At 62.9% G+C, this 57,258-nt stretch carries 61 protein-coding genes and 6 pseudogenes (1 of these 67 only partly in view); 24 read left to right on the forward strand and 43 right to left on the reverse strand.

Translation table 11 applies throughout. From position 1 onward, the window contains the following. Positions 1-83: 83 nt before the first annotated feature. Both E9536_RS39200 and E9536_RS39205 read right to left on the reverse strand, forming a co-directional pair. A complete protein-coding gene (locus tag E9536_RS39200; protein WP_168799626.1) occupies positions 84-611 on the reverse strand; it encodes a hypothetical protein in 528 nt (175 codons plus the stop codon). Continuing rightward, the gene (locus E9536_RS39205) at positions 608-1,534 is read right to left on the reverse strand and encodes an integrase arm-type DNA-binding domain-containing protein (protein WP_247873563.1); all 927 of its coding nucleotides are present in this window, start codon (positions 1,532-1,534) and stop codon (positions 608-610) included. The genes E9536_RS39200 and E9536_RS39205 overlap by 4 nt, the downstream gene beginning before the upstream one ends. Positions 1,535-2,384: 850 nt before the next feature. On the opposite strand from E9536_RS39205, the pseudogene E9536_RS41955 reads away from it, so the two are divergent. After that, positions 2,385-2,501 (forward strand): annotated as a pseudogene (locus E9536_RS41955) (IS5/IS1182 family transposase); the annotation flags it as partial. Here the strand turns inward: E9536_RS41955 and E9536_RS39220 are convergent. The 4 genes and pseudogenes from E9536_RS39220 to E9536_RS42615 all read right to left on the reverse strand — a co-directional run. Then, a pseudogene (locus E9536_RS39220) lies at positions 2,467-3,120 on the reverse strand (IS30 family transposase); the annotation flags it as partial. The pseudogenes E9536_RS41955 and E9536_RS39220 sit on opposite strands and share 35 nt — an antisense overlap. Positions 3,121-3,171: 51 nt before the next feature. Then, positions 3,172-3,417, reverse strand: a pseudogene (locus E9536_RS39225) (transposase); the annotation flags it as partial. A 204-nt stretch (positions 3,418-3,621) separates the two neighbouring features. Then, positions 3,622-3,849 carry a hypothetical protein gene (locus E9536_RS39230; protein ID WP_136472911.1) on the reverse strand — a complete coding sequence of 76 codons (228 nt, stop codon included), beginning with the start codon at positions 3,847-3,849 and terminating at the stop codon, positions 3,622-3,624. Positions 3,850-4,046: 197 nt separating this feature from the next. Beyond that, the gene (locus tag E9536_RS42615; RefSeq protein WP_282186961.1) at positions 4,047-4,172 is read right to left on the reverse strand and encodes a hypothetical protein; all 126 of its coding nucleotides are present in this window, start codon (positions 4,170-4,172) and stop codon (positions 4,047-4,049) included. Between the two features lie 412 nt (positions 4,173-4,584). Between E9536_RS42615 and E9536_RS41730 the strand changes: the two genes are divergently transcribed. After that, positions 4,585-4,902 carry a hypothetical protein gene (locus tag E9536_RS41730; protein WP_168799625.1) on the forward strand — a complete coding sequence of 106 codons (318 nt, stop codon included), beginning with the start codon at positions 4,585-4,587 and terminating at the stop codon, positions 4,900-4,902. A 312-nt stretch (positions 4,903-5,214) separates the two neighbouring features. Beyond that, on the forward strand, positions 5,215-5,349 hold the full coding sequence (locus E9536_RS42330) for a transposase family protein (protein ID WP_247873564.1): 135 nt from the start codon (positions 5,215-5,217) through the stop codon (positions 5,347-5,349). Positions 5,350-5,623: 274 nt separating this feature from the next. On the opposite strand, the gene E9536_RS39245 is transcribed toward E9536_RS42330, so the two are convergent. From E9536_RS39245 to E9536_RS42345, 20 genes and pseudogenes are all read right to left on the reverse strand, one after another. Beyond that, a complete protein-coding gene (locus E9536_RS39245; protein ID WP_168799628.1) occupies positions 5,624-6,331 on the reverse strand; it encodes a response regulator transcription factor in 708 nt (235 codons plus the stop codon). 149 nt (positions 6,332-6,480) lie between these two features. Then, complete coding sequence (locus tag E9536_RS39250) at positions 6,481-6,813, reverse strand: H-NS histone family protein (RefSeq protein WP_136472919.1); 333 nt, start codon at positions 6,811-6,813, stop codon at positions 6,481-6,483. A 128-nt stretch (positions 6,814-6,941) separates the two neighbouring features. Next, positions 6,942-7,120 (reverse strand): annotated as a pseudogene (locus E9536_RS42335) (GlsB/YeaQ/YmgE family stress response membrane protein); the annotation flags it as partial. Between the two features lie 115 nt (positions 7,121-7,235). Continuing rightward, complete coding sequence (locus tag E9536_RS39260) at positions 7,236-7,940, reverse strand: DUF2968 domain-containing protein (RefSeq protein ID WP_136472921.1); 705 nt, start codon at positions 7,938-7,940, stop codon at positions 7,236-7,238. Positions 7,941-9,196: 1,256 nt separating this feature from the next. Continuing rightward, a complete protein-coding gene (locus E9536_RS42340) occupies positions 9,197-9,520 on the reverse strand; it encodes a recombinase family protein (RefSeq protein ID WP_247873565.1) in 324 nt (107 codons plus the stop codon). A 186-nt stretch (positions 9,521-9,706) separates the two neighbouring features. After that, positions 9,707-10,525 carry an FkbM family methyltransferase gene (locus E9536_RS39270; protein ID WP_136472925.1) on the reverse strand — a complete coding sequence of 273 codons (819 nt, stop codon included), beginning with the start codon at positions 10,523-10,525 and terminating at the stop codon, positions 9,707-9,709. 303 nt (positions 10,526-10,828) lie between these two features. Next, complete coding sequence (locus tag E9536_RS39275; protein ID WP_136472927.1) at positions 10,829-11,236, reverse strand: hypothetical protein; 408 nt, start codon at positions 11,234-11,236, stop codon at positions 10,829-10,831. Further along, entirely contained in the window at positions 11,233-12,999 is a 1,767-nt protein-coding gene (locus tag E9536_RS39280) for a tetratricopeptide repeat protein (RefSeq protein ID WP_247873566.1), read from the reverse strand. Before E9536_RS39280 ends, E9536_RS39275 begins: the two co-directional genes overlap by 4 nt. After that, complete coding sequence (locus tag E9536_RS39285) at positions 12,953-13,360, reverse strand: hypothetical protein (protein WP_136472931.1); 408 nt, start codon at positions 13,358-13,360, stop codon at positions 12,953-12,955. Before E9536_RS39285 ends, E9536_RS39280 begins: the two co-directional genes overlap by 47 nt. A 16-nt stretch (positions 13,361-13,376) precedes the next feature. Beyond that, a complete protein-coding gene (locus E9536_RS39290; protein WP_136472933.1) occupies positions 13,377-15,440 on the reverse strand; it encodes an OmpA family protein in 2,064 nt (687 codons plus the stop codon). Between the two features lie 54 nt (positions 15,441-15,494). Beyond that, positions 15,495-15,830, reverse strand: a complete 336-nt coding sequence (locus E9536_RS39295; RefSeq protein ID WP_136472935.1) for a hypothetical protein — start codon at positions 15,828-15,830, stop codon at positions 15,495-15,497. Between the two features lie 7 nt (positions 15,831-15,837). Next, positions 15,838-17,655 carry a tetratricopeptide repeat protein gene (locus tag E9536_RS39300; protein WP_136472937.1) on the reverse strand — a complete coding sequence of 606 codons (1,818 nt, stop codon included), beginning with the start codon at positions 17,653-17,655 and terminating at the stop codon, positions 15,838-15,840. A 47-nt stretch (positions 17,656-17,702) separates the two neighbouring features. After that, positions 17,703-18,023 carry a hypothetical protein gene (locus E9536_RS39305; RefSeq protein ID WP_136472939.1) on the reverse strand — a complete coding sequence of 107 codons (321 nt, stop codon included), beginning with the start codon at positions 18,021-18,023 and terminating at the stop codon, positions 17,703-17,705. A gap of 21 nt (positions 18,024-18,044) precedes the next feature. After that, positions 18,045-18,299: a GlsB/YeaQ/YmgE family stress response membrane protein gene (locus E9536_RS39310; protein WP_136472941.1), complete on the reverse strand. Its 255-nt coding sequence runs from the start codon at positions 18,297-18,299 to the stop codon at positions 18,045-18,047. 141 nt (positions 18,300-18,440) lie between these two features. Beyond that, the gene (locus tag E9536_RS39315) at positions 18,441-19,277 is read right to left on the reverse strand and encodes a peptidylprolyl isomerase (RefSeq protein ID WP_247873567.1); all 837 of its coding nucleotides are present in this window, start codon (positions 19,275-19,277) and stop codon (positions 18,441-18,443) included. A gap of 59 nt (positions 19,278-19,336) precedes the next feature. Further along, complete coding sequence (locus tag E9536_RS39320; protein WP_136472945.1) at positions 19,337-20,500, reverse strand: DUF2827 domain-containing protein; 1,164 nt, start codon at positions 20,498-20,500, stop codon at positions 19,337-19,339. Between the two features lie 77 nt (positions 20,501-20,577). Further along, positions 20,578-21,702: a DUF2827 domain-containing protein gene (locus E9536_RS39325; RefSeq protein ID WP_136472947.1), complete on the reverse strand. Its 1,125-nt coding sequence runs from the start codon at positions 21,700-21,702 to the stop codon at positions 20,578-20,580. Then, the gene (locus E9536_RS39330; RefSeq protein ID WP_136472949.1) at positions 21,696-22,844 is read right to left on the reverse strand and encodes a DUF2827 family protein; all 1,149 of its coding nucleotides are present in this window, start codon (positions 22,842-22,844) and stop codon (positions 21,696-21,698) included. Before E9536_RS39330 ends, E9536_RS39325 begins: the two co-directional genes overlap by 7 nt. A 176-nt stretch (positions 22,845-23,020) precedes the next feature. Next, the gene (locus E9536_RS39335; protein ID WP_168799630.1) at positions 23,021-23,722 is read right to left on the reverse strand and encodes an OmpA family protein; all 702 of its coding nucleotides are present in this window, start codon (positions 23,720-23,722) and stop codon (positions 23,021-23,023) included. A gap of 71 nt (positions 23,723-23,793) precedes the next feature. After that, positions 23,794-24,468 carry a YadA-like family protein gene (locus tag E9536_RS42345; RefSeq protein WP_247873582.1) on the reverse strand — a complete coding sequence of 225 codons (675 nt, stop codon included), beginning with the start codon at positions 24,466-24,468 and terminating at the stop codon, positions 23,794-23,796. Here E9536_RS42345 and E9536_RS42350 point away from each other — a divergent pair. From E9536_RS42350 to E9536_RS42440, 18 genes are all read left to right on the forward strand, one after another. Further along, complete coding sequence (locus E9536_RS42350) at positions 24,446-25,135, forward strand: hypothetical protein (RefSeq protein ID WP_247873587.1); 690 nt, start codon at positions 24,446-24,448, stop codon at positions 25,133-25,135. The genes E9536_RS42345 and E9536_RS42350 overlap by 23 nt on opposite strands. Before the next feature lie 63 nt (positions 25,136-25,198). After that, a complete protein-coding gene (locus E9536_RS42360; RefSeq protein ID WP_247873568.1) occupies positions 25,199-25,429 on the forward strand; it encodes a hypothetical protein in 231 nt (76 codons plus the stop codon). Positions 25,430-25,474: 45 nt separating this feature from the next. Further along, complete coding sequence (locus tag E9536_RS42365; RefSeq protein WP_247873569.1) at positions 25,475-26,167, forward strand: hypothetical protein; 693 nt, start codon at positions 25,475-25,477, stop codon at positions 26,165-26,167. A gap of 147 nt (positions 26,168-26,314) precedes the next feature. Continuing rightward, positions 26,315-26,542 carry a hypothetical protein gene (locus E9536_RS42370; RefSeq protein WP_247873583.1) on the forward strand — a complete coding sequence of 76 codons (228 nt, stop codon included), beginning with the start codon at positions 26,315-26,317 and terminating at the stop codon, positions 26,540-26,542. Positions 26,543-26,587: 45 nt separating this feature from the next. After that, positions 26,588-27,355 carry a hypothetical protein gene (locus E9536_RS42375; protein ID WP_247873570.1) on the forward strand — a complete coding sequence of 256 codons (768 nt, stop codon included), beginning with the start codon at positions 26,588-26,590 and terminating at the stop codon, positions 27,353-27,355. Positions 27,356-27,760: 405 nt separating this feature from the next. Continuing rightward, positions 27,761-28,096, forward strand: a complete 336-nt coding sequence (locus E9536_RS42380) for a hypothetical protein (RefSeq protein ID WP_247873571.1) — start codon at positions 27,761-27,763, stop codon at positions 28,094-28,096. Positions 28,097-28,159: 63 nt separating this feature from the next. Next, entirely contained in the window at positions 28,160-28,390 is a 231-nt protein-coding gene (locus E9536_RS42385) for a hypothetical protein (RefSeq protein ID WP_247873572.1), read from the forward strand. A 45-nt stretch (positions 28,391-28,435) separates the two neighbouring features. Then, positions 28,436-28,936, forward strand: a complete 501-nt coding sequence (locus E9536_RS42390; protein WP_247873573.1) for a hypothetical protein — start codon at positions 28,436-28,438, stop codon at positions 28,934-28,936. A gap of 147 nt (positions 28,937-29,083) precedes the next feature. Next, positions 29,084-29,311 carry a hypothetical protein gene (locus E9536_RS42395; protein WP_247873583.1) on the forward strand — a complete coding sequence of 76 codons (228 nt, stop codon included), beginning with the start codon at positions 29,084-29,086 and terminating at the stop codon, positions 29,309-29,311. A 45-nt stretch (positions 29,312-29,356) separates the two neighbouring features. After that, positions 29,357-30,028 carry a hypothetical protein gene (locus E9536_RS42400; RefSeq protein ID WP_247873574.1) on the forward strand — a complete coding sequence of 224 codons (672 nt, stop codon included), beginning with the start codon at positions 29,357-29,359 and terminating at the stop codon, positions 30,026-30,028. A gap of 405 nt (positions 30,029-30,433) precedes the next feature. Further along, positions 30,434-30,835, forward strand: coding sequence for a hypothetical protein (locus E9536_RS42405; protein WP_247873575.1), 402 nt, complete (start codon positions 30,434-30,436; stop codon positions 30,833-30,835). Positions 30,836-30,901: 66 nt separating this feature from the next. Next, positions 30,902-31,129, forward strand: coding sequence for a hypothetical protein (locus tag E9536_RS42410; RefSeq protein ID WP_247873584.1), 228 nt, complete (start codon positions 30,902-30,904; stop codon positions 31,127-31,129). 45 nt (positions 31,130-31,174) lie between these two features. Next, positions 31,175-31,633 (forward strand): hypothetical protein, encoded by a 459-nt coding sequence (locus E9536_RS42415; protein WP_247873576.1) that lies wholly within the window; start codon positions 31,175-31,177, stop codon positions 31,631-31,633. A 6-nt stretch (positions 31,634-31,639) separates the two neighbouring features. Next, on the forward strand, positions 31,640-31,870 hold the full coding sequence (locus E9536_RS42420) for a hypothetical protein (RefSeq protein WP_247873572.1): 231 nt from the start codon (positions 31,640-31,642) through the stop codon (positions 31,868-31,870). 45 nt (positions 31,871-31,915) lie between these two features. Beyond that, complete coding sequence (locus tag E9536_RS42425) at positions 31,916-32,134, forward strand: hypothetical protein (RefSeq protein ID WP_247873577.1); 219 nt, start codon at positions 31,916-31,918, stop codon at positions 32,132-32,134. 63 nt (positions 32,135-32,197) lie between these two features. Then, positions 32,198-32,464, forward strand: a complete 267-nt coding sequence (locus tag E9536_RS42430; RefSeq protein WP_247873578.1) for a hypothetical protein — start codon at positions 32,198-32,200, stop codon at positions 32,462-32,464. A 30-nt stretch (positions 32,465-32,494) separates the two neighbouring features. Next, the gene (locus E9536_RS42435) at positions 32,495-32,749 is read left to right on the forward strand and encodes a hypothetical protein (protein ID WP_247873579.1); all 255 of its coding nucleotides are present in this window, start codon (positions 32,495-32,497) and stop codon (positions 32,747-32,749) included. A 54-nt stretch (positions 32,750-32,803) separates the two neighbouring features. Further along, positions 32,804-33,928, forward strand: a complete 1,125-nt coding sequence (locus E9536_RS42440) for a hypothetical protein (RefSeq protein WP_247873580.1) — start codon at positions 32,804-32,806, stop codon at positions 33,926-33,928. 112 nt (positions 33,929-34,040) lie between these two features. Here E9536_RS42440 and E9536_RS39345 read toward each other — a convergent pair whose 3' ends face one another. Beyond that, positions 34,041-34,490: a hypothetical protein gene (locus E9536_RS39345; protein ID WP_136472953.1), complete on the reverse strand. Its 450-nt coding sequence runs from the start codon at positions 34,488-34,490 to the stop codon at positions 34,041-34,043. Further along, positions 34,469-35,257: an EAL domain-containing protein gene (locus tag E9536_RS39350; protein WP_136472955.1), complete on the reverse strand. Its 789-nt coding sequence runs from the start codon at positions 35,255-35,257 to the stop codon at positions 34,469-34,471. Before E9536_RS39350 ends, E9536_RS39345 begins: the two co-directional genes overlap by 22 nt. A gap of 421 nt (positions 35,258-35,678) precedes the next feature. Here E9536_RS39350 and E9536_RS39355 point away from each other — a divergent pair, with 421 nt between their 5' ends. Together E9536_RS39355 and E9536_RS39360 are read left to right on the forward strand one after the other, a co-directional pair. Beyond that, positions 35,679-36,257, forward strand: coding sequence for a recombinase family protein (locus tag E9536_RS39355; RefSeq protein WP_136472957.1), 579 nt, complete (start codon positions 35,679-35,681; stop codon positions 36,255-36,257). A 103-nt stretch (positions 36,258-36,360) separates the two neighbouring features. Then, positions 36,361-37,725, forward strand: coding sequence for a galactosyl transferase GMA12/MNN10 domain protein (locus E9536_RS39360; RefSeq protein ID WP_136472959.1), 1,365 nt, complete (start codon positions 36,361-36,363; stop codon positions 37,723-37,725). 302 nt (positions 37,726-38,027) lie between these two features. Here E9536_RS39360 and E9536_RS41960 read toward each other — a convergent pair. The 5 genes and pseudogenes from E9536_RS41960 to E9536_RS39385 all read right to left on the reverse strand — a co-directional run. Then, positions 38,028-38,243 (reverse strand): annotated as a pseudogene (locus tag E9536_RS41960) (sugar phosphate nucleotidyltransferase); the annotation flags it as partial. Positions 38,244-38,281: 38 nt separating this feature from the next. Then, a pseudogene (locus tag E9536_RS41740) lies at positions 38,282-38,698 on the reverse strand (capsular biosynthesis protein); the annotation flags it as partial. A 322-nt stretch (positions 38,699-39,020) separates the two neighbouring features. Then, the gene (locus tag E9536_RS39375) at positions 39,021-40,238 is read right to left on the reverse strand and encodes an OmpA family protein (protein WP_168799631.1); all 1,218 of its coding nucleotides are present in this window, start codon (positions 40,236-40,238) and stop codon (positions 39,021-39,023) included. Positions 40,239-40,729: 491 nt separating this feature from the next. Next, complete coding sequence (locus tag E9536_RS39380; RefSeq protein WP_136472965.1) at positions 40,730-42,574, reverse strand: PAS domain S-box protein; 1,845 nt, start codon at positions 42,572-42,574, stop codon at positions 40,730-40,732. After that, positions 42,571-43,680: an ABC transporter substrate-binding protein gene (locus E9536_RS39385; protein ID WP_136472967.1), complete on the reverse strand. Its 1,110-nt coding sequence runs from the start codon at positions 43,678-43,680 to the stop codon at positions 42,571-42,573. Before E9536_RS39385 ends, E9536_RS39380 begins: the two co-directional genes overlap by 4 nt. Positions 43,681-43,926: 246 nt before the next feature. Between E9536_RS39385 and E9536_RS39390 the strand changes: the two genes are divergently transcribed. Continuing rightward, on the forward strand, positions 43,927-44,559 hold the full coding sequence (locus E9536_RS39390; protein WP_136472969.1) for a response regulator transcription factor: 633 nt from the start codon (positions 43,927-43,929) through the stop codon (positions 44,557-44,559). A 73-nt stretch (positions 44,560-44,632) separates the two neighbouring features. Here E9536_RS39390 and E9536_RS39395 read toward each other — a convergent pair whose 3' ends face one another. The 10 genes from E9536_RS39395 to E9536_RS39440 all read right to left on the reverse strand — a co-directional run. Next, positions 44,633-45,331, reverse strand: coding sequence for a recombinase family protein (locus E9536_RS39395; protein ID WP_247873581.1), 699 nt, complete (start codon positions 45,329-45,331; stop codon positions 44,633-44,635). A gap of 1,257 nt (positions 45,332-46,588) precedes the next feature. Then, entirely contained in the window at positions 46,589-47,302 is a 714-nt protein-coding gene (locus tag E9536_RS39400; protein ID WP_136472971.1) for an SDR family oxidoreductase, read from the reverse strand. 32 nt (positions 47,303-47,334) lie between these two features. Continuing rightward, positions 47,335-48,117: a DeoR/GlpR family DNA-binding transcription regulator gene (locus E9536_RS39405; protein WP_136472973.1), complete on the reverse strand. Its 783-nt coding sequence runs from the start codon at positions 48,115-48,117 to the stop codon at positions 47,335-47,337. Positions 48,118-48,236: 119 nt separating this feature from the next. Further along, positions 48,237-49,403: an exo-alpha-sialidase gene (locus E9536_RS39410; RefSeq protein WP_247873586.1), complete on the reverse strand. Its 1,167-nt coding sequence runs from the start codon at positions 49,401-49,403 to the stop codon at positions 48,237-48,239. A gap of 88 nt (positions 49,404-49,491) precedes the next feature. Further along, positions 49,492-50,904 (reverse strand): sodium:solute symporter family protein, encoded by a 1,413-nt coding sequence (locus E9536_RS39415; RefSeq protein WP_136472977.1) that lies wholly within the window; start codon positions 50,902-50,904, stop codon positions 49,492-49,494. A gap of 81 nt (positions 50,905-50,985) precedes the next feature. Then, positions 50,986-53,313, reverse strand: a complete 2,328-nt coding sequence (pdxA, locus tag E9536_RS39420) for a 4-hydroxythreonine-4-phosphate dehydrogenase PdxA (RefSeq protein ID WP_136472979.1) — start codon at positions 53,311-53,313, stop codon at positions 50,986-50,988. Continuing rightward, on the reverse strand, positions 53,310-54,479 hold the full coding sequence (locus E9536_RS39425) for an iron-containing alcohol dehydrogenase (protein ID WP_136472981.1): 1,170 nt from the start codon (positions 54,477-54,479) through the stop codon (positions 53,310-53,312). The genes pdxA and E9536_RS39425 overlap by 4 nt, the downstream gene beginning before the upstream one ends. Positions 54,480-54,525: 46 nt before the next feature. Further along, on the reverse strand, positions 54,526-55,413 hold the full coding sequence (gene dapA, locus E9536_RS39430; protein WP_136472983.1) for a 4-hydroxy-tetrahydrodipicolinate synthase: 888 nt from the start codon (positions 55,411-55,413) through the stop codon (positions 54,526-54,528). A gap of 67 nt (positions 55,414-55,480) precedes the next feature. Further along, positions 55,481-56,632, reverse strand: coding sequence for a porin (locus E9536_RS39435; protein ID WP_136472985.1), 1,152 nt, complete (start codon positions 56,630-56,632; stop codon positions 55,481-55,483). A 416-nt stretch (positions 56,633-57,048) separates the two neighbouring features. Beyond that, positions 57,049-57,258 carry the 3' end of a D-glycerate dehydrogenase gene (locus E9536_RS39440; protein ID WP_136472987.1) on the reverse strand. It continues 753 nt past the right edge of the window, so only the last 210 of its 963 coding nucleotides appear in the window; the start codon falls outside the window, past its right edge; it ends in the stop codon at positions 57,049-57,051.

The following is a 57,258-nucleotide window of genomic DNA, read 5'->3' on the forward strand; positions in this document are numbered from 1 at the left end:
ACGTGCTCACCCGACTGCCCACGCATCGTGCCAACGACATCGCGTCGCTGCTTCCGCATCGCTGGACGCTCGCCGTGGCTTGATCAGCGGCACCTCCCGAGCCTCGGTGCCTTTACCGGGTGCTTACGGCTCTGTGCCAAGGTTGCGTCGTACATCTTTCTAAGGAGCGGCGTCACTAGTGCCAGAGTGGCCTCCCAGTCTGTCTCGATGAGCATCCCATACTTCTGCGTGAGGATCACTTCGCGGTCGAAAGAGAAGTTGGTTGGCGTCTCTAGGCCGACGATGAGCTGCATGCCGGTAGGCAGATCCTTCGCGATGAAGCTTAGAACGGCCGGAAGGTTGAGATCGTCTTGAGCCTGCTGGTTGGGAGAATCAATAACCACCGGGACGTCGTACGTACCCGACTTTCCCTGCACGGTACGCCAGATGGCGGCGTAATAAGCCAGTATGGACCGCGGGCCGCCGCTGCCCGAAAGCGAAGGACGCGACGCCAGTTGCATGTTCTTGGTCGGCACGGGGTGCAATTGCAATGCAATACGACTGGCTGCATAGTGCTCGCGGAAATCCGTAAGGATTGCCTTCGTTCGTTTGAGCGAGCGAAGCTCGTTCATCTTAGTCTCAAGCGCATCGATGGTGAGAACCACGGCATCGATGCCAGCTTGTATCTGCTTGCGCTCCTCTTCGAAGGCCGCGAATGCGGACTCGGCGCCAAGGCTGCCGACGACATCAACCGGCAACGCGATAGTCTCGAACTGCTGCTCAAGTTCGGCGCGACGTTCGCCGTGAGGATGAGCAGATGCAACATACGCGCAGCACGCCGCGGACGTTGCTCAAGCTCGCGGATAAACGCAGGCAAGTCCTCCCAGGGTAGTGCAGGGTGATGGTTCACCTGCGAGCGTTTCTTCGACCGCGGCAACACGAGTTGCAAATGGTCAACATATCGTGCCGGGTTGCCGCCGACACGGTGACCCAGCACCGTCTCTGCGTCGAGAATCGCCTTGATGCGGCCACGCACACGGCGCGCAGTCTCTGCCTTCTTCGTCCAGATCGGCTGAAGGATTCGCACGATCATCGCGGTGTCAATGTCACGCACCCGGACGTCACCGATCACCGGATACGAGTAAGTCTTGAGCGTGTTCTCCCACTGCTGGACATGCTCGCGATTTCGCCACTGAGATTCGTGCGCACGGATAAACGCTTCAGTTGCTTCACGAAACGTCACGTTGGAGGCCGGCGATATGTCGAGCAGTTGCCTTCGCTGCTGCTCACGTCGCGCCAGGATGGGATCGATCAGGTCCCTGACCATGTCACGGTACCCGGCGGCCAGCTTGCGCGCCTCGCCCAAAGAGACCCGCGAGAGCGGACCAAGCCCCATCTCCCGCATGCGCCCGTTCAGTTTGAACCGGAACACCCATGAACGCGCACCACTGTTCGCGATCTGCATGTAGAGGCCGCCGCCATCCGCGTAATGACCCGGAGCTACTTCTTTTGCGACCCGCAGAGCGCTGAGTCGATGCAACTGTCGTCCCGCCATGTTGCCCTCCATACCCACAAACCCACATCGCTACCCATACTTCGTGAGGAAATTGTGCGGGACGTAAACGGTAGTCGCAAGCACGTCGTTACCCACAAACCGCTTTAAAATCAGCGATCTAGAGGACATCAACGGACGAGATCGGAAAAGCCAGGAAGGGCCGTGTGGCGGAAGGCAGCAGACTACAACCATCGCCCGCGGAAACCCGCCAGGTAAGACTCCCGCAATTGCAGATAGCCTCCCACCCACAATCCTACCCATGTTTGACTCAGCGGCAATCCAACATCGGCCGCAACGCCCTGACGACAAAGGGACACCGAGCGGTTTCCCGCCGAAATGCCGCGAAAATTGCCCTCGCGGGCTCGGTTGCATTCGGGACGCTTCCTACAAGCCACCACGATGCTGGCATGCGGTCCCGACCGCCTGATTTCTTCGGGCCATTTCAATCTTGGAGAACGGCTACGAGGCAAACGAAGCGGATCTTATTGTCCGTGAGCGGTTGTGGCTCGCCTCCATACGCCCTTCCAGCATCGCCGGCACCCATTGCTCGGCCGGGCAGCGACTCCAAGTGTCGGCAAGGAAAATCATCGATTCGTCACCACTCGCCTGCCGGGCCCTCTCCAGTTCCAACAACAGCAACGTATCTGCGGCGTAGGGGCAGCCACCCACCGTTCCGCTGGATGTCGCTTGACAAAGGACCACCCCCGGGGCAAAAAGGCAGCGTTGGCTGGCCATCTCGGGCGTGAGTGTCTGCCGCACCGAGATGTCGAGATAAAGACTGCGCATTTGATTCAGACCTCTTACGACGTTGTGTATTGCTACATCCCATGGCAGCCATCTGCGGATCAATATTGCGGGTTTCGGCAAACTTCGTATTCGCGTCGAGCGCCGACTCGATATTCATGTCGCGCTTCTCTTCCTCGCCGCCACCGTCATCTGCTCACGCTTCGTGGATAACTTGTGTTAGCGACTCTAAATTGTTGAACAGATCTCAGGGCTCGTCCAGAGCTTCGGCCAGGGTCTTCCAATCAAGCGTTTTCCGGGGCCTGGCATTCAATGTATTGGCAACGGCTTGAATCTCTCGAGCGCTCCACCGAGACAGGTCTGTGCCCTTCGGGGAGTATTGCCGTAGAAGGCCGTTCGTGTTTTCGTTCGTGCCACGCTGCCATGGGCTGTGCGGGTCAGCAAAGAAGACCTTCACACCGAACTCGATCGTGAAGCGGGCGTGATCGGACAACTCCTTGCCACCATCCCAAGTCAATGATCGCCACAACTGGGCAGGCAGGTCCGTCACGGTCTTCTTGAGCGCGTTGGCCATCGTGACAGCTCCGTAGCCGGCCAGCGGGGGCCCATTCTTCGTGCGCGGAATCAGTCCATAGCCGCTCTCCCGAGGTAAGTGCACGAGCATGGTGAAGCGACTTGATCTTTTCACCAACGTCCCGATGGCGGATCGGTATAGGCCAATGAGCAAGTCCCCCTCCCAATGACCTGGCACGGCGCGATCCTGCGCCTCTGCTGGGCGACTGGAACATCACATCCTCGCTTACGTGCGCCCATGCCTTGGCTCGCGCCGTGGCCCTGGGAACGCACTAAACGCCAGCATCGGTGTTGCATTCACCGGTTGAACCCGTCGCGGCCTTTTTTAGGATGTCGCGCTCCTCGGTCACCCGCTTGAGTTCGGCCTTCAGTCGCTTCACCTCGGTACTCTGGTCCAATTCCGCCTGCCGCACGACATCCGGCTTATCGAACTTCGCTCGCCAGGCATGCAGGCTATGCGTCGTAATGCCTAAACGCTGGGCCACATCTGCTACCGAATGGCCTCGCTCGGTGACTTGCTTGACCGCTTCGATCTTGAACTCATCGGTGTAATGCTTGCCGCTCATACTGATCTCCTCGGTTGCCATAAATTATGGCTCGAAGATGTCTACGGAAGGCTGGCCGGTCCAGTCGAACGGGTACCTCTCGTGTGCACGCGACATGTGCATCAACTAGCGATTCGACCCCTTGAGCCCTGAAGTCGATGTCGCCATCGAGGGCTGCTGGCAACATCGCTTGTTTCTTAGTTTCTCAGATTCAGCTTGAATCGGTCATGCAAGGATGACATACAGCGCGACATGAAGAAACGCCCACGCCAGCAACAGCGCAGCGATCAGACAAACCTTCTGTCGATGGGCCAAATAAAATTTGGCGAAGTAATTCGCGTGTTCAGAGGCGGATGGTGAATTCCATGTCAAACCTTTCACATCCCCTATACCTTTCTTATGATTTCTTTGCTCCACGGCCTCTTCCGTATAATGCACAACACTATTACTCATCGAAGCAGATCGCCATCATTTTATCGCATCAGAGCGACGAGACGATCATTGTCAAGCCCATTGTGTATTCTGTTTGGTAGAAGTCACTTATTGAATAGAGGAAACAATCGGTTCTAAAACTACGCACAACAAATCAGCAAAATCTGCGATCACAAACAGAACGCCGATTCCTATTCTAATTCTATTCCTGCATTCCACTACTTTTGATCCTCCATTCTGTGCCGCACGCTTCCAGCATCCGGCGGCACACCGTCCTTGACATCATTTTCCCCATCCGCGAACTCGCCGTTTGAACGCAGCGCATTTTGGTTAAACGTCTTCATCCGTTCTCCGACCACATAATGGCGCTGCCAATAGGGACTATATAGACTCTCAAGACGCACACGCCCTCCCTTTGACGGCGAATGCACGAACTCACCGTTCCCGAGGTAAAGCCCGACATGAGAGAACTTCCGACCGAGTGTATTGAAGAAAACGAGATCCCCAGCCTGTAGCTGACCCTGCTCGACCGGAAGCCCCTCCGTCGCCTGGATCGCAGCAGTGCGCCCGATCCGCGCACCCGTCGCAGCGCGCATAACGTATTGAACAAACCCGCTGCAATCGAACCCGTTTTTCGGCGAAGTCCCTCCCCTACGATATGGAATGCCTATAAGGCTCAGCGCCTTTTGTCGAACATAGGCAGTAGAATCCCTAATCGAATCGACAATTGGGACTTCAACGGCTGGCCGAATCCAGTTGCTGCTGTCAGCCTGCGACGCCGGCATTGTGTCTGCCCATACCGGACCAATGAGCAATCCTGGTGCTGCGACCAGACATAGTGCAATGCACCTGCCTGCCGCGCTAAACCACGGCAAAAAAATAGCTGACATTACTTACGATCCCGACTGGCTACTATCTAATTATCACATCATCACCGGTACCAAATTGATGAAGAATCATCCCATCATGGCCACGGGAAGTGATAATTTTATTGATACCATCGCAACGAAATTTCTGGCCTTTTCTTACGTTAAACGAGAAACCAGCTCGCCCACCATTTCAGTCAAACATTGACAATGCTACCCTACACAATGGCAAAACCGTCTCAACAACTGTCAAATCAGACATCCAACTCACATGAAGGGACGTTAACCAATCAATTAGTTACGCGCGAGGTAGTAAACCGATGCGCATCAAGCGTTTACAACTATCTTTTTGCGGAGACATCGGACGGAAGAGACATAAACCTTGATCATCGAAGACGCGTTCGGCGAGTTGCGCGATCCACGCAGCCGAACGCCTGCACATGACTTGTCGGAGATGCTGGTAGTGGCGGTGTGCGCAATCCTGTCGGACGCGGACAGCTAGGCGGCCATTCAGATCTGGGTGGAAAAGAAACTGGAGTGGCTGCGCGGCCACATGCCGCTGCACAACGGCATCCCGTCGCACAACACGTTTGGACAGGTGTTCGCGGCCCTCAACCCATGTCAATTCGAGGCGTGCGTTTCACGCGCTGAATGAGCCGTGCGTTTTCGACCTTGTCAGGCGAACTCATCGCGATCGAGAATACCCCAAGGTTGTTGAGTGCCTCAGCGTGATCAGGTTGGCGTTTGAGAACACAACCATAGTATGCACCTCCAGCACTCCTCTTCAGTGAGCGGAAAAATGGTCTCAAAGGCACACGCATACACTTCTGCAGTGTACGGGCGGCATTATCTTCTGTTTCGCCATATATGTACCGGCTCGTTGAACGGTATGAACGCTTCTCATTTGTCGATGCGCGCGGCGCGCGCGATCAGTAATTGACAGCTTGAGATAACACACTCTCACCTGCAGATACCAGCTTGTATCCCTCGCCACGCACTGACAGGAGATGGTAACCATACTCGCCATTCAACTTGAGCTTGCTGCGCAAGCGTGAGATATGAACGCAGACGGTGTGCCGTTGAGGCTCTTGCATCGAAACGCCCTCCCACATCGCGCGCCAAAGATCTTCAAATGTGACGACACACAAGTACCGGGAAAACAGCAAATGCGCGGCGCGACGCTCCATTCTCGTCAACAGGACCGGTTCCCGGCCGAGACAGACTCGGTCACTACCAGGAAAAAAAATGTAAGAACCATGCGACTGGTTTCTTGAACCGGGATGAGATCTGCGGACGCGACGTAGCAGAGCCCCGAGTCGGGCAATGATCAGCTCGTACGAGACCGGCCAGTTAAGATACACGTCTGCTCCAGCCATCAGAGCAGCGACCATCTCACTCTCAATCGCTCTTCCGACGATGGTTAACGGTGTTTCGGCAAAAGCAGAATCGTTTCTGAGTTGCTCGACCCATGGAGCGATCGGCTCGTCAAGCGTCGGTTCCATCACCAGAACAAGATCAACGACTATCTCGCGCATATACTCCACTAGCGCATCTCGCGTATCAAGCATGGCAGTCAAATAGCCGAACTTTGCTAGTGCATCGGCCAACTCACGCCGCCGAATCGAATTTCCATCCATTACCGCACACCGAACTACCGCACGACTGATCGAACACGACGGCATTAATACCCCCTTTTTCATTGTCATTGATTCGATGACGGTGCCTCATCTCATCGGATCGACATCGCAACCGTGTCGCCACCGGCGGCCCATGCGATCCACCGCACTCATCCCCCTTTCGTTTCGACATCCCCTCCGGTTGAATCGCTATCTGGTTGAAGCCGAAACTCCTCCGGATTGCGTCCTTGCATCCAACGCGGTCGCTTCCCGCGACCTGACCACGTGGCGCCCGTATCTGGATCCCAAAATCGTGGTGGAATACGCTTGCGTTGCTCAACGCTCAACAGTATTTCAACCTCTCGCGCGGTGATTTCATATTCCCGCATGAGCTTGACGATCTGCTCTACGACATCATTCCGGATTGCCGCGCGTCGCACCGCAATCCTTGCCTCCAGCGCAGACAGTTGCGCCAGCAGTGTCTGTAATGACTCACTCGACATCTGTCCTCCGTTAGCCCGTTAAATCCGAGCGCAATCCTTCTGCCAACCTTGTCGGCGTAGCGCCGTGCAAGAACCCTCATGCATCGGTCGCGCTGCAGAATCGAAATGAATCCGCAGCGCACCCAATCGGCGTCGCGAATCAGTCGAATTACAAACAGCAAGACCACGGCGCCCATCACTGCGATAACGATCGACGGCGGGATGCGGCCGCCAAGGCTGATGCCCATCGTCGATACCACCCACCAATGACGGCGCCGACAATTCCAACCAGCATGCCGATAACGAGACCAAATCCTCCACCATTCATGATCACGCCCGCCAGCCAACCAGCGACGCACCCTACAGTCAGCCAAACGACGAATAGCGATATTCCAGCTATCGTCCGGTAGCCAATCCGGTTGTTCACTGCATCTTCGTAATGTTCAGATATCTATTCGACGAACGGTCAAATTAGGAATGCGTTCATTGCTAGTTGTACGGAGCTGTTGAATGAGACGAACTGTCTTGTTTAGCTGCGCCTGTGACGCAAGTCGCTGCGCTTCGAGTTGAGCCACCTCCTTCCTAACTTGCTGTTGGCGGTTACTCACAAGGTGCGTCTGCTCGAGATGATTGTCGAGATCGGTGCGAAGCCGCTCCACCTGCGCTTCCGATTCCTCGATCATCGCGACCAGGTGCTCGTTCTGTGCTTCCAACTGCGTGCGTCGCAACTCAATGTCTGCGAGGCGTACCGCCTGCTCCTCGAAATGTCGAAAGGCCACCTCCGCTGATTCAAATTCCGCCGCATGCAACGCGCGCCAGAGCCGTCCGTCCTGGCTAAGCGTGATGTAATACGACGGTTCAGTGCGGTACAACAGTAGCGCCACGACGTAAGAAAACGTCTGCAACGTTCGAAGGCTGGTCAGGGCATTGCGAGTCATCATTGCCTCAACTTCTGCGATTTCCGCAGTCTGAACTACCCGAGAACCGCCTTGTGGTAATACTGCGCTCATCGGTCGAAGTGGCTGAGCAGTCTGCGCAGCACTCGCGAAAGCGTCTGCCGACTCCGGCGCTTCGATCGCCCCATACGCCGCATCGACCGCGCCAGCCTCCACGCCCGCAGTAGGAGGTCGCCTAATATGCAACTTCATGATCAATCTCCTCAATACAGGATGTCCGCAAAAATTCGCCCGCTAATTAACGGGCTTTATGGTTGAGCTTAAAATTCAATTCGACGATTCTCAAATCGTCAATGGTCGTTAAATTGTTCGATATGGGTATTTCCGCGCCGTATCCCCGCGCTGCAAGCAACGCATCAGCACCCGCCAGTTCGATTAATAAACCACGCAGCGCTAACCCTGCACCGCGAGCCGATTACAGTTCAAGAACGTATCGACATGATCAAACCAATCGGTGCGAATGCCGCGTACGACCGAGGCATCGGCAACAACTCGTTCATCTCCGAATCTGGTTTTGAGCGCGCTCAGTAACCTATCGCGTTACCGCTCGCTCGCGACTGTCACAGCAAGGTGAGGGATGCCCGAGGTATCGGCACGCAGTGCTGTGGCGGCACTCATTGCCACCGTGGAAGGCGTCGTTGGGTCAACCATGTCAGCTAGCCCTCTACGTCGACGATGTCGGTCTTGTTTGACTTAGCAAGCGGTCTGACGAACTGTGCGCGAACGATGCGAACCGTCTACCCCTGACCAATCGCTTTGCGAGCGAGCTATTTTCCAGCCATTTCAACAGGAATACGAAGTAAATACGCGACTTCCCGATATAAAGCATTTCGGAATCGAATGGACAGACGTCAGCGACTCGCACGAGCCGTGCGTATCGCGAACGAAGACCGCGACCGCATGGAGGCGATCACATCTTCTTTTTCAAACGGGAGGAGAGCCGAATCGTGCCGCGTGACGGCACATGGCGATTTCGAAATGGATTCCCTGTTCCGCTATGCTGCGGATCATGATCGGCATCGCAAAATACTGCGAAGACGGCTCTAGTATAGAGAGTCTTCACAGCGGAATGCAACAAAAACAACTGCCTATAACCTGCAGACATTGCATTACGCGAGACCGCTGCCCCAAACGTCAGCCCGTCCAACCTGGACGACGTGATCGGCCAGTTCGCCCAAGCCGATCCGGATGATGCGCAGCACGCCGTTGCCGCAGCATGCAAGGCGTTCGCCTCGTGATCGCAGTCGCCCCCACAACAACGCTTCGACGTGCTCGGTCAGGTGTTGCTCGACTCCGGCTGCCCGCCCCATTGCGCGCCGGGTTGTTCAAATGTTGCGGACAGGCGGCGATGAGGTGATGGGGGTTCGCGAAGCGACTCGCGAAGAGCGAAGCGTTGCTGCATGCGCCTCTGCCAGTGGGTACCGCCAGATTTCGCACCAATCGGACGATTACCCCGAATCGGACTTTCTCAAACGACGTTGCAGCGTTCGCTCACGGATGTTGAACGTCTTGGCGACCACGTCGTCCGGTTGCGTCTCGAGAAGGGCCCGCGCCTGCTCGCGCTGTATGGCGCTCAGCCCGGACGGACGCCCGATGCTGCTGCCTCGCTGGCGCGCCGCAGCCATTCCCGTGCGAGTCCGTTCGCTGATCAACCCTCGTTCGAATTCGGCGAGTGCCGCCAGCATATGAAAGGTGAAACGACTGGTTGTCGAGCCCGTATCGATGTATCCGCTCAGAGAAAGCAATCGGACCTTTTGCTGCTCGAGCTCCACAACGATGCGGGCCAGATGCGATAGCGAACGCCCCAACCTGTCCAGCCACCAGACGACGTGATTGTGCGACCATCGACGGCGTCGTGGAACACATAGTCGAGCGCGACGCCCACGAGCCAACCCTGAAGGACCGCCTGCAACCGGCATGCGTCGTCGTTCGGCACGGGCAAGCAGACCACACGCGCCTCAATTGAGATAGGTCACTCCATCCTGATGGCTCAGGTGTTGCAGCACGGGATCATCGGTGTGAGCAGCGATGAGATTCATCGATGCTGGGAAATAGCAGTATCCGAATTCGTCGAGCATGCCTTTGATTGCTGCCTGATCCGATTTGATAATTTCGATCGCCAGTATCGGCTTGAGCGTCTGCAGCGTGTGTCGGGCTCCGCGCAGCACGTCGACTTCCATCCCTTCGACGTCGAGCTTGAAGAAATCGACGCGTTCGAGTCCAAGCGAATCGATGCTGATCATCGGCACGCGCGTTCCGTTTGACGGGTCGTACGAAATGCGTTGCCCGATATCTTCGGTGTTCCCTTGTTGGCGCAATTCGAGACTGCCGAAGCTGGCGTGCGCGAAATAGTCCGGTTGTGGAACGATCAATTCGCCGTCGTGCTCGCCAAGAGCGGCAAGCTTCGCGCGTGCATTCAGGCAATTGTTGAGAGCGATGTTGCCCGCCAGCGCATAGTAGATGATCTCCTGCGCTTCGAAACTGAGCACGCGTCCCCAGCCGTGCATGTGACGAGCCCATTCGATCGTATGCACGCCGATGTTGGCTCCGCCATCGATCGCCACGACACCATCGCCGAAATACTGCTGCCGGCGGCTAAGCAGGCCAAGCGCGAAGGCGACTTCACTCGCGTCATAGCTCGACTGTTGCAGGATCTGCTGCCCGACACCGTAGACGCCTCCGGAGGCGTCGACGTTGTAGTCGTTGCGATTGACGATCATCGTGCCATGATTCGAGGCTGCGAGTATGAAGGCGACGGGGCGATGGGGGAATGACATGTGACGGTGAGCCCTTTCAGGAAATTGTTCTGGTTGTCCAGTTCATCAAGAATGTATCCACGCACTCCCTTCCAGCTCCATCCAACATCAATTGATCTATTTTCGATTGTTACATTTTGGTGCTGACTGACCTGGCACAAACGATGACGTCCCTGCTGCGACATCTTTCGACAAAGCGCCAGCGGGACCGGAAACTGGACACCTTGGATATCAATGCTTCACGGCGCGCATGCGCCGTGGGCAGCGAGATCACCCGGATCGCGTTGGCGAGAAGCGGAGGACCGGAAGCCATGACTGCCTGCCTCATCTCGCGAGAAACGAGATGCCGAACAACACCCCGAGCGCGACACCCACGAGCCGCCCCTGAAGGACTGCCTGCAACCGGCTTGCGTCGTAGGTCCTCGTGGGCGAGCGCTTCGCCCTGATCAGCGCGATGACGGGCGGCACAATCAGCACCGAGGTCACCAAGGCCAACCCGCCTGCGACAGGCCTCCATCCATCGGCAGGCAACCGCGTAAGGGACTCGATCGCGTAACCCGCGAGGGGCACGGCAGCAGCGCCGCAAACGAGTCCGAGCAGCGCGCCGCGGAACAGCGCATCGGTGTCGTAAGAGATATCCATGTCGTGCAGATCCTGATGGGCCGGGCGCGCCATGCCGACGTCTGCGCAACGGCCAGCACGGCCCCGGTGATGTTGGAGAAAGGTTGTCATGCCAGCACCTGCCGTTGCAGGGCGGTGCGCACGCGTTCGATCACGCGGGTCCAATCCCCTGGCGTCTCCTGACGGAATAGCCTTGCCGACGGGTACCACGGTGAATCGTCGCGACCGTCGAGCCATCGCCAGCAGCCATCGAAGCGACAGAGAATCCAGACGGGCTTCCCGAGCGCGCCGGCGACATGGGCGACGGACGTGTCGGCGGTGATGACGATATCGAGCGTGGAAATGATGGCTGCGGTGTCGGCGAAGTCGTCCACCTCCGCCATCGGATCGAGCGGACGCAATCCGGCCGGAATGCCGGCCATCTGACTGCGTGCCGCCTCCCCCTTCTGGAGACTCACGAAGGTCGCACCGCGCACGTCCAGTAGCGGCAACAGGGCTGCGGCGCTGAGCGAACGCCGGCGATCGATCGCGCTGGCGCCCGGCATGTCCGGCCGAGGATCGCCCGCCCAGACGAGGCCCACCCGGAATCCGCCCGCCGAGATGCGACGACGCCACCGTGCCGCTTGAGCATACGATACGCGCAGATATGGCACGTCCGCAGGCAGCGTCGCGAACGTCGTTCCCGCGTGCAGCGGCAAGCTCATCAGCATGCAGGCGTAGTCGTGTTCGGCCAGATGCGACGCGTCATCGTTCGGCACGCATGCGTCGACGCCCTCGAGCGTTTGCAGCAATCGACACAGGGTGCGCGGGCAGACGAGCGTCAGTCTCGACGCCCCTTGCGCCTTCAAGACGGGAAGGTATCGGGCAAACTGCACGCAATCGCCCAGCCCCTGCTCGGCCCACACCACCATCGATTTGCCCGCCAGCGGCTGGCCGCGCCATTCCGGGAACCGCAGCGCGGGCCGCACGTGACAGTGCGCGTCGTCACCCCAGTGCGCCGATTCGACGTATCGCGCCTCGTACAGCGCCCAGCCCTCTTCGTAGCGGCCCATTGCAAGCAGCACGAGGCTCAGATTGAACGCGGTGGGGGCCCGTTCCGGCGCGGCGGCCAGCGCTTCCCGCAGGTACCGTTCGGCTTCGGTCAGGCGCCCCGCATCGTGCAGCAGCCGGCCGAGGTTATTCAGCGCCTTGACCGACCCCGGATCGAGTTCGAGTACGCGCCTGTAGAGCACTTCGGCTTCCGTATAGCGCTGCTGGCGATGCAGCAGCGCGCCCAATGCACCCGCTGCGTCTTTCAGGTCCGGGGCGAGGCGCAATGCGTCGCGAAGGTAGACTTCGCCCTCCGAGGCCCGACCGATCGCCACGAAAAGCAGCCCGAGGCCATGATGCGCGACCGCGTCGCCGGGGTCGAGCGACATCGCGTGCCGGTAAGACCATTCGGCCTCGGCTGCACGATCCGTATCCTGCAACAGACCGGCGAGATAGACGTGAGCCGCGACGTGCCCGGGCATCGCCGCGATCACGCGCCGGTAGCAATCTTCGGCCTCCGCGAACTGCCGGTTTCCATGGAGAAGCAGCCCAAGGTTGTAACGCGCGTCGACGTAGTCCGGTGCGCGTTGCAGCGCAGCGCGGTAGCAGCGTTCCGCTTCGATCGCGTCGTCCGCGCGTTCGCGCAGCGCACCGAGATTGTTCAGGGCTTCCGGATGACCTGGGTCTAGCCGCAGCGCCATCCGGTACAGCCGTTCCGCGTCGGACGACGACAGGCGACCATGTGCCGCGACCGCTTCCTCGAAGAGCCGGTTCGCAGTGCCTGCCTGCCCGGGTACATCAGACGTGCGTGTCATCGCGCAATCCATCGCGAACGTCTCGAACATAACGCGGCCTGAACTGACTGCCCAGCCTGAAGGCAGGCATACGCCGGGCCGGCAGGCAGGGCCGCGAGCGCTGCAGGGCGCCGAGGCGCACGAGTTCATCGACCGCGTCGGTCCATCGTCTGACCGTGAAGCCGCAGACCGCACGCAAGTCGATGTCGGGAATGGGCCGCCCCTGGCCGAAATCGAGCAATGGCACGACCAGTAACGCGACCAGGAAGGCATCGTCACTCAATGCATGCTCGACGAGTTGCGCAAGGAAGGTCCGTTGCACATGCGAGAGTGCCTCATGCAATGTCTTGACCGACATCGCGCCCGGTATCGTGAAGTCGTCGGACACATCGATTGCAGTATCGCTTCGCATACAAGCCTCCCCACGCTCAAAGCGGCACGAACTCGACGCGCCGGTTGGCAAATCGGCCAGCGGCAGTCAGTGTGCCGGCCACCGGGCGGTCGTCGCCGACTCCCTGCGCGACCAGGGATGCAGCCGGCACGCCTGCCTTCACGAGAAAACCGCGGATGGCATCGGCGCGCCGCTGCGTCAACGCGAGCAGCCCCTCGCCGTCGTCCGCGCGGTCCGCATGGGCAACGATCGTGAGCCGCGGCGCCTGATTGCGCGCGGCACATGTCGTCATCAGCTGGGCGGACGTCGACAGGTTCTCGGTCGCGGACGATGGCAGCCTGTCGTCGCCGGCGGCGAAATCGACGACCTGCCGGTTCAGTGCAGCGGCCACCTGCCCCTGGTTGCACATGGAGTCGGCCTGAAGCAGCGCGGCCATGGCGTGCAGAAAGGAATCGGTGGCACGCGAGAGCGCTGCGGCCTTGTCGAACACCTGCACGTCGAACGCCGGCCCGAGCGTCTGCTGCAGACGCTGACGCCAGCCCTCCGCGTTATCCGGCGCAAGACCGCCGAGCATCACGCGATGGCGCTCAACGGTGAGTTCGGCGCCCGGCACCGCGATGAACGGCAAAAGCGCGTCGAGGTGGTCGAGCCAGACAGCGGCCCCCTTCCCGCCGGCCCTGAGCGACGCCGAAAAGTGCCCCTTGCCGAAGCGCGCCAGCAGCGGGGCCACCACGGCCCGACGCTGATCGTCGCTGTCGAGCAGGGCCTGGACGGCAGGCGCGCCCGAGGCGTTCGTGTGCGTGAGGAGCCACGTATCGGCCGCAAGCGCTTCCGTGTCCGTGGCCGACGCTTGGGCGGCAGGCCCGGCGGCGGCAGTAGCACTCGCGGCCTCCGGCGTGATCGCACCGGAAGCCATGGTCGCCTGGGCAGTTCGCGCAGTCGCGCGAGCCGCCGATGTCTCGCCTGCGTCTGCGGGCCGCCCGATTGCACCAGTCGCTCCTGCAAGGGGCGTGGATGAAACCGACGTAGCCGGCGTCAGCATGGCTATGACCTCGGCCAATCTTTCGCGCTTCGCCCAGACGGCAAGCGCAACGAGCGCGACGACAAGCATCAGCACCGGCACCCACAGCCGCGCACGTCGCCCGACCCGTGACGTCTGGCGAGACACGTCTGGATTCGAAGCCGCCGCATACGCAGGCGTCGCCATCGAGCCGATGTAGTGCACGTCGTTCGCATAAACTTTCCCGGCCACGAAACGGGCATAGTCTGGCGCACCCGGTCGTTTCGCACGCTGCGCGACCGTGACTTCGGCATCTACACCAGGCGTGGGGGCGGCGCCCAGGTCGGTCCGCAGCGGACGGCCTTCGGAAGCCGGCGCATCAGGCACGCGTGGATGGTCCGCAGCGAGGTGGTGGTCCTCGTCCTCCTGCGCACGCGGCGCGCTCGTATCGACGTTCGGTTCGTCGTCCGGATGCCGGGGGGACACTTGCCGCGGGTGGAAATCCGCCGTAACCGCTGCGAGCCGCACCGCGATCGTGTCGGTCAACGCATGAACACTCGGATACCCGAAGAGCGTGGCGACGCCGTCCTCCATGCCGCTCGCGACAGACGGAAGCTGGCTCGCCAGCAAGCCGGGAAGTTGCGTGACGTCGCCCTGCTCCAGCAATACGTGATGCTTGACGAGCCCTGCAAGCATCGCTGCCGCCATGGAACAGAGCACACTTGCCGGCTGCGTCGGCACGCCGGTGCGCACCGCGATGTGGTCGCTCAATGCCGCCATCGATATGTCGGTTGCGCGAGTCGCGAGCACGTGGCCCTGTTGCTCGAAGTCCTTGAGTCCGGCGGTCGTCTCGACGAGATGCGCGCACTCGCTGCCGATACGGGCATTGCTGTCGTGCGACATCAGCGCGTCGAACACGGCCTGCGTATCCCCGGACCCATGTGCGGCGCGCGTCGCGAGCGCCGCGATCAGCACCGGGCCGGCGCAGCGCAACACGTGCGCGACGACGTGCGGTGGCAGTCCCATTCGGTCCGCGATCCGTTCCAGTACAGTAGCGTCGGCGCACAATTCCAGCGCCTGCGCAAGATTGATCCGTTTCAATGCACACCCCCCGTAGTGCTTGTGGCCGTCATCTCGACAGCCGTTCAATATCAGTTACATCCGCAGTCGCTTCCCGCCCCTTCGCACGTGCATCGCCTGTCCAGACGCAGTTGACAGTTGCCGGCGCCGCGCGATCTCTGCGCGCAGTTCGCTGTCGTCAGTGAACCGCCAGTCGCCACACTCGCCGCGAATGCGCACGCATCCGGCATAGATCTGGATCACGACGTCGTCGCCCCATGCCTCCCGCAAGAGACGCAGCCGGGTCAGTTGGCTGTGGCTCAGGTAGAACGGCCAGTCGCGTTGCCGTGCATGGCGCTGCTCCACGTGCGGGCCGGGAAAGCGAAACGCATCCGGTTGCGTTCCGGCAGGACCGGAAAGCTCGTCTTCCATGAGTGCGTCACGCGGCAGTCCGGTCGGCGATCTCGGTGTGCTCGCGGTGCTCGCGCGCATGCTCGGCGAGGTCGCCCGCAAGCGCGTCGAGCACCGGGGACCACTGTCCATATGCCGGCTGGCGGTAAAGCCGTGCCGTCGGATACCACGGGCTGTCGGTACGCTCGCTCATCCATGGCCAGTGCGGGTTCACATCGAGCAGCAGCCAGACGGGCACACCGAGACCGCCTGCGAGATGGGCAACGGACGTACACACCGTGACGACCAGATCGAGACTGCCGACGAGCGCGGCCGTATCGTCGAACGACGTCAGTTCCTCGGTGTGGTCGACCAGCTCAAGGCCGGCGTCGCGCATACGCTGCACGTCGGCCGCCGCACCGAGCTGCAGATTGACGAACGTCACGTCTTTGAGGTCGGCAAATGCCTGGGCATAGGCGAGCGGATCGACCGAGCGCATGGCGTTGCGCTGATGGCCGTGACTGCCCGTCCACACGAGTCCCACGCGCAGTTGGCCGTCGCGCTTCAGGCGGGTATCCCAGGCACGGGTTTGCTCCCGATCGGCCTTCAGGTACGGCACCGGGCCTGACAGATCGGCGAGCCCGATGCCGAGCACGAACGGAATGCTGCCGAGCGGCATATGGAAATCGAACGATGGAAGCGGCCGCTGATCATGGGAGACGATCGTCGGCACGCAATCGCCCAGACTGCGCACGAGCAGCGCGTGCATGCTGTCGAAGCAACAGTAGACGAGCGTGCCGCCCTCCTGCTCGACGCGCGCAGCGATGGCCGGCACGAAACGTGCGAATTGCAGCACGTCGCCGTGGCCCTGCTCCCCCCATACAAAGAGCGTCTTGCCGGCCAGCGGCTCGCCTTTCCACCTCGGCGCAGGCAGGTTCGGCACGACATCACGTAGTTCGGGTGAACCATTCCAGCGCGCCTCATGGCTGCGCCAACCCTGTTCGTAGTCGCCCAGCATGAGTTGCAGCATCGCTCTCGTCCAGACGAGCGACGCATTCTGCGGGTCGAGCGCGAGCGCGCGCTCGGCGACGGCGAGCGCGGCCGGAAACGCCTGCAGCTCGCGCAGCACATACGAATAGGTCTGCAGCGCGGTGACGTAGTTCGGCGCAAGCGCACAGGCGCGTTCGGCCGCGACGAGACTGTCGTCGATCTCGCCCGTCCGCAACAGCGCGGTCGCCAGATTGGTCCAGGCAAGTGCATGGTCGGGATCCTCGGCGAGTACCGCTTCCAGCAGTTCCCTTGCTTCAGCGTATTGCCGCAGTTCGAGGTGCGCGGCGCCCATGTTGTTACGCAGCATCGGCAGGCGAGGATTGAGCCGCATCGCGTGGCGATAGGCGTCCAGCGCCTGCAGGTGATGACGGGTCTGCTGATGCGCGAGGCCGAGCCGGAACCAGGTATGCGCCTCTTCGGGCGCATGCTCGCAGCGAACCATCGCGATATCCCGAGCGTCGTCGTGGTGACCGAGCCGCAGCAGCACGTCGATCCAGTCCACCATCCAGTCGTCGCCGCGCGCACCCTCGTCCCATGCACGCCGGAACCAGCCGTTCGCGCCGGTATCGTCGCCGAGGCGAATGGCAAGGCGGCCGCGCTCGGTCAGCGCGTCGACGTTCGCCGCGTCGACCTCCAGCGCGCGATCAAGCAGGTACCTTGCCTCGTCGAGGCGGCCACGCAAATACCACAGGCGGCTGGCGATCACCAGTTCCCGCGGCCGCTTCGAATCCATGACACGATGCGCGTCGAGCAGCCGCCACGCGGCGATCAGCTCGCCGCGCGCGATCATCGTTTCCACTTTGTTCAGCCAGGTCATCGAGTTTTCTCTCCACGCAATAGACAGACGGTGTGCCGATCAGCCACCTAGGCGGTCAGCGCCGCCACGAGTCCAAGTAACAGTCCTGCAAGACGGACGCACCACAGCCGATACGGCGGAATGCCAAGTTCGCCCGGTGGCGGCCAGCGGTGCAGAAGGCGTCGCGCGAGAGGCGGACCGGCGAAGAGCGTGCCGGCGGTCAACGCACCCGCCAGCACGGCGCGCCCGATCGGCGAAGCGGCGTGACGGATCGGCACGTGAGATGCCAGCACCCCGACGGCCAGCGAGGCTTCCCACGCCATCAGGAAACCCAGCGTCAGATTGGCCGTCAGCGCACCGCGACGCGTCCGAGTGAGCTCCCTTCGCATCGGCACCGCCATCGCGTGCGTTTACGCCCAACGCAACAGGCGCAGCACGAACAGCAGGACCACGGCCCCTCCGATCGCCACGATCACCGAAGCGACAAAGCCGCTGCCGACACTGATGCCGAAAACCGATGCCAGCCACCCGCCAATGAACGCGCCGACGATACCGACGAGGATGTCGACCACAAATCCGAACCCGCTTCCCTTGACGATCAGCCCTGCAATCCATCCCGCAATGGCCCCGACGACCAACCACACCACACATTGCGCGAGCGTCATATCCGTTCTCCCTGTCGATGATTGACGGCGCCGGCAACATGCCGGTGCCGCTTGCTGCACTGCCCTACCGTTCTCTCTGATACCTGCCACTGCTACCTGATGCCGTGCGGCGTCCGTCTCGCCCGCCGTGCTCGATGCACCTCACTGCGCCACGGACGCCGTCACACGCGGCGGGCGAATCACCGCCTTGGCCGCCAGCCTGTCGACCAGCGCCATGACCGCGTCGTCGCGTTGCTGCGCCTCGAGCGAGGTACGAAGCGACTCGCGCACTGCGTCGTACGACGGAATCGCCGTCGGTCGCCGTGCGTCAAGACGCGCGATGACGTAGCGGCCCGCTGCCGCGATCGGCTCCGGCGTCACCTCACCCGCCTTCAGCGTCGCGAGCACCTGGGCCAGCGGCAGCGCCAAGCCCTGCGTATGCCCCTCCACCGCGGGCGTGCGGAAGCTCACCCAGCGGGGCGTGCCGTCGCCCTGCGCCGCGACGCCCGTTTGCGCGGCAACCTTCGCAAACGGCTCGCCCGCGCGAACGCGCATCAGTGCAAACCGCGCCGCGGGTTCGTCCGCGAGCGTCATCACGCTGACCTGGTATTCGTCCGATCCGGCCTCCCTCACGATGGCCTCATAGCGCTCGCGCACGTCGGCATCGGTAACGGGCCGCTGCTGCAGATGCTGTGCCGCGTAGAGTCGGTTCTCCGTGTCGACCTTTGCCTTTTGCATGGCTTGTCGCACGACCTCGGTGTTGCCGAGCCGGTCGCGCTCCGCCGCCTGACGGATCAGCTCCCGCGCCACCAGACCGTTCAGAATCTGCTGCCGAGCCGCGGGTGTGTCCTGTTGACCAGCCGACTTCAGTACTTCGTCGATGGCAGTGCGATGCAACGGCACGCCATTGACGGTCGCAATGACGTCGTCCGAAACGGCGTGTGCGATCTGCATTTGCGCGGCCAGCACCAACACGATGCCCGCGGTTCGAATCACCACGCCATGGCGTCGGCGTTCGGTTTTTTTTGTAGCATTCCTCATCGTCGTGTTTATCCCCGTCAGTTGGTCAGTTTTACCCCCGCCCGCGCCGACCCTGCGGCGAAGAGCGCGCCGAGCAGTTCGTCGTAGCGGGCAATCAGCGGTTCGTGAGTGGCAAGAAACGGGCGAATCGCGTGGCGCTGGCGCAAGCGATAGGCCTCCCAGTCTTCGTTGTGATGCGCGAGCGCCTGCGCGAGCTGACGCGCGCCCTCGCTCACGTCGTTACCCGGATAAAAGTAGCCGACCTCATTGCACAGATGTGCGTTGTGAACCAGCGCATAGCCGTTCCAGCACACATCGAAATAGAAGTAATTGAGCGCGAGCCCCCACTGATGGGACACGACGACGTCGGTGTGTTCCGACAGAAACTGCGGCGTGTCGTGCCGATCCACGAAGCTCACGCGGCCGTCGCGCACGAGGTCGAGGTAATGCGCAATGCCGATGAACTCCGGGCTCGTACGGGCGAGGTGCGCCGCGTTCGTGATGTGCACATAGCCGATCTTCTGCGGGGCGCTGCGGTACGCACTCTCCACGATGAGCAGCGGGTACAGGCAGAACTTCAGCACGTCGATGTTGGCTTCCATCACCGAAACGCGCATCGGCGCCTGCTGCGGGCGGTATTCGCCGGCGAACGGCAGCTCGCGCGAACGCATCTCCAGGCACATCGGATCCCACACGAACGGCACCTCGCGCGCCCGGCACCGCCGCAGCACGGCAAAGAAGTCCGCGCTCGTTTCCATGACCTGCGGAATCACCCACACCTCGTCGTAGCGCTGATTGATGAACACCGAGTCGCACATCCTGCGCGAGAAGATCATGGCCTCCATCATCTGCACGTACTCGGGACCGCAGCAGTAGCTCACGAGCTTCGTGCCGCGCGCCTTCAGGTACTCGGTCTGGTGAGCGTCGATCTGGCCGCCCAGTTCGATGAGCACGTCGAGGTCGTCCTTGGCATCGGCGAAGCTGCGCACGGGAAAGCGCGTCAAGTTCCACGGCAACGCCGTCGTGATCGCGACGTCGGTCGTATTGACCAGCACCACCCGGTGCCGCAGCGGCGAGTGCTGGAACAGCTTGCACAGGTACAGCGCGTTCTGTTTGATGCCGTTGATCCACAGGCTTTCGGCGGCATCCCGCAGGCCGATCGTGATGCCGATGCGCAACCCGCGCGGGGATGGACCGTTCATGTTTTCTCCCGAATGTCAGGCGCGATACAGGCGGGGCAGGCAACGGCCCGGCCACGTATGCGTAGGTGTTGGTGTATTCATGGCCAGAGGGCCGCGATGGCGGCGCCGTAGCGTTCGACGTTCGACGGTGCCAACGGGTCGAGCGTCGCGAGAAAGGTGCGAGCCGCGCTACGGTAGTCGGCAAGCCGCGCATCGTGGACGGCGAATGCCTCGCGCAATGCAAGCGCCGCGCCTTCGCAATCGAAATCGTCATAGCGATACCCGCACCCGCCCATTAGCGCCGAGTTGTGCACGAGCGGGTAGCCGCCGTGCAGCGCCTCGTAGTACAGGTAGTTCTGTGCGTTCTCCCAGTGGTGCGAGACGATCGCATCGGCCTGCTGCGTGAGAATCTCGTAGACCGGCAGGCGCGGCTCGAATGTGGCCCGCCCCTGCGTGACGAGATCGAGGCTGCGGGCGAAGCCGACGAACTGCGCATCGCCCTTGAGCTCCATGGTGTTGTAAGCGCGCAGGTACTCGATCATGCCGGGCTGCTGACGGTGGGCCAGATCGGCCGCGAGCATCGGAATGTGCGAGGTCTTGACCATGCAGATGTTCGGCTCGAGGATCGCGAGGCGCCAGCGTTCGCGTCCCGGCTCGTACCCGAAAGCGCGGCCGCCGTCGGGAGTGCGCGCCGCACGCTCGAGCAACGCCGGGCTCCACAGGTGCTGCATCGCGGCGACCGGCGCACGCAACGCGCTGCCGTAATAGGCCCCGCAGGTGCGCATGAAGGCCGGCAGGGTCCAGAGCGCGTCGTAGGGCGTACCGGATATCAGCATGCCGGACGGACGATCGAACATCATGCGTTCGATGTCGATCACGTAATCGTTGGCCACACGCATGCCGACGATCTTTCCGCCGCGAGCACTGAACGCCCTTCCCCATTCCGGATCCAGTTGCGCGCTCAGTTCGATGATCACGTCGAGCGAGCGCTGCGCCGTCGCCAGGTCGATCACCGGAACCGGTGCGAGGGCAAGGAAGTCCCGTGCCTCGGCCGGATCGCCGTCGCCGCCGTTGACGAGATACGCGGCTTCCACGAGCGGCGAATGCGCCAGCAGCGTCGCGAGGAAATAGCAGTTCTGGAAGATGCCGTTCTCCCAGATCGACTGGAAGCCGCGGCGCAGGAAAATCGTCACGCCCACCTTGAGGCGCCGGCCGTTCAGCATGGCACCCTCCGCGAGCCGGCATTCGACGTCAATGCAAGCAATTGCCGCGCATAGTGCGAACCGTTCGCGGCGCGGCGCGGCGAGAGCGTGGCGAGGAAGCCGCGTGCGCGCCGCACGTAGCTGTCGTGGTCGGCATCGTGATGCCGCGCGACGTGACCGAGTTGCGATGCACCCGCGTCGATATCCGAGTCCGGGTAGTAATAGCCCACGTCACGCAGCCACGGCGAGTTGTGCACGAGCGGATACCCGCCATGCAACGCATCGAGGTACACGATGTTCTGCTCGTTCTGCCACTGGTGCGACACGACTGCATCCGCATGCTGGCTCATGAAGCCCACGAAGTCGTGGCGGCCGTCGAGTCGCACGCGCTCGCGATGATTCAGGTCGAGCGAACGCAGCAGGAACGCAAACGACGGATGCGCCTGCATCTGCACACTGTTCAGTACATGCAGGCGGGCGACGGTTGCCGCATCGGTGCGGAACGCCCGGTCGCACACGAGCATCGGCACCACGCAGCACTTCACGACGGAGATGTTCGGCTCGAACACGGCCACACGCAGCCCGCGCGGCGTGCCGTCGCCGCGCGTCGGCCGAGGTTCGTAGCCGAAGCGAAGGCCCGCGGCGCCCATGGCGGCAGCACGCTGCTCGATAAACGTGCTGTCCCACAGAAACGGCACTTCGAACACCGGGCAGCGATGCAGCGTGCGCAGCATGGGCGCGAGCACGCGGTCCTTGCCGAGAATCCAGATCTCGTTGCACCGCGTGGCCTTGGTGAAATAGCCGCCGCGCGCGAATACGCTTGGCTCGACCAGGCCCACGTACGGCTGGCCGCAGCAGAAGAACACGACCTTCGATCCGCGAGCGCGCGCGTAGTCGAGCCACTCGACGTCGAGACCGCCGCCCATCTCGAATATCACGTCGGGCGGTTCATCCAGATCGCGCGGCGAGACGAGCGGCAGTTCGGCGGCGAGTGTCTCGGCTTCCGCCGCGACGCGCGGCTGATCGCCGCAGTTGAGCAGCACGATGCCGGTGACGAACGGCAGCGTGCGCAGCAGCTGCACGAAGTAGCAGACGTTCTGGCCGAGGCCGTTCTCCCATATGCTCTGTCCGGCATGGGTCAGCACGGAGATTCCGATCTTCATCCTGTTCCGAGGTTCAGTGGAGTTGACTGTCGTGATTCGTCTCGACGTCCCGATACGCGAGCGCGGCGCCACGCGCCGCGCCGAGGAAAAAAAGAACGGACCGCCTCGGGGGGCAGCGGTCCGCCGAACGTCCGCGTACCGCTTGCGGACGACACCATCGCGCTGGAGGTTCGCGCTTACTCCAGCGTGATGTCCACACGGCGGTTCTGTGCCCTGCCGGCCGCCGTTGCGTTGGTGGCGACCGGATCGCTCGCGCCAAAGCCGCGCGTCTCGAACCGCTTCGCCTGCAAACCGTGATCGTGCAAGTACTGCGCCACGGACTGCGCACGTCGCTCCGACAACCCCATGTTGTGAGCGGCCGACCCTCTCGAATCCGTGTAGCCGTTCACCGTGACCGTGTTGAACGTCATGCCGCGCGCCTGGTCGATCAGCGCATCGAGCTTGGCGCGCGCGTCGGGACGCAGCGTCGCCTTGTCGGTGTCGAAGGTCGCATCGCCGGCCAGCGTGACGTGCTTCGGTGCCGGCGGCGCAGGCGGCGGGGGCGGGGGCGGCGGCACCGGAACGGGCTGCGGCGCCGGTTGCGCGGGTTGCGGAGCCGGCCCGCACTGGAACGTCAGCACGCGCACGTCACGCGTGGTATCGGTGTCCGCGAGCGGAGCCACCTGCTCGATCGGACGCACCTGTTGATTGCCGCAGATCTCCGCCGCCTTCGAATAGCAGGTGCCCTGCCCCTCGAAGATGCCGTGACAGTCGACCCGGAACGCGCGCTGTCCGTTGGGCAGCCCCACCGAATACCCGTTCCACGTCGGCCCCTGCGATGTCGAGCACGCCGCGAGCACCATCGTCGCAACGAGCGTTGCCGCCACTTTTTTTGTCATCTGTCTTGCTCCCGCTGTCATCGTTGTTTGCCGGCGGCGACACGTCAGCCGTGCCGCCGCCGGACCTCGGGTTACCACTGGTAGCTGATACCACCGCCGAACGAATACCCGGCACTGCTCGCCCCGACCCCGCCGCGCAGCTTCAGGTTGTTCGTGATGCGCGCGGTAAAGCCAATCGCCGTTGCCCCATAACCCTGGAAGCTCGCTCCGCCGATGCCCACCGCGAGCGACTTGCCGGCGTCGACATCCGGGATCATCGACAGCGCCGTGGCCGCCGCCACACCGCCATACGCCTTCCGAGCGATACTCGTGATGCTTTGCTGCACGCCCTGCAACTGCGACACGTTGACGGCGTCGGTCGGATTCACGCCAGGCGCGACGTTGGTGATGCGCCGTTCGCTACCCTGCGAGCCGACCGATACCGTGTTGGCCTCGTTCGCGATCGAACCCGCACCGAGCGCCACCGAGTTCGGCGCGCCTGCCGACGCGCCCAGACCCAGCGCCACCGCACCACTGCCGGACGCCACGGATTTCGCGCCGAGTGCCGTTGCGCCATTGCCCGCGGCCGCGGCCCCGTCGCCCAGTGCCGAGCTGCTCTTGCCGCTCGCCATCGCGCCGGTGCCGATGGCCACCGCGTTCACGCCGCTGGCGCCGTCGTTGTTGTAGTTGCCCTGCTGCGTGCCGTTGTCGTTGATGCTCACGTAGTGAGGCTTCGAGTTGGTGATGGCCGTGGACAGCGAAGTCACCGCGGTCGAAGTCGACGTGGACAGCGACGACACATTGCTGTTGGTGGTCGACAGCCCCGTCGAGAGCGAACTCGCGGTCGTGGAAGTCGAGGTCGACAGCGACGCAACCGTGCTGTTCGTGCTCGACAAGCCGGTCGACAACGAGCTGGCGGTGGTCGAGGTCGACGTGGACAGCGACGCGGTGCCGGTCCCGATGGTGCTGATCGACGTCGACAGCGACGTCAGCGAACTGTTCGTGCTCGACAGGCCGGTGGACAGCGAGCTGATGCTCGTTGAGCTGGACGTCGACAGCGACGTCACCGAACTGTTCGTGCTCGACAGGCCCGTGGACAGCGAGCTGATGCCCGTGGACAGGGAACTGATGCCCGTGGACGTGGACGTGGACAACGACGTCAGCGAACTGTTGGTGCTCGACAGCCCGGTGGACAGCGAGCTCACCGCGCTCGAGGTCGACGTCGACAGCGAGGTCACCGTGCTGTTGGTGCTCGACAGTCCGGTGGACAGCGAACTCACCGCCGTGGACGTCGAGGTGGACAGCGAACTGATGCCCGTCGAGGTCGATGTCGAGAGCGAGTTCACGGCCTGGTTGGTCGCGAAGAGTTGCGAGCCGTTGATCGCATCGGTGCTCGTCGCACTCACGCGGCCCGCTGCCACGTTCGTGATCTGACGCTCCGCGCCCGGCGCGCCCACGCTCACCACGCTCGTCGGCGTCGTGCCTGCGTAGCTGTAGGTGACGCCGCCGATCGTGCCGGTGGCCGTCGGATTGGCCGCGGCCGTCACCGAACCGCTGCCCAGCGCCACTGCGCCCGCGTTCGACGCCGTCGCGCCCGAGCCGATCGCCACCGTGTTGGGCCCCGCCGCGTTCGTGTTGTTGCCGACCGCCACGCCCGCCGCACCCGCCGCCGTCGCACCCGTGCCAGCGGCCAGCGCGTTCACGCCCGTCGCGCCGTCGTTGTTGTAGTTGGCCTGCTGTGTGCCGTTGTCGTTCACGCTGTAGTAGTGCGTCTTGCTCGCCGAGATCGCCGTCGACAACGAACTCGTTGCCGTCGAACTCGACGTCGACAGCGACGTCACCGAGCTATTCGTGCTCGACAGGCCCGTCGACAGCGAACTCGCCGTGGTCGACGTCGAAGTCGACAACGACGTGATGTTGCTGGTCACGCTCGACAGCCCCGTGGACAACGAACTCACCCCGGTCGACAGCGAACTTGCGGTGGTCGACGTGGATGTCGACAGCGAGGTCACGCTGCTGTTCGTGCTCGACAGGCCGGTAGACAGCGAGCTGGCCGTGGTCGAGGTCGAGGTCGACAGCGACGTCACGCTGCTGTTCGTGCTCGACAGCCCCGTCGACAACGAGCTGACACCCGTGGAGAGCGAGCTCACGCCCGTGGACAGCGAACTGGCCGTGGTCGACGTCGACGTCGACAGCGACGTCACACTGCTGTTCGTGCTGGACAACCCCGTCGACAGCGAGCTGACACCCGTGGAGAGCGAGCTCACGCCGGTCGACAGCGAACTCGCCGTGGTCGACGTCGACGTGGACAGCGAGGCGATGCTGCTCGTGACCGTCGACACCGAGCTGGATATCGACCCGATCCCCGTGGACAGCGACGTAACCGTGCTGTTGGTGCTCGACAGGCCGGTAGACAGCGAACTGATGCCGGTCGAAGTCGACGTCGACAGCGAGGTCACGGCCTGATTGGTCGCGAAGAGTTGCGAACCGTTGATCGCATCGGTGCTCGTCGCATCCACACGACCTGCCGCCACGTTCGTGATCTGACGCTCCGCGCCCGGCGCACCCACGCTCACCACGCTCGACGGCGTCGTGCCTGCGTAGCTGTAGGTGATGCCACCGATCGTGCCGGTGGCCGTCGGGTTAGCCGCAGCCGTCACCGAACCGCTGCCCAGTGCCACCGCACCCGCGTTCGACGCCGTCGCGCCCGAGCCGATCGCCACGGTGTTGGCCGCCGCCGCGTTCGTGTTGTTGCCGACCGCCACGCCCGCCGCACCCGCCGCCGTCGCACCCGTGCCTGCGGCCAGCGCGTTCACGCCGGTCGCACCGTCGTTGTTGTAGTTGGCCTGCTGCGTGCCGTTGTCGTTCACGCTGTAGTAGTGCGTCTTGCTCGCCGAGATCGCCGTCGACAGCGAACTCGTTGCCGTCGAACTCGACGTCGACAGCGACGTCACCGAACTGTTCGTGCTCGACAGGCCCGTCGACAGCGAACTCGCCGTGGTCGACGTCGAAGTCGACAACGACGTGATGTTGCTGGTCACGCTCGACAGCCCCGTGGACAACGAACTCACCCCGGTCGACAGCGAGCTTGCAGTGGTCGACGTGGACGTCGACAGCGAACTCACCCCGGTCGACAACGAGCTTGCGGTGGTCGACGTGGACGTCGACAACGAACTCACCCCGGTCGACAGCGAGCTTGCGATGGTCGACGTGGACGTCGACAACGAACTCACCCCGGTGGACAACGATGCGATGCTGCTCGTGACCGTCGAGACCGAGCTGGATATCGATCCGATCCCCGTGGACAGCGAAGTCACCGCCTGGTTCGTCGCGAAGAGCTGCGAACCGTTGACCGCATCGGTGCTCGACGCGCTCACGCGACCTCCGGCCACGTTCGTGATCTGCCGCTCCGCGCCCGGTGCGCCCACGCTCACCACGCTCGTCGGGCCCGTGCCAGCGAAGGTGTATGCCACCCCGCCTATCGTTGTACCGGAGGTCGGGTTCGCCGCTGCCGTCACGGAACCACTGCCGAGTGCGACATCACCCTTATTGGTGGCTGTCGCACCTGCGCCCAGCGCTGTCGTATTGGTACCTGAGGCGAGCGCGCCCGTACCGAACGCGGCGCTTGCCGATCCCGACCCCGTGGCGTTGTAGCCCATCGCCGTCGCGTCGACGCCCAGCGCGGAAGCGCCCGAACCCACTGCGGTTCCGGGGTCGCCGGCCATCGCACCCGCACCGATCGCGACGCCGCCCGCACCGCCGCTCGGCCCGTTCGCCACCACGGTGGCGTTGGTGCCGATCGCAATACTGTTGGTAGCGGTACCGGGCGTCGTGGCGCCAAAACCTTCCGCAATGCTGCCAGCCCCGGCCGCGGTCGAGCCCGAGCCCAGGGCAAGCGCGTTGGCCCCGGCGGCATTCGTGCTGTAACCGACCGCCGTGGCGTTCGTCCCCGCCGCCGTGGCGGCGATGCCAGCCGCCATCGCGTTGACGCCGGTTGCGCCGTCGTTGTTGTAGTTGGCCTGCTGCGTGCCGTTGTCGTTCACGCTGTAGTAGTGCGTCTTGCTGGCCGAGATTGCCGTCGACAACGAACTCGTCACCGTCGAACTCGACGTCGACAGCGACGTCACCGAACTGTTCGTGCTCGAGAGGCCCGTCGACAACGAGCTGACGCCGGTGGACAGCGAGCTCGCCGTGGTCGACGTCGAAGTTGACAGCGAACTCACGCCGGTGGACAACGATGCAATGCTGCTCGTGACCGTCGAGACCGAGCTGGATATCGACCCGATCCCCGTCGACAGCGAAGTCACGGCCTGGTTGGTCGCGAAAAGCTGCGAACCGTTGACCGCATCGGTGCTCGTCGCACTGACACGGCCCGCCGCCACGTTCGTGATCTGACGCTCCGCACCCGGCGCACCCACGCTCACCACGCTCGACGGCGTCGTGCCCGCGTAGCTGTAGGTGACGCCACCGATCGTGCCGGTGGCCGTCGGATTGGCCGCGGCCGTCACCGAACCGCTGCCCAGCGCCACTGCGCCCGCGTTCGACGCCGTCGCGCCCGAGCCGATCGCCACGGTGTTGGCCCCCGCCGCGTTCGTGTTGTTGCCGACCGCCACGCCCGCCGCACCCGCCGCCGTCGCACCCGTGCCAGCGGCCAGCGCGTTCACGCCCGTCGCGCCGTCGTTGTTGTAGTTGGCCTGCTGCGTGCCGTTGTCGTTCACGCTGTAGTAGTGCGTCTTGCTCGCCGAGATCGCCGTCGACAACGAACTCGTTGCCGTCGAACTCGACGTCGACAACGACGTCACCGAACTGTTCGTACTCGACAGCCCCGTCGACAGCGAGCTGGTCGCGGTCGACGTCGAAGTCGACAACGACGTGATGTTGCTGGTCACGCTCGACAGCCCCGTGGACAACGAACTCACCCCGGTCGACAACGAGCTTGCGGTGGTCGACGTGGACGTCGACAATGACGTCACGCTGCTGTTCGTGCTCGACAGCCCTGTCGACAGCGAGCTGACACCCGTCGAGAGCGAGCTCACGCCGGTGGACAGCGAACTGGCCGTCGTCGACGTCGACGTGGACAGCGAGGCGATGCTGCTCGTGACCGTCGACACCGAGCTGGATATCGACCCGATCCCCGTGGACAGCGACGTAACCGTGCTGTTGGTGCTCGACAGGCCGGTAGACAGCGAACTGATGCCGGTCGAAGTCGACGTCGACAGCGAGGTCACGGCCTGATTGGTCGCGAAGAGTTGCGAACCGTTGATCGCATCGGTGCTCGTCGCATCCACACGACCTGCCGCCACGTTCGTGATCTGACGCTCCGCGCCCGGCGCGCCCACGCTCACCACGCTCGACGGCGTCGTGCCTGCGTAGCTGTAGGTGATGCCACCGATCGTGCCGGTGGCCGTCGGGTTAGCCGCAGCCGTCACCGAACCGCTGCCCAGTGCCACCGCACCCGCGTTCGACGCCGTCGCGCCCGAGCCGATCGCCACGGTGTTGGCCGCCGCCGCGTTCGTGTTGTTGCCGACCGCCACGCCCGCCGCACCCGCCGCCGTCGCACCCGTGCCAGCGGCCAGCGCGTTCACGCCGGTCGCACCGTCGTTGTTGTAGTTGGCCTGCTGCGTGCCGTTGTCGTTCACGCTGTAGTAGTGCGTCTTGCTCGCCGAGATCGCCGTCGACAGCGAACTCGTTGCCGTCGAACTCGACGTCGACAGCGACGTCACCGAACTGTTCGTGCTCGACAGGCCCGTCGACAGCGAACTCGCCGTGGTCGACGTCGAAGTCGACAACGACGTGATGTTGCTGGTCACGCTCGACAGCCCCGTGGACAACGAACTCACCCCGGTCGACAGCGAACTTGCGGTGGTTGACGTGGACGTCGACAACGACGTCACGCTGCTGTTCGTGCTGGACAACCCCGTCGACAGCGAGCTGACACCCGTGGACAGCGAGCTGGCCGTCGTCGACGTGGACGTCGACAGCGAAGTCACCGCCTGGTTCGTCGCGAAGAGCTGCGAACCGTTGACCGCATCGGTGCTCGACGCGCTCACGCGACCTCCGGCCACGTTCGTGATCTGCCGCTCCGCGCCCGGTGCGCCCACGCTCACCACGCTCGTCGGGCCCGTGCCAGCGAAGGTGTATGCCACCCCGCCTATCGTTGTACCGGAGGTCGGGTTCGCCGCTGCCGTCACGGAACCACTGCCGAGTGCGACATCACCCTTATTGGTGGCTGTCGCACCTGCGCCCAGCGCTGTCGTATTGGTACCTGAGGCGAGCGCGCCCGTACCGAACGCGGCGCTTGCCGATCCCGACCCCGTGGCGTTGTAGCCCATCGCCGTCGCGTCGACACCCAGCGCGGAAGCGCCCGAACCCACTGCGGTTCCGGGGTCGCCGGCCATCGCACCCGCACCGATCGCGACGCCGCCCGCACCGCCGCTCGGCCCGTTCGCCACCACGGTGGCGTTGGTGCCGATCGCAATACTGTTGGTAGCGGTACCGGGCGTCGTGGCGCCAAAACCTTCCGCAATGCTGCCAGCCCCGGCCGCGGTCGAGCCCGAGCCCAGGGCAAGCGCGTTGGCCCCGGCGGCATTCGTGCTGTAACCGACCGCCGTGGCGTTCGTCCCCGCCGCCGTGGCGGCGATGCCAGCCGCCATCGCGTTGACGCCGGTTGCGCCATCGTTGTTGTAATTGGCCTGCTGCGTGCCATTGTCGTTCACGCTGTAGTAGTGCGTCTTGCTGGCCGAGATCGCCGTCGACAACGAACTCGTCGCCGTCGAACTCGACGTCGACAGCGACGTCACCGAACTGTTCGTGCTCGACAGGCCCGTCGACAGCGAACTCGCCGTGGTCGATGTCGAGGTCGACAACGACGTGATATTGCTGGTCACGCTCGACAGCCCCGTGGACAACGAACTCACCCCGGTGGACAGCGAACTCGCGGTGGTCGACGTGGACGTCGACAACGACGTCACGCTGCTGTTCGTGCTCGACAGCCCTGTCGACAGCGAAGTGATGCTCGTCGAGGTCGACGTCGAGAGCGAATTCACGGCCTGGTTGGTCGCGAAGAGTTGCGAGCCGTTGATCGCATCGGTGCTCGTCGCACTCACGCGGCCCGCTGCCACGTTCGTGATCTGACGCTCCGCGCCCGGCGCGCCCACGCTCACCACGCTCGTCGGCGTCGTGCCTGCGTAGCTGTAGGTGATGCCACCGATCGTGCCGGTGGCCGTCGGATTGGCCGCGGCCGTCACCGAACCGCTGCCCAGCGCCACTGCGCCCGCGTTCGACGCCGTCGCGCCCGAGCCGATCGCCACGGTGTTGGCCCCCGCCGCGTTCGTGTTGTTGCCGACCGCCACGCCCGCCGCACCCGCCGCCGTCGCACCCGTGCCAGCGGCCAGCGCGTTCACGCCCGTCGCGCCGTCGTTGTTGTAGTTGGCCTGCTGTGTGCCGTTGTCGTTCACGCTGTAGTAGTGCGTCTTGCTCGCCGAGATCGCCGTCGACAGCGAACTCGTTGCCGTCGAACTCGACGTCGACAGCGACGTCACCGAGCTATTCGTGCTCGACAGGCCCGTCGACAGCGAACTCGCCGTGGTCGACGTCGAAGTCGACAACGACGTGATGTTGCTGGTCACGCTCGACAGCCCCGTGGACAACGAACTCACCCCGGTCGACAGCGAACTTGCGGTGGTCGACGTGGACGTGGACAACGACGTCACGCTGCTGTTCGTGCTCGACAGCCCTGTCGACAGCGAAGTGATGCTCGTCGAGGTCGACGTCGAGAGCGAATTCACGGCCTGGTTGGTCGCATTGAGCTGCGAACCGTTGATCGCATCGGTGCTCGTCGCATCCACACGACCTGCCGCCACGTTCGTGATCTGCCGCTCCGCGCCCGGCGCACCCACGCTCACCACGCTCGACGGCGTCGTGCCCGCATAGCTGTAGGTGACGCCACCGATCGTGCCGGTGGCCGTCGGGTTGGCCGCAGCCGTCACCGAACCGCTACCCAGCGCCACTGCGCCCGCGTTCGACGCCGTCGCGCCCGAGCCGATCGCCACCGTGTTGGCCCCCGCCGCGTTCGTGTTGTTGCCGACCGCCACGCCCGCCGCACCCGCCGCCGTCGCACCCGTGCCCGCTGCCAGCGCGTTCACGCCCGTCGCGCCGTCATTGTTGTAGTTGCCCTGCTGCGTGCCGTTGTCGTTCACGCTGTAGTAGTGCGTCTTGCCGGCCGAGATCGTCGTGCTCAGCGAGGTGACCGTGCTGTTCGTGGTCGACAGCCCCGTGGATAGTGAGCTCACGCCGGTCGACAGCGAGCTGGCCGTGGTCGAAGTCGACGTCGACAGAGACGTCACCGCCTGGTTGGTCGCGAAGAGCTGCGAACCGTTGATCGCGTCGGTGCTCGTTCCGCTCACGCGACCTGCTGCCACGTTCGTTATCTGACGCTCCGCGCTCGGCGCGCCCACGCTCACCACGCTCGACGGCGTCGTGCCCGCGTAGCTGTAGGTGACGCCGCCGATCGTGCCGGTTGCCGTTGGGTTGGCCGCAGCCGTCACCGAGCCGCTGCCCAGCGCAACGTCACCCGCATTCGTCGCCGCCGCGCCGGAACCCAGTGCCACGGTGTTCGCGGCGGATGCCGTGGCGCTGTTACCAATCGCGGCGCTGGCGGAGCCCGCCGCCGTCGCACCCGTCCCGGCTGCCAACGCGTTGACGCCAGTGGCGCCGTCGTTGTTGAAGTTCGACGCCTGCGTGCCGTTGTCGTTCACGCTGTAGTAGTGTGTCGCGCCCGTCGAGAGCGAGGCGATGGCCTGGTTCGCAGCAAAGAGTTGCGAACCGTTGATCGCGTCGGTGCTTGTAGCGGTAACACGGCCGGCCGCGACGTTCGTGATCTGGCGTTCAGCGCCGGCTTTACCCACGCTGACAACGCTTGTCGGTGCGCCCCCGGCAAACGTGTACGTCTTGCCGCCGATGGTGCCGGTTGCCGTGGGATTGGCTGCAGCCGTCACCGAGCCAGTTCCCAGCGCGGTGCTGTTTGCATTCGCGGCCGTGGCCCCTTGACCGAGTGCCATGGCGCCGGCGATTGAGGCGGTCGCACCCTGACCGATTGCCGTCGTGCCGGCGGCCGAAGCGACTGACTTGCCGCCGAGCGCAAGCGAACTGCCGCCGACAGCGGAAGCGTTGACGCCAAGCGCAATATCGTTGATGACGGTGGTGCTGCCGCTTACGCCCGCGACCGCATTCGTACCGGCTGCGAAGGAGTCCGTGCCGTTCGCTTGCGCCCCCGAGCCAATGCTGACGGACCGCAGGCCCGATGCAACCCCGGCCGGACCGATTGCAGTTGCGGATGTTCCAGAGGATGTGGCGTTTGTGCCCACGACGACCGCATTCGCGCCGGATGCTAGTGCGCCGTTACCCACCACGAGCGAGTTCGTGTTGCTGCTGACAGCGGTACTGCCAATCGCCATTGAACCGGCGCCGCTTGCCGTCGACGACGGGCCGATGGCTGTGTTGTTTGCGCCGCTCGCAATCGCGCCCACGCCGATAGCGTTCGAGTTTATCCCGCTGGCGGTCGCTGTTGCACCGAGCGCCATACTTGACGTTGCCGATGCCGTCGCCTGTGCGCCAAATGCAGCTGTGCTCTCTGCCGTGGCGTTCGAATCGCGGCCGAAGGACAGCGAGTTATCACCCGCAGCACTGGCGTTGGCGCCGATAGCCGCGCTGAAATCCCCCGTGGCGAACGACGAAATCCCGATCGCCGAGCTTCCGTTTCCGCTCGACCGCGCGCCGGACCCGAACGCAACGGCATTCAGGCCGGTTGCTCGCGCCGATGTGCCGAAAGCCGCCGTACCTTGCATCGACGCCGTCGCGAAGATGCCGACCGCCGTGGCATTCGCGCCCGATGCGGTGCTGTCGGCACCCAATGCGGTGGCGCCTGAGGCGGATGCAGTCACGCCGCAGCCGACCCCAACAGTCTTGAACGATGCCGTTGTCGTTGTGTCCGTACATCCGGTACCGGGAATATTGACGGTTTGCGCTTCGGCGTCATCGGGCGCCAGCAAAGTGCCGCCAAACAATATGGTCGTCGCAACCGCCATGACCGTAAGCGGCACATGGTTCACCCGATATCCGGAAACCCCCGATTTGGTTACGACACTGCTGGTACCTTTACCGCGCGCCGAGTCCAGTTCGGACACCGCGACATATGCGCCCAGCGACTCGTTCCACACCGTCCGATAGATTGTGTTCATCTAGATCACCTGGTTAAAGTGCTTTTTGTTTTTCCATCCGCACTGATCAGGAATGCATAATTATTAAGACGCTTTCTGATAGCGGAGGCGACTCCCTTCTGCTAGTTCTCTACCATCCATGCACGAATGCCGCGCCCGTGCATGCAGCCCGCCTCGACGAGATGGTCGGTCAAGAACGCGGCGTTCATCGCGCCCTGCGGATCGGTGGCGGCGTGCGTGTCATAGCACCGCCGATACACCTGCGTCGCCGCTGCTTCCCGCCCATGCAGTCCGGACGAAAGACCGACGTCATATGCGCTGACGGCCAGTTCGTAATGCCGAGATACGTATTGGGCGATAAGCGTATGTACCGATCGGCGGAACCATTCGATACGCGAGCGCGCCGCTTCGGGATCGATATCCCGGTTGCATGCCGCGTCATGCGTGAGAGCGACGAGGCCGGCCAGAATCGCGCCCAACGTACCGCCCACGGCATCGGCCTGGCACCCGTGCTCGGCAAGCGAGCCCGCCCGCCTCCCGTGCAAAGCGGTCATCCGTGCCGATGCGCCCATGCCGGCTCCCCATTCCCGTGTTCCTGGCAGCCTTCCGCGCCCGCACCGGCGAACGCATCCGCAACGAACCACCCCTGCACCCATTTCGCTCCGCATTGCTGCGCATGCGTCATGTCCTCCGGTTGCTCCACGCCTTCCACGACGACTTCCTCAGCCAGTTCCGATGCGAGCCGCACGAGTTGTGCGAGACGCGCCACATGGGCTTCGCCGTACCGCGCGGCGACGACGAACGATGCATCGATCTTGATGATGTCGGGCGTCCGGATCCCGATGGCGGTCTCGACGCCATAGCCCACGCCGAAATCGTCTATCGCCACCCGGCAACCGGCTTGCCGGAGCCGTTGTGCAAACCGTCGGCCTTGCTCCGGGTCCAGTCGCGCCGTTTCCGTGATTTCCACCACGAGCCGCCTGGCAACCTCCGGCGTGCGCTCGATCAGCTGAAGCACGGCCTCCCACGCGATGTCGACCACCGCACTTTGGCCGGAGAGGTTGATCCCCAGCCGGACATCGGGCGACGCGCGCAGCAGCGTCACGGCCTGCCTGAGCACATGCCGGTCGAAGGCGCGGATGAGTTGAAGCCGCTCGAGCGGCCGAATGAACTGGGCCGGCTGCAACAGACTCCCGCGGGAATCGACCACCGTTGCAAGACATTCGCAATACAGCACGTCGCCCCTCCCCGAAACGTGGCGAATCGGCTCGCGACGCAGCAACACGCGCGCCTCGCGCATCGCGCTGAATACCTCCCCGACCAAATCCATGTCACTCATCCTTTTTCTCCGAACTAGTTACGACTTGGTAATCCGTTGTATTCGAAGCAGTAACGCGGCGTTCCGGAAGGGTGGCAAAAGGGTTCCCTTGTGCCAAATTGCTAAAAAAATCCCGATGCGCCGGGAAAGCCCCGTGGAATAAAGGGGGTGTTGAGCACAGAAAGGGGTGGACAAAAGGGAACCTTTTTGTCCAGTAGAATGCGATCAACCTTGCAATTCATGACAATTGTCCGAAGCCGGGCAACGGCATACCCGAAGGAGACCCGATGAAGTTCCTGTCGCGGGGTTGCGGCAAATACCTGCGCCCTCCCGCCGTTTCTTTAACACCCTTGCAATATGCCTATGCGAAGCCGATGGGCCGTCCGCACCGGCTATTTCCATGCCGCTCCGCCGCCGCAATATCACGTGCCGGAGGTATGTCATGAAAATGGGCTATGCACGGGTATCCACCGAGGAGCAGAATCTCGCCCTCCAGCAGGACGCGTTGCGTCGCGCGGGTTGCACCAAACTCTTCACCGACCGCGGGGTGTCGGGAACCGGATTCAGCCGTCCGGGGCTCGACCGCGCCCTCGCAAGGCTTTCCGCGGGCGATACGCTCGTCGTCTGGAGACTCGACCGGCTTGGCCGCTCGCTCAGCAAGCTCATCGACCTGATTGCGTGGCTCGGGCGCCACGGGATCGGATTTGTTTCGTTATCGGAGTCGATCGATACGACATCGGCCGGCGGCCTGTTGATGTTCCATATGATGGCTGCCCTGTCGGAGTTCGAGCACCACCTGATCAGCGAACGCACACGGGCTGGCATCCTTGCCGCGCGCGCACGCGGCCGCACGATCGGCCGCAAGCCGTCGCTGACCGATGCCCAACGCAACCAGGTCATCGCGCTGCTTGAAACGACGCCGATTAGCGAAGTGGCACGACGTTTCAACGTTCATCCACGCACCGTCCGGCGGGTGGTGCATCCACAGCGCAGCACAACGCGGCCCGCCAGAAGCGACTGACCGGCCGCCTACGAGCTGCCATCCCAACAAGGAGATCGACGTGCAACTATTCCGGCGCCCCGCAACCGGCCGGTTCGGCACCTTCCGGGGTATCGCCTGACCGATGCCGGCACCCACACCACACCGGCCATCGCTATCGGCCATCGACGCCGGCACCGGCGACGTCACCGTCATCTCGTGCTTCTCGGAGCCGGCGCCGGCAAGTCTCGCCAATCATCGGCACTACGCGGCCGCCCTCGGCTATCGTCACGCGTGTGTCGACATGAGCGACGGCCCGCGCGGGCCTCAACTGCAAGCCCTGCACCGCTATGAGTACCTGCTTGCCACGCTCGAGTCCGTCGCCGAAAACCATCTCGTCCTGCTGCTCGCCGAGAACGCTGCGATCGTCCAGCCCGTTGCGCTGCCCCGCCTGATGACCGGACGCGATCATTTGATCGTCGCGACCTCCGATTCCTGCGTGGCGCACAACGTGCAGGTATGGCGCAATACGCCCGCGATACGGGCCCGCGTACGAGCGGTTGCCGCATGCTGCCGGCTGGGCGGCGAGCCATTCGTCGACGAAACCCGGCTGCTTGCCGCGGTTACCGCCTTGCCGTGGCATGAAACCATCGACGGCGTATGTGCGGTCATGCCTGCCGGGCCGAACGTCGACCCGCACTGGAGCCGGATACCGACGTTCGCGATCAGCCTCGACACGGCGATGCACTCGCCGCCCGAGCTCGGCATCGTACCGAGGTTCCGGGAGACCCTGTTCGGCCACATCCACCGGTGCCAACTGCATGGCGGATCGTTGTTCGATTCCGCTCTTCCGCGCGACACCGAACCTTTGCCCGAACGCAGCACGTTCCAGCCCGGCCATCCGATTGCGCTCGTGACGCTGTACACGCCTGATATCGCGTGCTATGGAAGCATTGCCGAACGCAACTTCAAGCGTTACTGCGAACGCCACGGTTACACGCTGCACGTGCACCGCGACAGTCCCGGCGAAGTGGGGTTGGCGGGCACCGGCAACTGGCTCAAGCCCTGGTTGCTGCACGCCTATCTGGCACATCACGAGTGGGTGATCTGGGTCGATGCGGACGTCCTCATTGCCGATCACAATCGCGCGCTGGAGCCGTTGCTCGCGCAACGCACGCAGTTGCTCGCGAAAGACATCGGCCAGTGGCCGTTCAATGCCGGGGTGATGGGGTTCCGGCGCACCGACGCCAATCTCGCCATGCTGGCTGAACTGATGCAGCGTATTGCCGCGCTGCCCGATCGCTCGGGTGTTTACGCGGGAAACGGCGATCAGTTCCACTTCATCGAAGCCATGCGTGAGCACAACCTGCTGCACGAAGCGCTGATCGACAACCCGCTTCTGTTCAACACGCCCTGGTTCATGCGCGGCCCCGGCAGTTTCATCGTTCACTACTTCGGCATGTGGACGCAAATGCGCGCGCTGATGATGGCGTGCGACGATCGCTGCTGAGCGAAAACGGCGGCGATTCTCGCCGCCGTCCTGGTCTCCCGCTGCACTTAGAACTTGTGCCGTATACCGACACGCCCGGCGACCTGATGGTTCCCCGACGAGGCCCCCGTGGTGCCGACAATCCATGCCGGGCCCGCCGCGCCGGTCGCCCGCTGATAGAAAGCCTCGGCATATACGTCGGTACATTTCGACAGCGCGTAGTCCGCCATCACGCCGCCCTCGTGCCAGTGTCCCTTTGCGACATCTCCTGTGGGCAAGCCTTCTGTCACATGCGTGTAGTCATACAGCGGTGCAATGCCGGCCTGTCGCAACTGCTCGGTCACGAGAAAGCGTTGCTCGTTGTTCGCAATCACGATGGGCGAGACCGCGTCGGGAAGCTGTGCCGCGCGCATCGCCGTCTGTTGCAGAAGGCTGTGCTCTCCGGTGGGCGACAGATACTGCTTCGGATAGTTGCCGCGCGACAGCGGCCACAGGCGCGTTCCGTTTCCGCCCGCGAGGATGACTGGATAGATCGACATTTACCCCTCCTTCGTTGTGGCCAAGAGCCGTCGTGAGTTCAATGAACCCGCGCGTTCAAGCCGCGCAAACCCGTGATTCCGTCTTGCGCCAGATGAATGGCGACGTTGCGCAACCAGCGCCACGCCTTGCGTACAGCACGCAGCGCCGGCGGTTGCATCGCGGAGCGGGACGGCGGTGCCTGCGCAGTGAGTCGGGAGACGACCGCTTCTGCCGTGGTGAAACGACCGAGCTCCCGGTCCCATTAGAGGGGATAACGCAACAGCACGCCGGCGGTCAGCATGTCGAGGATAAGCGGCCTGTCCCGCGCGGGAATGCCGCTGATTGCATCGTGCGTCAGTCCCCAGCCCGCGTAGAACGGCATGCCGTACGTAAAGATTTTCTTGCCGCGCAGGAGCGCGTCGAAGCCTGCAAGCGACGTCAACGTGTGGGCCTCGTCGGCCGCGTCGATCAGCGACTCGATACCCCGATGCGTCGCAAGAGCGCGTATTCCTCGACGCAACGAGCGAACGCAATCTGCCGCGCGCAACCCTGATCGACGGCCCGCTTCTGCTCGGCACGCCATGGTTCGTGCGCGCCCCGACATTTTCATCATTCATTACTTCGGCATGTTGACTAAATTCGCGCGCTGATGATGGCGCGACGAGTGCGCCGACAGACGAGGAGCGGGCCTTGCGTCGTCCGGTCGGTCGGCGTTTTCCGCCCGAGCGCGCGGGCGCCGCGGGCAAGCAAGCGACCACGAGACCGGGCCGGCACGAAGCACAAGGCCGGCATGCACGTCACGGCTTCGGTCGGACTTCGGCGTGCCGCGCCGCCGCGGCATCCGTCGCCTGGCTCACGATCCGGGGCGCAGCTTTCGAGAACCGCGGCGTGTCGACCCCGGCCGCCACCAACGCCGCCATGACCGCTTCTGCGCGACGGTCCGCGAGGTGCTCGTTCAGGGCTTGCTCGCCCGTGTCATCGGCGAACCCCGTCACCTCGAACATGGCATCCGCGTGCTCCTTCGCGTAAGCCACCCATTCCGAAGCGGTCTGCTTGAAATCGTCGGGCAGCGCTGCACTGGCATAACTGAAGCGAACGTCGAGCAAAGGCGGCGTCGTGCCGACCTGTGGCTTCACGCTTTCAACCGAACTTGCCGCGGATTCGGAGGCCTTGTCGACTGCGGGAGCCGCCGATGCCGCGGTTGCGGACGATGCCGGTTGCGACGACGATGCGGGAACGGCCGATGCCGCGGAAGCCGTTTCCGCCGCCTTCTCGGTCGTGCCAGGCGTGCGATGCGAGCAATAGGCAAGCAGGAGCAGTACAGCGAGCAAGAGCAGCAGGATCACCCATAACGCACGACGCCGTCGCTTGCCTTCGTCATGCCGCGTCTGTACGGCCGCACTGACCGGTCGTGCCAGAGCTGCGTCCGGGTCGGCGGTCGATTCGAGCCAGGTCGCCGCAGACGGCATGCCGAGCGCCGACAGAAACCGCTCCTGCAGGGCCGGATGAACGGCGTGCCGCTGAGCGTGCAGAAGGCGGACGAGAGACACGCGGTCGGTTCCCTCTTCGCTAGTCATCCAAGCATGTCGGAGAACGGCGAAAGCGAACGGTGCGACCATCGCGAGCAGTGCCCTGCCGCTTCCCAGCCTGAGGTTCGCCAGGCTTGCCGTGGCACGCTCCATGTCGTGAACGCGATCCCCGAAAAGTTCGGCGAGTAGCGCGGTTCCTGCCGTGATGTGCGATTCGGTTACTGCACCGCCGGAAAAGAAATTGTCCAGATTCCCTTGCGGCAGTGCCGGATCGAGACGAGGCGAGTCGAGCACGGCCATCAATGCAGTGGCTTCCGAAGGGCTCGACAGCCCCCGGTGGACGATTGCCGCGAGCAGGTTCGGCAGCAGCGCGTTGACGGCCTCTCTCACGTCGCTTCTGGCTTCGTCGAGAAAGGACGGCGTCTGTTCGATGAGCGGCGCTGCGATCAGGTTGTGCAACGTACGAAGAATGTCGGGATACGTCATACACGGATTCTCCTTGCGGTTTAAAAGCTTTCCCTCTTTGATTCCCTTTTTTCTCTTCGATATCGCCATTTATCATGGAATGCGAAATAAATGCGCGACTTCGGGAGGCACCACGTTTCCGAATCGATGAACAGGCGACAGACGGCAGCCACACGCACGAACAGAGCGCATGGCGAACGAAAACCGCGACCGGCGAAGCCGGTCGCAATTATTGCTTCAAATGGAAGGAGCGCCGATTCGTGCCGCGGGACGGCACACGACGATTTCGAAGTGGATTCCCTGCTCCGCTATGCTGCGGATCATGATCGTCACCGCAACATACTGCGAAGACGGGTCCAGTATAGAGAGCCTTCGTGACGGAATGCAACAAAAAAACATCTGCCGGGTTCGTACAGACATTGCATGGCGCGCGAACAGATGCGGAGTCTCGTCCGACATCCTTTTTCCGCAGTGAATAGCCGACCGGATGGATGCTTGCAGCGATGCCGCTATCACCATGTCTGGTGCGACTGTTGCGATATGTTCAACGTTTTCGGCAACACGACCCGGACGATCGTCCCGTTCCCGACAGCACTGTCAATCTCGATAGTCGCGCCCAGCGCGCGCGCCCGTTCCTGCATTCCGAGCAAGCCATAGGAGTTTCGCCGGTGTTTTATGTCCGTTTCGAAGCCCTGACCGTCGTCCTCGACCGTGAGCTCATAGGCCGCGCCCAGATCGACGATGCGCAATTCGGCGCGAGTCGCATTGGCATGCCGCGCGACATTGGTAAGCGCCTCCTGGGCCACACGAAATACGGCGGTCGCGCGCGCATCGTCGAGCCGAGGCTCTTCGCCGGCGAGGAGGAAACGGCACGGCATCCCGTGACGCGAAAATTCCGACGCCAGCCATTCCAGGGCGGACGCCAGGCCGTAATTGAGCGCGGCTGGACGAAGATTGCTCGCGACGTCCCGCACGATCCGCAGCGTTCTGTCTACAAGCTCCGTCATCTCGGCAATTTTTACGGCGTGCTGCTCGGAAGCCGGTATACGCCTTCCGAACAGCGCGAGGTTTATTTTCAATGCGGTCAACAGTTGACCGAGTTCGTCGTGAATCGTCATTGCAATCTGCTTGCGCTCATCCTCACGGATCGATTCCATGTGGGCGGCCAACTGCTGCAGTTGATGCTTTGAATCCAGTAGATCGGCCTCGGCGCGCCGCCGCTCGGCAACTTCTCGGGCAAGGCTCTCGCGATTTCTCAGCAATCGTATGCGTGCATGTCGCTGCACGGTAACATCCGCGATCATGCCCTCCAGCAGCTCAACGGTTCCGGACGCGTTCCTCACGGCCCGGGCGTTGAGTTCCACCCATATCCGTTCGCCATGCAACTTGCGCAACGGCATCTCGAGCCCGACGATTCCTTGATTCGTTGCCGCCTTAGCGAATAGTTCGCTCACCTGCGCCGCGGAAAACAAATGTGCGGGCGCATCTCCGCCCACGCTTGCCTCCTTCAGACGGCCAGCTGACGGGTAATCGAACAATCGGACCATCGCTGGGTTCACGTCCAGAAACCGGCCGCGTCGGTTCAGCAGGAATATCCCTTCGCTCGCGTTCTCGAAGATGCACCGATACTTTTCCTCGCTCGCGCGCAACAATCCCATCGTCGCGCGTAGATTGCTGGCCATGGCGTTGACACGCGTCGCGAATACGGCAAGCTCGTCGTTCGCTCCAACCGGGCATTTGACATTCAGATCGCCCGATGCAATTCGGTCGACGTCCAGTGACAGCCTTGCAATCGGTCGCAGCACAAGCCATTGCAGCAGATGAAACGTGGCGAAATAGAGTCCTGCCAGCACGCAAAAAAGTATAACGAACAGCGTCTTGTGTGCGCGTCGAACCTGAACTCTTGCGGGGTCTTTCGACATCACCACGCGAAGTTCACCCAGTCGCTCCGATTGCCCACTACCCTGACGCACGTGATATATCGCGGTCACCTGAACGACCTGGTCCGTCGGCAAGCCGGCAGGACGCGGCTTTACCGATGAAACGATGCCCGTGTTGGCTGCGGTGACGGTGAGCTCGAGGACTTCCGGGTTCGCCGCAAGAGAATTGAGCAGCGCATCGATGGACGATTTGTCGACATTCCAGAGCGCCGGCGCGACCGCCAGGCTGAGGATGCCGCTGATGCGTGACGTCTCACCCTGCACCGCCGCGAGATAAACTTTCTCTTCGTGTGCAATCAACGTGTAGCCGCCGATTCCGCCAACGATCGACACCATGACAAACAACGCCAACATCATCTGGCCGTGCAACCCAAGACGCCAACGCACGCGTATCGGCGATTTGACGCGAGACGTCATGAAAATTTCTTCACGTGGTGAAGTAGACGATCGATGCTGAAGTCGTAGTCGGCGCAACCGGTACCGCGGCGTCGGGAAAAAATGCTGAAATCGGGATCACCGGCGCCGTCGAACAGCCGCTCGTAATAGAACGATGCGTTTCCACGATGTACAAGCGTGAGGAAGTCGAATTTCCGGCGCGCGTCGCCATTCACGGCAAAGTCCATTCCAGCGTGGTGATCGTGGATCAAAACCATCGCAAACGCCCCGACGAAGTAGTCTCCCGCCATCATCGCCGTCAGCCGGCCACGCATGATACCGACGAGCGCCTCCGGCAACGCACCCATCCCTCCGACGATCACGTTTGCCCCCTGCTCGTCGCATGCCCGCTGCGCGCCCAACGTCATCGCATCGTTTCCCGCCCATATCATGTTGGTATCCGGGTATCGCTTCAACAGAATCCGGGCCTTGTCGTAGGCGTCATCGAAGCGCCAGTTGCCGAAGGCCAGCTGGTTCAGGCGAGCGTGCGGCACATACGTCAACCAGTCCTGTACGCCTCGCGCACGCTCGAGCGACACAGGTGTCGATGGATCGCCGGTAATGCCCACGACCCTGGGCGATACCCCTTCCATCGTTCGATAGAGATATTTCATCAATCGGAACGCGGCGCTTCTCGTGTCGGATTTAACCGTACCAATCCAGTTGCGGAAGGCGCCGCGCTCGTGGCCAATCTCGTTGCGCTGCGCCGGCGTCATGTCGTTATGGACCAACATGATCATGGCGGTCGATCGACTCAGCAACCTCAGCATCTCCGGCGCCATGAGCTTTTCGTTCGCGATCACGACGTAGTCGGGCGCGGACGCGCGATGTGCAAGCGCTTCCGCCTGACGGAGCATCAGCAGGTGATCGCGCTCGGCATACACGACCTCGAGCCGCATCTGCAATGCTTTCGCGGCTGCCGTCATGAACCGCGTCATGAGTTGCCACTGTTGCCCGTTCGCGCGCTGAGCGGACTCGCCAGGATTGAGGAATACCACGTTCGGCGACGACGAAATCGGACGCGGCGCGCGGATCGCCGTCGTCACGATGGATCCGCATCCACCGAGCAGGATCTGTCTTCTGTTCATGAAACCGTGACACCGCTGACTGCAAAAAGTGCTCGCATGGGCCCCGCCCGCCTCCTCGCCGTCACGCGATTATGCGATGTAGTCAATGCTGGCATGCGTAACTGCGAATTTTTTCCCGCACAATTATAATCGCTTCAATTCTTTCCCATTGCGAAGCAACACTTGCGGGAAATCGCCGTCACCGCACCGAATCGGTGCGGCGAAATCCAGTCTGCCCCAGCATTTCGCCGAGTTTCGATCCGCCTTATGATCCGCACCCTTATCGTCGACGATCACACCCTCGTTCGCGCCGGCATCAAACAGATCCTCGCCATGACGCCTGACATCGTCGTCGTTGCGGAGGCCAGGGACGGTAGTGAGGGGCTTGAACGGTTGCGCGTTCAGCCAATCGACATGCTGCTTCTCGATATGACACTGCCGGGGTTGTCCGGCGTCGAGCTGATCCGCGCGATCCGTCACGGATATCCGACGCTGCCGATCCTCGTGCTGAGCGTCCATAACGACAGCCAGACGGTCACGCGCGCGCTGCGCGCGGGCGCGTCCGGCTACCTGGCGAAGGACAGCGAGCCTCAGATCCTGATTTCAGCGATTCACCGGCTCGCCGGCGGCGGCCGCTTCATCGATCCGAAGCTCGTCGAAGCGGTGGTCTTCGATGCGCCTCAGTCGTCGCCAGCTGACAAAGAAGTGTTGTCAACTCGCGAACTGCAGGTGCTGGAACGTCTCGCCGCCGGCTATACCGTCAATGAAATCGCTGCGGAGTTTTCTCTGAGCGCCAAAACGATCAGCACACACAAGATGAGGCTTATGCAGAAGCTGGGAATCCACAATAATGCCGATTTGATTCGCTATGCAATAGAAAACAACGTCTGCGCAAGCTAATTTACGCACCAATTAAAACAACATATCACCGACATCCGCCAGAAATAATCGACTTATAATTAATTAGCCAAACTCACTCAGACTCAACACCCCTCGCAAGGTTGCACTGATCATTTACCAGATGAGATTTCACGTATCGCATCAAGGTAGTGCGATGTACATTGAACTGCTTTGCGACTTGTGACGGCGTAAATTGTTTCAACAAATCGCGCGCCTCGATGCATTGCGCATCGTTCAAGATCTTCGGTCGGCCAATCTTGCTACCGCGATCACGCGCCGCCTCCATGCCGGCGCGCGTGCGCTCGCTGATCAGCCCGCGCTCGAACTCTGCAAGCGCCGCAAGCATATGAAACGTGAACCGGCCGCTCGATGATCTCGTATCGATATATTCAGTCAGCGAAACGACGCGGATCTTTCGCTTGTCAAGCTGCGCCATGATGTTCGCCAGATGACCAAGAGACCGGCCGAGCCTGTCGAGCTTCCAGACGACGAGCGTGTCGCCCTGGGTCATGATCTCAAGCGCGCTATGCAAGCCCGGACGATCGAATCTTGCACCGGAGATACCTTTATCGAAATAGGTGACATCGCAGCCAAACCCCTCGAGCGCCTTGATCTGCATATCGAGATGCTGTTCATCGGTTGATACACGGGCATATCCGACTTTTTTTCTCGTTTCACTCACACCATTCACCCGAATATTTATGTGGAAATACGCATCATCGCGGGGCTGCAATGGCGTTTCATCGTTGCCGTCGCATGCACTCGACAGCACAAAGCGTAGCCCGACACCCTATCCAATACTGTTAATCATTGTAAATGAAAAGAGAAATAATTCAATATAACTGCATAATCCTACAATTACTTAGGATTCGCCTCAAACATCCGATAAGGATTTCCTTACACGATCACGAAAAATCCCAAAATTTGATGATTTGGCGATTGGTACGGGAATAGTTTTTTAGAGAATTGGCTGGCCCAGATTCGACAATAAATGATCTCGTTGGTTAAACGTGAACGCCCGCTTGCTGATGAAACCCAGCGGACAGCCGACACCAGCGTTGAGGGTCATAAGGAACCGACCGTCGCTCCGTCGGCCGTATTCGTCCTCTGCGACAGTTCCTCGAGCCGATAGCCTCGGGTGTAAACGGCACCGAGCCTCACTCCATTCGCGAGCAACAACCCACGCTCCTTTCAGAGCCGGTAAATGTGCGTATCGAGCGTCCGTGACGCCTCGCCGAGTGCACGGCCGCATACGGTCATTTCGGCAAGTTGCCTCGATACGATCGTGCCGACATTACGGAACAACAAGCTTCGAGTTCGTACTCCTTAAGCATCATCCACATTCCCTCTCCCCGTAATGCAACACGGTGCCGAAGCTGGTCGAGAATAAACTTTGGCGGCATGGAGTTGAACGTCGGCATCATCTGACTAAGTTCGATTGCGGGACAGCACGCGAATTCGTCCCGCCAGCTCCATTCCATCCGCTCGACGAATTAGATAATTCATAAATTCGATAACGAACATCTGCTTACGTGACCTGTGCGCAGAAGAAAACTTGTCGCTGCAGCAACGAACCATCCAGCACAGTGCAAATCGCTCTCGGAACGCACCCATGGGCGCCCGCCGTGCCCGCTATCCGTTATGCGGAACCAGCAGGGTCGATCGACCACAGTGATTTCACAAAGGCCCGGATGCGCCGCGAACATGGCGGTGACCCGCGGCAGAATTTTGTAGCTAGTTACGCAGTGAGTCACAATTCGTTTAACTTTAGCTCGCGCCTGTGCTGTGAGTCACTACCCACACGGCGTGCGACGGGGCGGAGGTGTGGAGCTGCAATGCTCGCTACGCCATCGCGCCCTTCGACGTGCAATTCGCATAGGACTTTCCGTCAATGAGTCACCTCGTTCAGATTGTTCCCGGAGTGTTATTCTCGTCCGATGTACTTAGCCCCGACTGGGGCAGCAAGTATCGACAGGACGTCTTGGCCGACGACATCATCCAGAACCGGAAACCCGTCTGACGATCGCTTTCAAGTCGTCGAGGCCCCTGCAGCTGGAAGCGAACTCCCGCCGCAAATCATGATCTGCTGTCCGGTAATGGCGCCTGCTTCGGGACCCAGCAGGTATGTCACGAGCGACGCCACCTCGCCCGGCCGGATGTATCGACCGATAGGCGGGATGACGGGCGCACTCGACGTGCGGGCTGGATCGGCGAGCATCGGCGTCTCGGTGGCGGCCGGTGACACGACATTGACGGTGATGCCGCGCGGCGCCAGTTCGATCGCCCACGATCGTGCCATTCCGACGATCGCGGCCTTCGCGGCCGCATACTGGCTGCGCCCTGCCGCACCGCCTGACGTACGACTTCCCACCAACACGATACGGCCGCCATCGCGCATCATAGGAACCAGCGCGTCAGCGAGCATGGCCGCAGCGCCCACATGGATTCGCCACATCGCCTCCCCGCTCCCCGCATCAAGCGCACCGAGCCGCGCGGTTTTCAAGAACCCGGCTGCATGCACGAGGCCGTCCACGGCACCGATTGCCGTCACGACGGCGCCAATCGCGTCCAGATCCGTTAGATCTGCCCGTACATGCCGGAACCCGACGTGCGACAGATCAGGCGACGTGCGGCTCAGCCCGATGACCTCATGGCCGTCGTCGAGCAGCCGCACCGCGATGGCACGCCCGATGCCGGAACTGGCTCCTGTCACGATGATTCGGTGCATCACGTTTGTCTCCATCCGATGAAACGGGGCAATTTTTCGCACTACCGTTACGTCGCGGCGTCCTCTTTGACCACGACCGACTCGACCGTCACACCGGCGACATGCTCGAAAGCGCGCAGTCGTTCGTTCGATGGAGCTGCATCGGTGATCAGCGTCCATGGCTTCTCGATCGGTGCCCAATGCTGCTGGCTGTCGCGATTCAGCTTGTCGGCTGTGGCCAGCACGAAGACGTCCGCCGCCTGCCGCATCACGCATTCCTTCAGGTACGCCTGTTCGGCCGTCGCTTCGCACAAGCCCCGCCCTGGAACGACACCATCCGCACCCAGAAATGCCTTGTCGAAACTGATGCGTGTCAGCGCAAGTTGCGCGATCGGGCCGAACGTGCTCATGCTTGATTCGCGCACGTCGCCACCCAGCAGCATCAACGGCACGCTGCTGCCCGCGAGGCGCTGCACGGCCAGTAGATTGTTCGTCACGACGCGAACGTCATGACGTGCCGAAAGCGCTTTCGCGAGTGCCGCTGTCGTCGTCCCGCCGTCGAGGAACACCGTGTCACCGGCCGCAACGTGTTGCGCAGCGGCCTCGCCGATCGCCTCCTTCTCCGCCTGGAAGCTGTGACTGCGCTGCTCGAGCGATTCCTCTGGCACGTGCGCGCTGACCGACGCCGCACCGCCGTAGGTTCGCAGAATCAGACCTTCGTCGGCCAGCGCTCGCAGGTCGCGACGCACCGTGGCTTCTGACATACCGAAGTGGTCGCACAACGCCGCGACTTCGGTCATTCCGGACAGGACGGCCTGGAGCATGGCCTCCCGGCGGTGGGTAACTTTCATGTTCTGATCGGGAAAAGGTTGAATGCACGGACCACTCGCGCTGCATATGAATGCGCGAATGCGATTGCGACGACGTAGTGTATCCATTTTCCCAACCTGTTCCGCCCGGCCCCCCGTGCCTACGCAGCCGCGCGCGCGCCGGCGGACACCCAATCCTCGGCGACGGCAACATACTTGATTCGTTGCCGGAAGTACGTATACGCGATGTGCAGCGTGCCATCCCGCGACTGAACGATCGACGGATACGAGAATTCGCGATTCAATTTATCCGTCGAATTGTTCGTCATGCAGTAGCCGTCGCCGGTCTCGAGATTGCGCATCAGCGGCCACGTGCAGCCGCCGTCGAGCGAGACGGCGAGCGTCATAGGTGCGCGGGGCGCACCCCAGAACGCCGTGCCACGCGCCGACGCCGCCTGTGTGGCGAGCACACCGCTGTCTTCCGAATCCTCGATGTCGTCGTACAGCGATGTGCGGCGCGCGGTACTCAGCGCGGCGCTGCTGCGGTTGAATACGAGTCCGAGATGGCCATTCGCGAGCGCGACGAACTGGATTGACGAATTGTTGTTCGGTAGGTCGAGTGCCTGCGGCTCGCTCCATGCGCAGCCGTCTATCGAGCGGCTGATGTATACGTGATCGGCCCAGCGGCTGCGGAACAACGCAACCAGCGTGCCATCCTCCAGCGGCTGGATGTTCATGTGGACACATCCCACGCTCGCCGGCACTTCGTGCTCGGTCCAGCTCGCGCCGCGATCGGTCGAGCGCATCACGACGCTGACATCGTCGTTGCCCGACCAGCGTTCGCCCGGCGTCACGCGGCACAGGAAAGCCGGACACAGCCATGCGCCGTCCAGTGCGACGACAATCGGCTGCCGCACGAAGGTGCCCGGTCGGTCGAACAGCGTGTCGACCGGGCCCCATGTGCGTCCGTTGTCGCGCGACACACGGCGCCGGACGATCGCAGTATTCTGATGACCCGATTGCTGCGCCGTATAGATAAGCCACAACTCGCCTTCCGGCGTCTCGAACAATACCGGGTTCTGCTCGGAGCGCGTCGGGTCGTCGGATAGACGTTCCGGTTCGCTCCACGTCTTGCTGCCCGCCTCGAGGCGCGCCAGGTAGATGGAAATATCGGGAATGCCTTCCTGCGTGCCGCCGAACCACACGCACAACAGATCGCCGTTGGCGAGTCCGATCAGGTTGGCCGCGTGATTCTGCACAGTCGTCGTCGGTAGATACGCGTCGGTTCGTGCGTCGTCGCCTATGGGATGATGCAGCGCCCCCGGCATCGTCGTCGCCTGCTCAGGCAAGGTGGATGTAGACGTCATCGTTGAAATCCCTTTGTGTTGGTTCATCGCGCAATCGATCACTTCCGTGTCACGCGTCGTTGTGCGCGACACGCGTGTTCGATGGCGTACGCGAAATCGGAAACAACAGCCTCTCGGCGGCCATCACGATGGCCGGCACCACGAGCGACACGTACATGTTGTCGATCCCGAACGGGTTGCCAAGGAGGTACCAGACGGTGGTCGCCAGCGTGGCGATGACGAGTGCAGAAATCGCCCCGCGGTTGCTATTGAAGAACGGCAGATAAATTCCCATCAACGCAACCACCGTTACCGTCAATCGCAGCGCGCGCGTAAAGAACGACAGCGCAAGAATCTGCGGCACGAACAGCACAAAGATCAGCGGCAGAAACCCGACGACAAAGGAGATGATGCGTGTCGTACGCAGTTCACGTTCCGGAGTCGGTTGGTAGCGCGGCACGTAGAAATCCTTCACGATCAGCGATGCAATCGCCAGCGCGACCGTACTGACACTCACGAAGATCGACGCGACCAGCGAAACCGTGACGATGCCCGCCAACACCGGATGCATGTGCTGCAGGAAAACCGGTAGCGCGTAAAGGCTCTTGATGTTCGGAAACAGGTAGCGGGCAGCGACGCCGAGCACGCCGAGCGCAACCGCGAGTGGCACGCACAGGGCGGCGGCGATGAGCGTGGAACTGCGTGCGTCATTCGCGGATTTCGCACCGCAAATCGCCTGGATGATGAATTGTGTCGAGAAGATCGCACCGGCAGTGCCGATGATCCACGCGCCGATCGTGCCGCCGTTGAGCAATCCGTTCCAGGTGAAGTAATGCTGCGGCATCGCGTGCACCATCGGCGTGATGCCGCCCGTCATCGACAGCGCGACCCACACGAGGATTGCGATGCCGATCAGCTTGACCGCGCTGTGGAAGATGGTCACGTACGCGACACTCTTGAGCCCGCCGTACGCGAAATAGATCGTGCTGACAACCGCGGTGATGAACGCGGCGGTCGGCAGATTGACACGCAGCACCGTGGAGATCGCGGCCGCGCCGCTCACGTAATTCCCGACGTTGACGATGAACAATGCGTAGATCATCACCGCCGACACGACGAGCTTTGCCGTCTTGCCGTACTTCTGCGCGATGAAACCGGAGATGGTGAACTCACCAGACCGATACAGCCGCTTCGCCATGAAGAGGCCGAACAGCAGGAATCCGATCGATGCGGCGAGCACCGACCAAGATGCGGCGATACCGACCTTGAACGCCTCCTGCGACGTGCCGATCGTCGACTTCGCGCCGATGAACTCGGACATCAGCAGCACCGCGATGACGATCGCGGGCGTCGAGCGCCCCGCTACCATGAACTGCTCCGGCGTCTTGCTGCGCAACCGGATGCTGAGCCAACCCGTGGCCGCGATATACGCGCACACCATCGCGACAATGATGGTGGTGTCCCATACAGTGAACTGATTCATCGATGTCTCCATATTTTTTCTGCAACGCGCCGGGTTGCGCCGATACGGGGCCCCGGCCGCGCGGCGGATCGTCGAACCGGCTCAGGCGGCCTGGACGGCGCGGCGCGTTGCGAGGTCTTGAGCCTGCTTGAGCGCCTCGAGCAGGCTGCCTTCGTCTGCGATGCCCTTGCCCGCGATGTCGAACGCGGTACCGTGATCGACCGACGTGCGAATCACCGGCAGGCCGACCGTGACGTTGACGCCGGCTTCGAGTCCCATCACCTTGACCGGCCCGTGTCCCTGGTCGTGGTACATCGCGACGACCACGTCGAAATCCCCGCGCCCAGCGCGAAAGAACAGCGTGTCGGCCGGAAGCGGCCCTTCCACGTCCCACCCGCGCTCGCGCAGCACCGCGACTGCTGGGACGATCTTTTCTTCTTCCTCGCCATAGCCGAACAGCCCGTTCTCACCCGCGTGCGGATTAATCCCGCACACACCGATGCGCGGCGATTCGATGCCCGTGCGCACGAGGGTCTCGTGCGCACGCTCGATCGTGCGCTGCACGAGCCCGGGTTCGATGCAGCGAATCGCGTCGATGATCCCGATGTGTGTCGTCACGTGAATCACGCGCAGCTTCGGCGCGACGAGCATCATCGATACCTCCGGAATGCCGGTCAGATGCGCGAGCATTTCCGTATGGCCGGGGAAAATATGCCCGCCCGCATGCAGCGCTTCCTTGTTCAGCGGCGCCGTGCAGATCGCGTCTAGCTCACCCGCGGACGTAAGCTCGACAGTGCGCGCGATGTACTGGTACGCGGCATCGCCGGCAACCGGCGACAGCTTGCCGTACGGCAGGTCGGCCGGAATCAGGCCAAGATCGATGCAGTCGACTTCGCCGTAGCGAAATTGCGCGTCGGCCGGCTTCGCGATCGGCCGCACCACGAGCGACACACCCGTACGCCGGGCAGCGTCGGCCAGCCGCCGAGCGTCGCCGATCACGAGCGGTCGGCAGCCGTCGTAGACCGACGCATGCGCGAGACTCTTCATAATGATTTCAGGTCCCACGCCGGCGGCATCGCCCATCGTGATTCCGATTACCGGACGATATGTCATGTCTTCCTCTCCGCTGAATGGACGCGCTGGATGCGCGTCCGCTTGCTGCATGGCGACGAGCCGTTGCCATGCACGATGTAGCGAATCGGGCTGGCCGAAGCCGCCCGCCTTCGTGACGACCGGCAACACGCGGCCGTGATGGTCGGCGGCCAGCAACGGCACGCCGGTTTCGATTTCTGCGACGACCTGCAGCGTGTTAACGCCGATCGCCGACAGCAGCGCGCGCGCCGTCTCGCCGCCGGTCGCGATCACGCCGGCCGCGTGATCGACGGCAGGTGCGAGATCATCGGCCAGGCGCCGCGCGAGCAACGCGCCGTCGTCGGCCGCGACCCGTTCGGCCTGGTCAAGCGCGACGATCGCGTGGCGACCTCGCATCAGGGTGGCCGCGACGCGCGTGGCCAGCGTCAGCGCGGCCGAGCTGACCGGATCGAGCAGTTCGCGGGCATCCACGTCGAAACGATCGACCGAATCGGCGGCCGCCGCGTGTAGTTCGGCGACCTGTCGGTGCGAGACGCTCGACATGCTGCCGACCAGTGTCAGGATGCCGCGCGGATGGGCCGCACCCGGACCCGGGAACGGTCCTGGCACGCCGCCGCACTGCGCAGCCGATCGCGACTCGCCGGTCAGGCGCGCAATGAGCGGAGCCGCGAGTCCAGCCGAACCGACCCAGAACACGTCGTCGAGCGTCGACGAGGCCGCCGCGACGTTCGCCAGGTCATCGTCCGTTTCGCTGTCGCACACGACCGCATCGCTGCGTGCGGCATGGCACGCGACGAATCGGTCGCGCAACGCGGCAACGCCGCCACGCACGGCGGCCAGATCGACGTGCGCGACACGCAATCCCCCGTACGACAGCATCGCGACGAGATCTCCGGCGCCCGAAATGCCTTCGTTGCGCCACACCTCCGTCTTCTCGACCGGCTCGCCGAACACGTACTGACGGCCGCCGACGGTCGTCCTGCCGGCGGCAGGAAATGCGGGTGCGACGATCGCCATGCCGGCATCCGCCAGCGCGGCGATTTCAGCGGCGACATGCCCGCGCAGCGTGGAGTCGATCTTCTTGTAGAGCCTGCGGCCGTCGGCATACCGACGCCACGCGTCGCGGTTCAGCCGAGCCGCGCTTTCGCTCGCAAGGCGCCGCGTGTCGGTATCAATGGCCAGCACGTCGACATCGCTCCACACGTCCCCCAGGTGCGGGTCGAGACCGATGCGACTGTCGAGACCGCAGCGCGTGCCGGCCACCGCGCAATCGGCCGTCCCCGACAGATCGTCGGCGATGATCAATATCCGCGCGGCGTCGTTCGAATGCGCGGTCATGGCAGCAACCGCCGGTAGATGGCTTTGATGTCGTCGAGCGTGAGCGGCTTCGGGTTGTTGCCGAGCAGTCGCTTGACCTTCGACGCGGCGATCGCCAGCGGCTCGACGTGCGCGTCGGTCACGCCGAATGCGCGCAAATCCTGCGGGATCGCGAGCGCGGCCGTCCATTCGCGGATGCGCTCGAGCAGTTTGTTCGCCGCCGCCTCATCGCCGTCGTCGTGCCGCGCGATCGCGAGCGCATGCGCGACTCGCGCGAGCCGTCCGACGATCGCATCGAGATTGAAGGCCATCACGTGCGGCAGCAGCATCGAGTTCGCGACGCCGTGCGTAATGTTGAACATGCCGCCGAGCGGATAGGCGAGCGCGTGAACGGCCGCCGTGCCCGCCGCCGTCAACGCGAGGCCACCGTACATCGAACCGAGCAGCATCGCCTCGCGCGCGGGCAGTGAATGACCGTTCTCGTAAGCGTCGAGCAGGTTTGCGCCGATGAGTCGCATCGACTCCATCGCGAACATGTCGCTGACCGGGTTCGCCTTGGTGGAAATGTACGATTCGAGCGCGTGGATGAACGCGTCCATGCCGGTTGCGGCCGTGATCGGCTTCGGCAAGTCGAGCGTCAGCGCCGCATCGAGAATCACCAGTTGCGGCAGCAGATGCCGGCTCACGATACCGACCTTCAATTCCTCGTCCGGCAACGTGACGATTGCGTTCGGCGTGACTTCGGAGCCGGTGCCGGACGTCGTCGGCACGAGAACCAGCGGCACGCCGGGAGACGCGATCAGATCGATGCCGAGCCATTCGCGCAGCGGTTGCTCGTTGGTCAGCCGCACCGCGAACAGCTTCGCGGCATCGAGTACGCTGCCGCCGCCGATCGACAGCACGGCGTCCGGTGCAAACGGCTCGATCTGCTCGCGGAACACGGCCTCGACGTTTTCGATCGTCGGTTCCGGCTGTACGTCACGCACAATCAGCGTCTCGATGTCCCTGCTCGCGAGCGCCGAAACGACGCGCCCCGCAACGCCATTCGCTTCAATGAATGGCTGCGTGATGAACGCGATCCGACGGACCGGACGGTCGAGCAGCGCGAGCTTGTCGGGCAGTTGATCGAGACTGTTCGGGCCGTGCACGATGTGCCGGACGGTCTGGAAATGATAGGTGGGATGCATGTCAGGACTCTCTGTTGCAGTCGGTTTCGTGAGGGGGCACGCGAACTCAGCCTGCGCGCGGATAGGCCGCGAGCGCAGACACGAGGCGTTCGCGCGCTGCCGCGTCGAGCGGCTGAGCCGGCGCTCGCGCGGGCCCGGCCGGCATCCCGAGGAGGCCAGCCGCCTCCTTCAGCACGACCGGCAGCGTACCGAGCGCAAACGCGTCGCGCAGCGGGCGCAGCGCTTCCTGCGCACGGCGCGCCGCTGCGATCTCGCCGGCGCGGAAGTTGTTCCAGATCGACATGACGACGCCTGGCACCGCGTTGGTCGTCGCAGCGACCGCGCCGTCGCCGCCGGCGATCAGCGTCCAGAGGATCATCGAGTCGGTCCCGGTGAACACCGCGAAATCGTCACGACGCAGATTGATCAACTGCAACAGGCGATCGAAATCTCCGCCGCTGTCCTTGATCCCCCGGATGTTCGGGATCTCGGCGAGACGGCGCACGGTATCGACGCTCAACGTGATGCCCGCCTTCGCGGGGATCGTGTACAGCATCACCGGCAGCGTCGTTGCGCGCGCGATCCGCTCGTAGTGCGTCAGCAGTTCCGACTGCGTCGCGCCGTTGAAGTACGGCGTAATGACCGACACCGCGTCGACGCCGACTTCCTGCATCCGCGCATTCAGCGCAATCACATCGCGGGTCGCATATGCGCCCGTGCCAGCGATTACAGGCACGCGGCCACGCGACTGCTCGACCGCGATGCGTGCCACGCGCAGCTTTTCCGCTTCTGAAAGCGCGATGAACTCGCCGTTGGTGCCCAGCACGAACAACCCATGCACACCCGCGTCGATCAGGCGATCGACCAGCGTGCGCAGCCCTGCCTCGTCGATCTCCTCGTCATGCGTCATCGGCGTGATCAGTGCCGGAACAATTCCCTTGAACGTGATTGCCATGCTGAAACTCCGTGTTATTGCCGGGGTGCCATGCAGCCCGGCGCCATGCTAGGTCGCGCCGAGCGGCTCAGAACTTGTGCCGGATGCCGAGCGCCGCGACGATCTGATGAGAATTGCCCGAAGCGGTGACGGGCCACAACGCAGCGACTGCCTGCTTGCCCGTCGAATCGACGCCGCTCGCGCGCTGGTAGGCGGTCGTCAGATAGAGATCGGTCCGCTTCGACAGGAAGTAGTCGGCGCCCGCGCCGATCTGGTTGTAGTGCGCGTCGCCCGCGCCGTGGCTGCGCGTATATGAATACGCAACCCCCGCGAGCAACGTCGGCGAGAACTGATAACTGAAATTCGCCTCCGCGTTGTCGAACACGGCCGTCGCGCCTTTGAAGCGTGCGATCGGTGCAGCAGCCGCATTGGAGCCGAGATCCTCGAAGCGCGAGTTCGAATAGATCAGACCGAACCTCGCCGCGCCGATGCTGTAGTTCGCGCCCACCGATGCGACGCGCTGCGTGCGTGCCGACGCGTATCCTGAATGGATCGGTGTGTTGTTCGGAGAGATTGCCGCGGCACCGGCCGTGCCGTCCCAGAGCGCCGTATTGGGACGTGACGTGTCGATGTATGACGCTCCAAGTGCAAGCGGGCCGCGCGTATAACCGGCGGCGATGCTCCAGATCCGGTTGTTGTTGAAGTTGCCCGGCGTACCGCCGAGGCTGAACAGGCCGCCGATCCGAAAGCCCGCGTAATCGCGGCTGATGAACTTGATGCTGGTGCTGATCCGCGCATTCACATACAAATTGTCCGTGTCGCCCGGATGCGCGCCGATGCCGCCGGCCCACTGGTTCGACGCGACGAGCGGCCCGACGAAATCGGCCGACGGTTCGTTCTGCCTGCCGAGCGTGACGGCGCCGTACTGCGTTGCGAGTCCCATCCACGCCGCGCGCCCGAATTCCCGGCCATTTTGGCCGAGTGCACCCGTGGTGCCGCTGAAGCCATTCTCGAGCTGAAAAATCGCCTTCAGTCCGCCGCCAAGGTCCTCGCTACCCTTCAGGCCCCAGCGGCTTCCCGATAACACGCCGCTCGACATCTGGTAATTGGTGCCGCCCTTCTGATTGTTGGTGTACATCAGCGAGGTGTCGATCAAGCCGTACAACGTGACGCTGCTCTGCGCATGTGCCGACATCGCGACACCCAGCAAACTGAACAGTGCGACGGACTTTCTCCTCATTCCTGTCTCCAGAATCCCGATCGTTTCGAGTGAGCGATTCAGTCATCGGGTTCCGCCGCGAGGCCCTTTCTTGACTGGCCCAATCATATTACGCTCAGAAAACGACTGATTCAATCACGCGTTTACCCTAAAAATGAGCGAATCAGTCATTTTGAGGTCGAGATCGGAGATCGATATGGCGTGGCGCCGACACGCCAGCCGCAAGGCGTTCGGCCCGAACGCACGGCCGTAAGGGAGGATCCAACCATGAACCGAACAGGCGTCAGTCAGGCAGTGCGGTTGTTTGTTGGCAGCAATCAGGAGATTGCGCTGAGCGAGGTGCAGCCACGCACGGGGGCTGAAGTAACGACGCGGTTGAAGCCGGGGGTTCCGTCATCGGACACCCCGGCATGGGCGAGCGCTCTCGCCCGCCGTCATCACAGCGCGTTCGGCGCCCCCTTCCCGTCAAGCACCGCCGCGACGTTGTCAAGCGCGGTAAACCCCATCTGGTCGCGCGTCTCGATGGTCGCGCTCGCCATGTGCGGCGACAGAAACACATTGTCGAGCGCGGCAAAGCGCGGATCGATGTTGGGTTCGTTCCGGTAAACGTCGAGCCCCGCGGCGAACAGCCGATGCGACGTCAACGC

This window comes from Burkholderia sp. LS-044, from assembly GCF_004803625.1.
Classification (GTDB): domain Bacteria; phylum Pseudomonadota; class Gammaproteobacteria; order Burkholderiales; family Burkholderiaceae; genus Burkholderia; species Burkholderia cepacia.

Coding starts and splice junctions, on each gene's coding strand:
- E9536_RS39200 (WP_168799626.1), bottom strand. CDS start 611: ATGAACGAGCTTCGCTCGCTCAAACGAACGAAGGCAATCCTTACGGAT.
- E9536_RS39205 (WP_247873563.1), bottom strand. CDS start 1,534: ATGGCGGGACGACAGTTGCATCGACTCAGCGCTCTGCGGGTCGCAAAA.
- E9536_RS39230 (WP_136472911.1), bottom strand. CDS start 3,849: ATGAGTAATAGTGTTGTGCATTATACGGAAGAGGCCGTGGAGCAAAGA.
- E9536_RS42615 (WP_282186961.1), bottom strand. CDS start 4,172: ATGAAGACGTTTAACCAAAATGCGCTGCGTTCAAACGGCGAGTTCGCG.
- E9536_RS39245 (WP_168799628.1), bottom strand. CDS start 6,331: ATGGATGGAAATTCGATTCGGCGGCGTGAGTTGGCCGATGCACTAGCA.
- E9536_RS39250 (WP_136472919.1), bottom strand. CDS start 6,813: ATGTCGAGTGAGTCATTACAGACACTGCTGGCGCAACTGTCTGCGCTG.
- E9536_RS39260 (WP_136472921.1), bottom strand. CDS start 7,940: ATGAAGTTGCATATTAGGCGACCTCCTACTGCGGGCGTGGAGGCTGGC.
- E9536_RS39270 (WP_136472925.1), bottom strand. CDS start 10,525: ATGTCATTCCCCCATCGCCCCGTCGCCTTCATACTCGCAGCCTCGAAT.
- E9536_RS39275 (WP_136472927.1), bottom strand. CDS start 11,236: ATGACAACCTTTCTCCAACATCACCGGGGCCGTGCTGGCCGTTGCGCA.
- E9536_RS39280 (WP_247873566.1), bottom strand. CDS start 12,999: ATGTTCGAGACGTTCGCGATGGATTGCGCGATGACACGCACGTCTGAT.
- E9536_RS39285 (WP_136472931.1), bottom strand. CDS start 13,360: ATGCGAAGCGATACTGCAATCGATGTGTCCGACGACTTCACGATACCG.
- E9536_RS39295 (WP_136472935.1), bottom strand. CDS start 15,830: ATGGAAGACGAGCTTTCCGGTCCTGCCGGAACGCAACCGGATGCGTTT.
- E9536_RS39300 (WP_136472937.1), bottom strand. CDS start 17,655: ATGACCTGGCTGAACAAAGTGGAAACGATGATCGCGCGCGGCGAGCTG.
- E9536_RS39305 (WP_136472939.1), bottom strand. CDS start 18,023: ATGCGAAGGGAGCTCACTCGGACGCGTCGCGGTGCGCTGACGGCCAAT.
- E9536_RS39310 (WP_136472941.1), bottom strand. CDS start 18,299: ATGACGCTCGCGCAATGTGTGGTGTGGTTGGTCGTCGGGGCCATTGCG.
- E9536_RS39320 (WP_136472945.1), bottom strand. CDS start 20,500: ATGAACGGTCCATCCCCGCGCGGGTTGCGCATCGGCATCACGATCGGC.
- E9536_RS39325 (WP_136472947.1), bottom strand. CDS start 21,702: ATGCTGAACGGCCGGCGCCTCAAGGTGGGCGTGACGATTTTCCTGCGC.
- E9536_RS39330 (WP_136472949.1), bottom strand. CDS start 22,844: ATGAAGATCGGAATCTCCGTGCTGACCCATGCCGGACAGAGCATATGG.
- E9536_RS39335 (WP_168799630.1), bottom strand. CDS start 23,722: ATGACAAAAAAAGTGGCGGCAACGCTCGTTGCGACGATGGTGCTCGCG.
- E9536_RS42350 (WP_247873587.1), top strand. CDS start 24,446: ATGGCCGTGGACAGCGAAGTCACCGCGGTCGAAGTCGACGTGGACAGC.
- E9536_RS42370 (WP_247873583.1), top strand. CDS start 26,315: ATGCCACCGATCGTGCCGGTGGCCGTCGGGTTAGCCGCAGCCGTCACC.
- E9536_RS42395 (WP_247873583.1), top strand. CDS start 29,084: ATGCCACCGATCGTGCCGGTGGCCGTCGGGTTAGCCGCAGCCGTCACC.
- E9536_RS42410 (WP_247873584.1), top strand. CDS start 30,902: ATGCCACCGATCGTGCCGGTGGCCGTCGGATTGGCCGCGGCCGTCACC.
- E9536_RS42435 (WP_247873579.1), top strand. CDS start 32,495: ATGGCCTGGTTCGCAGCAAAGAGTTGCGAACCGTTGATCGCGTCGGTG.
- E9536_RS39345 (WP_136472953.1), bottom strand. CDS start 34,490: ATGGGCGCATCGGCACGGATGACCGCTTTGCACGGGAGGCGGGCGGGC.
- E9536_RS39350 (WP_136472955.1), bottom strand. CDS start 35,257: ATGAGTGACATGGATTTGGTCGGGGAGGTATTCAGCGCGATGCGCGAG.
- E9536_RS39355 (WP_136472957.1), top strand. CDS start 35,679: ATGAAAATGGGCTATGCACGGGTATCCACCGAGGAGCAGAATCTCGCC.
- E9536_RS39360 (WP_136472959.1), top strand. CDS start 36,361: ATGCCGGCACCCACACCACACCGGCCATCGCTATCGGCCATCGACGCC.
- E9536_RS39375 (WP_168799631.1), bottom strand. CDS start 40,238: ATGACGTATCCCGACATTCTTCGTACGTTGCACAACCTGATCGCAGCG.
- E9536_RS39380 (WP_136472965.1), bottom strand. CDS start 42,574: ATGACGTCTCGCGTCAAATCGCCGATACGCGTGCGTTGGCGTCTTGGG.
- E9536_RS39385 (WP_136472967.1), bottom strand. CDS start 43,680: ATGAACAGAAGACAGATCCTGCTCGGTGGATGCGGATCCATCGTGACG.
- E9536_RS39390 (WP_136472969.1), top strand. CDS start 43,927: ATGATCCGCACCCTTATCGTCGACGATCACACCCTCGTTCGCGCCGGC.
- E9536_RS39400 (WP_136472971.1), bottom strand. CDS start 47,302: ATGGAGACAAACGTGATGCACCGAATCATCGTGACAGGAGCCAGTTCC.
- E9536_RS39405 (WP_136472973.1), bottom strand. CDS start 48,117: ATGAAAGTTACCCACCGCCGGGAGGCCATGCTCCAGGCCGTCCTGTCC.
- E9536_RS39410 (WP_247873586.1), bottom strand. CDS start 49,403: ATGCCGGGGGCGCTGCATCATCCCATAGGCGACGACGCACGAACCGAC.
- E9536_RS39415 (WP_136472977.1), bottom strand. CDS start 50,904: ATGAATCAGTTCACTGTATGGGACACCACCATCATTGTCGCGATGGTG.
- pdxA (WP_136472979.1), bottom strand. CDS start 53,313: ATGACCGCGCATTCGAACGACGCCGCGCGGATATTGATCATCGCCGAC.
- E9536_RS39425 (WP_136472981.1), bottom strand. CDS start 54,479: ATGCATCCCACCTATCATTTCCAGACCGTCCGGCACATCGTGCACGGC.
- dapA (WP_136472983.1), bottom strand. CDS start 55,413: ATGGCAATCACGTTCAAGGGAATTGTTCCGGCACTGATCACGCCGATG.
- E9536_RS39435 (WP_136472985.1), bottom strand. CDS start 56,632: ATGAGGAGAAAGTCCGTCGCACTGTTCAGTTTGCTGGGTGTCGCGATG.